Raw genomic sequence first — 57671 nt, 5'->3', positions numbered from 1 at the left:
CGATACCACGCAGTTTGCCGATATCCTCTTGCCGGCTGCCGGCTGGGGCGAGAAAGATGGAACGGTGACTAATTCGGAGCGTCGCATTTCGCGCCAACGGCGGTTTCTATCCCTGCCGGAGAAGGTCCGGCCGGATTGGCAGATTATGCGGGATGTTGCCTGGGCCCTTGGCCATGCCCAAGCCTTCGACTACCGTTCCCCGGCCGATATTTTTCGTGAACATGCTGCGTTGTCCGGTTATGGAAACGGGGGCGAGCGTGTGTTCAATATTTCGGCGTTGTCTCAGCTCAGTGACAAGGAGTACGACGAACTGGCGCCGGTGCAGTGGCCGGTTACGGATGGTAATCCAGGAGCCTGGATGCAAACCCGCCGGCTGTTTTCGCACGGCAGGTTCCCTACGCCGGATGGCCGGGCCCGGTTGGTGCCTGTGTCCAGTTTGCCGCCCGGGCAGCAACCGAGCCCCCGGTATCCACTGGTGGTGAATACCGGGCGAATCCGGGACCAATGGCACACCATGACCCGAACGGCCGTGGCCCCCAGACTGCTTGCCCATCGCAGCGAGCCCTTTATTGAGCTGCACCCGGCGGATCTTGCCAACTTTGGCCTGACGGAAGGCGCGCTGGCGTTGCTGTGTGGGCAGGGCGGTGCCGGTTACGTTGGTCGGGTGCGGGCCAGCACCGGGCAGCGTACCGGTGAAGTGTTTGTGCCCATTCACTGGAATGGCCGGTTTGCCTCTGCTGCCCTGGCCTCCAGCCTGATCCGGCCGGTTGTGGACCCCATCTCCGGCCAGCCAGAAGGCAAGCACGGGGTGGCGACAATCCGGCCCCTGGTGACTTGCTGGCAGGCGAGGCTGATGTTGAATGACGCCAGCGATGTTTCATTGGACACCACTGCCCTTGTCTACTGGAGCCGCCAGCGCTTGCCCCACAGTCACAGCTGGTGGTTCGCCGGTGGCCATGACATGAACTGGGATGACTGGGGGCAAGGGTGTTTTTCCCGGGAACCGGAAATGGTGATGGAGGACCGCGCCAGGCAGCGTTACCGAGCCGCCTGGCTCAGCGGCGATCGACTGGATGCCGTGTTACTGGTTGAACCCTGTGCTCAGACCATGCCGGATCTGGACTGGCTGGACAGTTGCTTCGGCAGCGGTGAGCTGGGGCCGGAACAACGCCGGTCGTTACTGGCAGCAGGGACGGTGGAAGGCGAGGCGGCGGGGCCGATTATCTGCAGCTGTTTTGGCGTGGGTGAGCACCAGATTGCCCAAGCCATTGAGCAGGGCATGGCCAGCCCGGAGGCACTGGGCGAGCACCTGAAGTGTGGTACCAACTGTGGCTCCTGCCTTCCGGAGATACAGGACCTGCTTGCTCGCACTGGGGCCCGGGAACCCGCCTGAGTCAGGCCGCAGCAGCCCGCCGAAGCAGCGACAGCGGCACCCGGTAACGAAGGATCCGGGCATGCTGGCTGACAGTCACGGTGCAAGTCTTGCGGTTAACGCGCACCACCTGGCCTTGAATTTCGCGTCTGCCGTCGCCGAATACCACTGAATCCCCCACCTGCCAGTGCCGATGCTCCGCAGTGGGACTCGGAAATTCAAAGGGCGCGGTGGATAGCTCGATCCCGCAGCCGCTGGCCTGTTCCGCAAGGTATAGCCGGGTGGCGTTTGCGGCACCGCTGTGGTGCAACTCATTCAGCGCTTCATAGAAATGCCGGTTATGCACCGAGCCGTAATGCCGCTGCCCGGCGCTGTGCTGCAACAAATGGGCAAACTCATGGCAGCAGGTGTGCGCCAGCAGGTTCAGCACACTCACTTCCCCCTCAAAATAGCCGCGGCTCCGGATTTCCCGGGTGGATAACCAGCCCTGGGCGGTTTCCGGTTGATGCTTGGCGGCAATCATCCGGGCCCCGTAGGTGATCAGATGTTGCTTCTTGCGGGGATCATAACGGTGGTAAGTGGCTTGCCCGGAGCCTACGCGCAGCACCAGTCCTGCACACTGGTTCTGTTTTCGAACCCAGCTTGCAGCCGGCGCCCATAGAATGTCCCGGGTGGCCTGGCACATGAGAGTGCCGAGTGTCTTTGTAAATTCGGGGAGTGAAGATGTCACGAGTTAACGGGCTTCCAGTTCTTTGCGAGCCGTCATTGCCAAAAAGGCTGACCGGCTCATATGTCTGCTCCGGGCCTCCTCGTCAATGCGACGCAACAGGCCTTCCGGAAGGCTGACGTTAAGGCGGACAGATCGGGTTTTCAAGCGGTTAACGTCTATATCCACCATCATCCAGAGACCACCCTGATAGTCACGGTTATTCATCAGGTCGTCCAGGGAGGACGGCGAGGGAAGCTCCATGTCTTCGTCTTCGCAGTAAAGCTCAATGGCCTCCTGGATTTTTCCCGGCAACTCCTGCCATTGGTCGGCAGCGGAAAAACAGCCGGGGAAGTCCGGAATTTCTGCGCCGTGGGCGTGCTCGTCGTCGCCCTTGTGTACGTATACGGGATAAAGCACGTTTACCTCCAGTCCCAGCCGGCCTGACGATAAATGCTTCTCAGGGTGCCGATGGGAATATCTTTTCGGGGGTGCGGAACCACAACATGACCCGGTTTGTCCGGATGTTTGTACTTTTCGTGATCTCCCTTGCCACCGACTTTGACCCAGCCTTCGGCTTTGAGTCGTTTAATCAGGTCAGCACTTTTCACAAGATAAGATCCTTGTTGTGTATGTTTACACAATGGTTTGTTCCTGACAATGAAGCCCGGAAACAAAAACGGCCGGCCCGAAGGCCAGCCGTTTTCCGAGGATCGAACCTGAAAAATCAGGCTTCGATTGGCGAGCGCCAGTCGTCTGCACCGGAAGTACCGGCAACGGCATGCTCCCAGGTTACCTTGCGGTAGGACAGGGAAACGGTTACCAGCTGGGTGAAGTCCGCGTTGGCGGCGTCCTGGCAGTGGGGCATGTTGCAGTTGATGTCGATGATGGTGGCATCTTCCAGGATGGTGGAGAAGAAGTGCTCCTGCTTGCCTTCTACGGAAGTGCGGTACCACTTGAGCTCTACTTTCGGCAGCATTTCGCCGGAAGCCAGGGCGTTGTACATCAGCGGGGTGGATTTGTTCAGGGCGGAAGTGAACTTGAACGGCTTGTGAACGCGCTGGCCGGAAGGCTGGCCGGACTGGGGATCAGTCGGAACGGTGACAACGTGGCTGAATTCCTGAACCAGCACTTCGTCTTCGTGGCCTTCAACGTAGATGTTGCCTACGGAATCGGAAGTGAATGCGCCGGCGGTGATGTTGCCCTGAGTTTTACCTTCGATGCTGATATAACAAGGAGTTGGCATAGTCTGCTCCATGACAATGTGTGAGTGAGTGTCCCAAGGTTGTTCCCTGGACGGCGTAACTGATAACAATCCCCGTGCCAGTTTTTTAATTCTTATATAAAACATACAGTTATGTGTTTTTATGGCGTTTCCTGAGTGCCTTCGGGCAACGCGTTGCCTGGCGTACGGGCGAGCTTTTGCTGGCCGGGCAAGAAATGGCCCGGAGCTCAGATCCAGGAGCCTCCGGCCAGGGAAGTTAATAGCGCCAGCAGAAGCAGGGCTGAGACGCCTTGCCAGAAACGTACCGGGTGCCGTTCCATGAGAGGAGGATGGTGTCGGGCGCGCCAGTCCTGCCCGGGGTGTCGGAGTTCATAGAGCAGTTCCGATAACGCCGGGTAGCGACGATGGGGTTCCGGGTGGGTGGCCCGGGCCAGGGTGGCGTCCAGCCACGGTGGCAGGTCTTCGCGCCAGGCCCTGGCTGGCCGGTATGTCAGGGCCCGCAGTTGTTTGCGAGTGCGGATTCGGGGCACATCGGTGTGGTAGGGCAGGTGCCCGGTCAACAGCTGATAGACAATCACGCCAAGGGCGTACTGGTCCGACTGCCAGGTGCCCGGCTCGCCGAGAAACAGTTCCGGGGCCGAGTAGAGGGCTGCGCCAACCGGATAGTCGGTGGCAGGTTTGCCGGCTTCTTCAAGACCGGCGACCCGGGTAGCTCCGAAATCGACCAGCATGGCCTGGCCATCGGGTGTGATCAGGACATTTTCCGGTTTCAGGTCCTGATGCACCATTTCCAGCCGGTGAAAGGCCCTGAGTCCCCGGATAATCTGCTCGGCCAGTTGTCGCACGGTTTCCAGGTCTGGCTGAGGGTGGTCAAGCATCCATTGCCGCAAGGTACAGCCTTCCACATAGTCAGTGGCCAGGTACAGGCAACTTTGCGGGCGCTCCGGGGCAAAGATGGCGACCACATGGGGGCTCTGCACGCGCTGGGCAATCCAGCGTTCGGTGGCAAATCGCTCCAGTTCGTCCGGGTACTGTCGTAACTCCATGGCGGGAAACTTGATTGCGACTTGCTTCCCGGAACTTTCATCCACGGCCAGGTAAACGTGGCTTCGGCTACTGATGTGCAGGGCCCGGATGATCCGGTACCCGTCCAGCACCTGTCCGGGTGCGGGCTCGGGCGCGAAGGGCAGTTCGCGATAGGCCTCCTGGGCGCTGACGTCCTGTGTCCGAGAGGGTAACTGGAGTACGCGCAGTACCTGAACGGTCAGGTTATCCTCACTTCCCCGCTCCAGTGCCAGGTTGGCCAATGCCCGGGCAGCGTGATACAGATTGTCCCCGCAGTCTGCAAGGCATCTGGTGATATCCCCTGCAGACAGTTGTTCGTATACACCATCGGTCATCATCACAAATACGTCGTTCCGGTGCAGGGCGACACTGCGATATTCGATGTCCAGTTGCGGGCTCAGCCCCAGAGCCCGGTTCAGGCAGCTTTCGTCGGCCGAAAGCCAGACCCGGTGGTCGGTCGTGAATTGTTCCAGGGTGTTGCCCTGAAGCCGGTAAATCCGGGCGTCTCCTACATGAAACAGGTGCGCCGTTGCGGATTTCAGCACCAGGGCACTGAAGGTGCAGACGTAGCCCCGGTCCTGGTCGTAGCGATAACGGCTTTGCCGGGTCTGGGCGTGCAGCCAGGCATTGGTGGCCCGAACTACCCGTTCGGCCGACTGTTTCACCGACCAGCTCTCGGGGGTCGAGTAGTAGTCGCTCAGGAAGCCTGCCACCGCCGCTTCACTGGCCTCCTGGCTGACATTGCTGGAGCTGATGCCGTCGGCGATCACCGCCGCAATGCCTTTGCTGTGGCGCTGATGATTGTCTGGTATCAACAGGCCGTGGAAATCCTGGTTGACCGGTTTCCGGCCGGCGCTGCTGAACTGTCCGGCTTCTATCGTGAGCTGTTGGGTGCTGGACATGGATATGAACCAGTGAAGCCCCCGGTGTGTGCGGCACCGGGGGCTTCAGCCGTGATCAGGCGCTGCGGGTGCTGGCTGGTGCGCGGTAGTCCGCTGCCAGCGTGCGCTTGGGCGCAGTGCGTATATGGGTGGCATAGAGGGTCAGGCCGGTGAAGGACAAGCCGCCCACCAGGTTGCCCAGCACGGTGGGAATTTCATTCCAGATGAAGTAGTCCATGATGCCGAACTCGCCGCCCATCAGCAGGGCAAACGGGAACAGGAACATGTTCACAATGGAATGCTCGAAGCCCATGTAGAAGAACAGCATGATCGGCATCCACATGGCCAGTACCTTGCCCTGCACCGTGGTGGAGATCATCGCACCGACCACGCCCATCGACACCATCCAGTTACACAGCACGCCCCGCAGAAAGATGGTAAACCAGCCCGCAACGCCGTGTTCGGCGTAACCCAGGGTGCGGGCTTTGCCAATGGAGGCGATTTTTTCGCCTACCACACCGGGCTCGGTGTTGAAGCCGTAGGTGAAGACGAAGGCCATGATGGCGGCCACGGTGAGGGCGCCGCCGAAGTTACCCAGGAACACCCAGCCCCAGTTGCGCAGAATGCCCCGGGTATCCACGCCCGGGCGCCGGTCCAGAAGCGCCAGCGGCGTGAGCATGAACACGCCGGTGAGCAGGTCGAAGCCCATCAGGTAGAGCATGCAGAAGCCGACCGGGAACAGCATGGCTCCGGCCAGGGGGCTGCCGGTCTGGACGGTGACGGTGATGGCAAAGACGGCGGCCAGGGCCAGGATGGCACCGGCCATGAAGGCCCGGATCAGGACATCCCGGGTGGCCATATAGATTTTCGATTCTCCGGCGTCGACCATCTTGGTGACGAACTCGGAAGGCAGAATGTAGGACATAACGGATTCCTCCTGGTTTTCTGACGCGGTTGCCGGCGCCAAAAAAAAGGCGCCGCTCACTATTCGCGCTGAGAGCGAAGGTGAGCAGACGCCGTCGTCTGAAGTCGTTCATTTTCGGTGTGGCAGAGTGCTGGTCTGCTGAAGGGTTCTCAGCAGGGTTCGTGCCAGCTCTGGCAGTTTTAAGAAAAGGTAGTGATTTCAATAATAAAGCGGACGTGACCGAGGTTGGCCGGTTATTTCTGGCGCGGCCGGCAGCACCGATGCAGTGCAGCCTGCGAGGCGCTGGTGCATTTTCAGCGCAAACTGAACCGAACCGGCAGAGCGTAGGCAAAGGTTTGCCCCTGCATTTCCGGCGGCACGGCAGGCAGTGGTGCGGCTTGTTCCAGCATTTGCAGGGCGGCATCGTCCAGCAGGCGGTGGCCTGAGCTGTCCCGAAGTGAGTGCTCGAGAAGCTTGCCGTCGCGGGTGAACTCGAACACGATCACCGGTGTGCCCTGTTGGCCCAGCCGGCGCGCCCGGCGCGGGTAGTCGTAGTAGCGGGCCAGGTGGCGGCTGAGTTTGCTCAGATAGCTGTTCACGTCGGCGGAGTTGCCGGCAGTCTGCAGGGGTACCGCATCCTGGCTTTCCGAGGCATCGCCCTCTTCCCCGGATGTCTCAGTCGCTTCTGAAACATCCGCCGCAGGGGCAGGCTCTGCCGGCGTGGGTGCCGGTTCCGAAGCAGGCTCCGGTGTTGGCTCGGGTTCAGGTTCTGGCCGAGGTTCGGGTTTCGGAGCCGGTTCGGGCTTGGGCTCGGGTTTCGGTTTCGGCGCGGGCTCTGGCTTGGCAGGGGGAGCCGCGGGTGTTTCCACCGGCGCAGGTGTTTTCCGGCCAGCCAGGCTGATCTTGATAGCCGGTGCGGTGTTCACAGCGCTGTCGCCCAGGGTAGCCAGGGGTATGGGTTTGTTCGGTGCCGCCAGCGTCAGCCCGAAGCCGGCAGCGGCTATGGCCAGCACCAGAAACAACAACTTGGAGCCCTTGTGTTCCGGCATCATTGCCCGGGCTCCGTCAGCAGCAGAACCTCGGTGTAGCCGCCCTGCTCCAGGACGGACAGCAGCGCTTCCAGGTCGGACATGGTAAGCGACTGGTCTGCGGCAATTCTCAGGGGATTGTTGTCATCGGGTTGCGGCAGGGCGGCCAGCAGCTGTTCTTCGCCCAGCACCTTGCCCTGTACTTTCCACTGGCCATCGGCCGCGACCATCAGGTCGGCTTCGGGGGCACGTTCCTGTTGCTGTCGGGCTGCACCGGGCAGCTCGGGCAGGGGCTCGTTGGTCAGCTGGCCGGCCACGATAAAGAAGATCAGCAGCAGGAACACCAGGTTGATCAGCGGCAGCAGGGCGTCTTCAACCCGGTCCAGCAGGCCTTTGCCGGAGGTTGATGGAGGAGGAACCAGTTCTGTCATAGGTCGTTGGTGCTTTGGCGATTCCAGTGCGCTTCCACGCCGGCGTTGTCCAGGGCGCTCAGGGTGCGGGTGAAATCTGCCAGGCGGGCATCGGCGCTGGTGCCCAGGTTGGCTTCCCGGATGCCGGCTGCCTTCAGTGCTTCCAGTAATTCCCCGAGGCTGTAGCGGTTGTCCTGCCACACTACCTGACCGTTGGCGGTTACCTGCAGCTCAGGCAGGGGCTCGCCGGTTACGCTGCTGCGGCTTTCAGTGTTATTGCCCAGCTCCAGGTAGTCCACGGGCAGCAAGCGGGTGGTCAGCATGAAAAACACCAGCAAAATAAACACCACATCAATCAGCGGTGTAATCCGGATCGGTAGTGGCCGGTTGGGCCGGGGTTCAACCAGCTGCATGGGCGAAGCGCGGGCTGTCGTTGCCGGAATAATTACGGGTGTCAGCGGCTTTTGAGGGTTCATCCGCTGGGACAGCCTGCGGCGCGCCGGCGGCCTCACCCGACGGCACCACATTGAACACGCTGACCAGTGCGCTGTTGATGGTCTTGTGAATCCGGCGCAGGCGGAATTCGATCCAGGCGGCCAGGGCGGCAAAGGGAATGGCGACTATCAGGCCTGCAGCGGTGGTCATCAGGGCTTCGTAGATACCGCCACTGAGCTGGCTGGCGTTGGCCCGGCCTTCGGTGGCGGCCATGGCGCTGAAGGCTTCCATCATGCCCATGACGGTGCCCAGCAGGCCCAGCAGCGGAGCCAGGGCGGCAATCACTTCGATGATTTTCAGCGGTGCTTCAAAGGGTTCCAGTGCACCCTGGGCATCCCGCACGGCGGTCTCGCGCACGGCCGGGGTGTTGGGGTTGGTCTGGCAGGCGCTCATGGTATTCACCAGCAGGTGCATCAGCGGGTTGCCGCGACCGAAAAAGCCGGCTTGCTGGCGCACCTGTTCCGGGCGGGTGTCCGACGGCGCAGATTGCCACTGGTCTACCAGGGTGCGCAGCTTGCGGGTGTATCGTGGGGCGTAGAAGCTGCCGTACAGCATCAGGTAAACAAAGGTAACGGTACCGATCACCGCCAGGGCAATCAGCACAACCATGATCGGGCCGCCCATGTCGACCAGCTGGTTTAACGGACTGAGTTCGGTAAGGGGCTCGGCTACGGCGCTGAAGGGTTCCATGAAGCAACACTCGGAAAAATGAAAACAGAACTAAATAATAACTATTATCACTAGAATTACAAGTGGGAATGCGAATGTGTTGCAACGGGCTGGCTGCTTTTCGAAACAGTGCGGAGGTGTGTCAGCCGAACCAGCCGGCTGACTGCGCCGCCTGCCATAACAGCCGCAGTGCCAACAGGGTCAGCACCACGTTGAACGCCAGGCTGAACCAGCGGTTGGTCATGGTGTTCAGCAGGCGCAGCCCCAGCCAGGTGCCGGCAAAGCCGCAGGCAATCATGGCGACAATGAACAGCAGCCATTCCGAGAACACAAAGCCGGCAAAGCCGAACACCAGGGCTTTGGGCGCATGCTGCAGGGTCATGGCGGCGGCAAAGGTGGATACGGTTTTGAAACGGTCGGTGTGAATCTGCTTGATGAATGCGGCTACCAAAGGACCGGTGGCACCGACAAACAGGCTGATAAAACTGGTGATGGCCGAGGCCAGGAAAATACCGGCAGGCCCGAATGAGGCCTTGGGCAGTTTCGGGCCCCAGCACAGATACAGCACGAAGCCGGCAATGGTCAGCTGCCAGAGGTGAGCGGGAAGGTTGACCAGTAACCAGGCACCCAGGGCCGCCCCCGCCACAACACCCGGCGCAAAGGCGAGAATCACCCGCCAGTCTATATGGCGAAAGGTCAGTACAGCCCTGCCGGTGTTAGAGCCCAGCTGGATCATGCCGTGGACAGGAATAATCGCCGCTGGCGGAATCCAGGTGGCCATCAGCACCAGCAGCAATACACCACCACCGGCGCCCAGCACGGCAGTCAGCATGGAGGTAACGGCGGAGGCCGCCAGCAGGAATAATCCCACGCCCGTGCTCAGGGCTTCCGGGAACAGCAGATCCATGGCACTCACCTAACGATTGTCGTAAGCTCCGGAGTTTCCGGATTACACCCGAAATGTCCAGCCGGATTGCACCACAAAACAACAAGCAGGGTTGCCGATGAAACAGTCTGAATATCTGAGCTTTGATGCCACCGCACTGGCTGACCTGATTCGCCGGGGCGACGTCAGCGCCCGGGAAGTGGCCGAAGCGGCCATCGACCGGGCCAACCGGGTGAATGGCAAACTCAACGCGATATGTCATCCGCAGTTCACCGAAGCCCTGGAACAGGGTTTCCCTGAGGACGGGCCCTTTGCCGGCGTGCCGATACTGTTGAAAGACCTGGCCCAGGAGCAGGCCGGCCATCCCTGCAGCTATGGCAGCCGGGCCCTGAGCACCAATGTACCGACCCGGGATTCGGAATTCGTGCGCCGTGCCCGCAACGCCGGGCTGGTGTTTCTGGGGCGCACGGCTACGCCGGAATTCGGCCTGAAGGCGGTGACGGAATCCGAGCTTTGGGGCCCCAGCCGCAATCCCTGGAACACCGACCTTACCCCCGGCGGTTCCAGCGGTGGTTCCGGTGCCGCAGTGGCAGCCGGTATTGTGCCCATGGCCGGAGCTAATGATGGCGGGGGTTCCATCCGTATTCCGGCGGCCTACAACGGCCTGTTCGGCCTGAAACCATCCCGGGGCCGCATCTCAGTGGGCCCGCACATGGGTGAGGCCTGGACCGGCGCCTCCACCGATCACGTGGTGTGCCGCACCGTGCGAGACAGCGCGGCCATGCTGGATGTGCTGGCCGGCCCCGCCAGCGGTGACCCGTTCCGCATTCCTGCGCCCGAATCGTCGTTTCTCGAACAGATGCAGCAATCCCCCGGCAAGCTGAAAATCGGTGTGTTCACCTCCTCACCCTACGACACCGACGTGGCCCCGGAATGCGTGGCGGCGGTGGAAGAAACCGCGAGAATGCTGGAGGGGCTCGGGCATGAGGTGGAATACGCCCGTCCGGACTTTGACGGCATGGCCCTGGCCCGGTGCTACCTGTCCCTGTATTTCGGGGAAGTCTCGGCCCTGATGGACAGCGCCCGGGAACGCTTCGGTGCCACGGATAAAGACTTTGAACTGGAAACCCGCCTGCTGGGAATGCTCGGCCGCACCATGCCGCTGCCGGACTACGTTCGGCGGCGCCAGCAGTGGAATGACTTTGCCCGGGCCCTGGGGGCGTTCTTCGACCGCTTTGACCTGTACCTGAGCCCTACGACTGGTCAGTTGCCGGCACAGATTGGCCAGATGGATACCCCGGCGCACCTGAAGCTGGTCGCCCGGCTGATGCTGGGCCTGAAAGCCGGCAAACTGGTACACCGTTCAGGACAGGTAGACCAGATGGCCCTGGAAAGCCTCGCCCGAACCCCCTTCACCCAGCTGGCCAACCTGACCGGAACCCCGGCAATGTCGGTGCCCATGCACTGGACCCGCGACGGGCTGCCGGTGGGCGTTCAATTCGGTGCGGCCCACGGCGGCGAAGGCGGCTTGCTGCAACTGGCCGCCCAGCTGGAGGAAGCCAACCCCTGGTTTGCCAACTACGAGCGTCTGGAATCGGCATTCTGAAGAAACTGTGCGGATTTGTTGGTCAGGGGTTGTGATCCGGGCCAACAAACTCCACGTTTATCTTTCCATGTGGAACAGGCTATGCTGTAGGGCAGGGACTCCGCTCCCTGACCACCCTGATGGCATCGAGGAGGCGAGCATCTTATGAACCAATCGATGGCAATCGACGATCTGGTATCCGTAGCACAGGCCGAAGCCATGGGGGAGCTGGATGCCCCGATGATGGCAATTGTTCTCTCCAGCGATGAGAGCTACGACCTGCCCATCAACTCCCTGGAAACCGATGCCGACAAGGCCCGCTGGGGCCTGATTCTGCGTGCCGCCCGTGAGCATGTAGAAGCCGACGCGGTGGCTGTGCTTTACCCGGCCTGGACCACCATCCGCCGCAAGCCGGCTGAAAGCGAAGAACCCGAAGAGTCTGAAAAATCCGACGTGCAGGCCTCAGAGGCCGATGACGGCAATGCAGACGACGACAAGGGCCCCATCGACACCCTGTTTGTGCAGCTGCACACCCGCGACAGGATTTACTGGCGCGGCTTCGAACAAATCCGGGACCCGCGGCACCAGCGCATCATCGGCTTCCGCCGGATCAAGGCGCTGTCCACCGACTACGAACGGGATAACGCGCCCTCTGTGGCGGCCTGGCTCAGTACCCTGTTCGAGCCGCTGCCGGACGAAGGCGAGCAAACCGATATCGACCAGGAGCTGGCAAACCTGCTGGAAGAGCCGGAAGTGAGTGCCGCGCTCTACCCCCGGCAGATGCGCGCCCTGCATTGACGGATAAGGGCAAGTACACACGGCAGTGATTCGGGTTTGATCAGCGAATAGGCTATAATCGTCGGTTTTATCCTGCACCCTCAAGGCACTGAACCAGGGCACTGACCGTGATTGTATTTGACCAGGTACAGAAGTCGTATCAGGTGGCCGGCCGGGCGATCCCCGCGTTGCATGCCACCAGTATGACCATAGAAACCGGCGAAGTATTCGGCATCGTCGGCCATTCCGGTGCGGGCAAGTCGACCCTTGTCCGCCTGATCAACATGCTCGAGCCAGCGACCGGTGGCCGCATCCTGATCGATAACGAAGACATCACCCGCTACAGCGCCGCCGAGCTCAGGGCGTTCCGCCGCAAAGTGGGCATGATCTTCCAGCACTTCAACCTGTTGTCGTCCAAAACCGTGGCTGACAACATCGCCTTCCCCATGAAACTGGCGGGTATCTACTCGAAAACCGAGATCCGGGAACGGGTGGACGAACTGCTGGCCCGGGTCAGCCTGAGCGACCATGCCAACAAATACCCGTCCCAGTTGTCCGGCGGCCAGAAACAGCGCGTGGGCATCGCCCGGGCCCTGGCCTGCCGCCCGACCATCCTGCTGTGTGACGAAGCCACCAGCGCCCTGGACCCGCAAACCACCCAGTCGGTACTGAAACTGCTCGGCGACATCAACAAGGAACTGGGCCTGACCATCGTACTCATCACCCACGAAATGGACGTGGTGCGCCGGGTGTGCGACCGGGTAGCCGTGATGGACGCTGGCCGTGTTGTGGAAATGGGCCCGGTGAGCGATGTGTTCCTGCACCCGCAGCACCCCACCACCCGGGATTTCGTGTTCGAAAGCGAGAACGTAGACCGCGACGAACTGCAGGAAGACCTGCAAAAAGCCAACGGCCGCATCCTGCGACTGACCTTCAAAGGCGAATCCACCTACAAGCCGCTGCTGGGCAGCGTGGCCCGGGAATCCGGTGTGGATTTCAGCATCCTGTCCGGCCGGATCGACCACATTAAAGACACCCCATACGGCCAGCTGACCCTGTCACTGGTGGGCGGTGATCTCGACATTGCCATGCAGGCGCTGGAAGCCGCCGACGTTCACGTGGAGGTGGTGCGCTGATGGAAGCTTTAATGGAAACCCTGATGGGCAACGTAGACTGGGCCGAAATCGGCTGGGCCAGCTGGGACACCCTGGTGATGGTAGGCATGTCGCTGCTGTTCAGCGTCCTCATCGGCCTGCCCGTCGGCGTACTGCTGTTCCTGTTCGGCAAACGCCAGCTGCTGGAACAACCGGTGGCCTACGCGGTGCTGTCGTTTGTAGTCAACGTACTGCGCTCGGTACCCTTTATCATCCTGCTGATCGTGATGATCCCGTTCACCGTCATGCTGATCGGCACCTCCCTGGGCGTAGCCGGGGCCATCCCGCCGCTGGTGGCCGGTGGCGCACCCTTCTTCGCCCGTTTGGTGGAAACTTCCCTGCGGGAAGTCGACCGCGGCATCATCGAAGCCACCCAGGCCATGGGTGCAAACGTAAGACAGATCATCTTCGGCGCCTTGCTGCCGGAAGCGCTTCCGGGCATCATCGCGGGTATTACGGTTACTGCCATCACGCTGGTGTCCTACGCGGCTATGTCTGGCGTTATCGGTGGCGGTGGCCTGGGCGACCTGGCTATCCGCTTCGGTTACCAGCGTTTCCAGACCGACGTGATGGTGATTACCGTGGCCTTGCTGGTAATCTTCGTACAGCTGTTGCAGATGGCGGGTGATCGCCTGGTGTTATATTTCAGCAGAAAGTAAGACTGTGATTGAGCTGGGAAAGCCATGCCAAGCCCGGTATAGGCAGGCTGCTGGGAGGCTCCCAGCAGTGTGCCGTAAACCAAAGTTAAACACGATGCTCCACAGGAGAACGCAAAAATGAACTTCAAGAAAACCCTGGTAGCCATCGCTGCCGTAGCAACCTTCTCCTCAGCCGCCTTCGCTGAAAAGCTGTCGGTAGCTGCTACCCCCGTTCCCCATGCGGAACTGCTGGAATTTGTGAAGCCGGCACTGGCTGAACAAGGCGTTGAGCTCGACGTGAAAGTCTTCACCGACTACGTACAGCCGAACATCCAGGTCGACCAGAAGCGTATGGACGCCAACTTCTTCCAGCACCAGCCGTATCTGGACGAGTTCAACAGCGGCCGTGGCACAGACCTGGTGACTGTCACCGGTGTCCACGTTGAGCCGTTTGGCGCCTACTCCAGCAAGATCAAGTCCCTGGACGAGCTGAAAGACGGCGCGGTTGTGGCTATCCCCAACGATCCCACCAACGGCGGCCGTGCCCTGCTGCTGCTGCAGAAAGCCGGTCTGATCACCCTGGAAGACGAGAGCAAGATCACCGCCACCCCGCGTGACATTGCCGACAACCCCAAAGACCTGGACTTCAAGGAACTGGAAGCCGCCACGCTGCCGCGCATCCTGAACCAGGTCGACGTTGCCCTGATCAACACCAACTACGCGCTGGAAGCGGGCCTGAACCCGTCTGAAGATGCCCTGGTGATTGAAGGTGCCGAGTCTCCTTATGTGAATATCCTGGTTGCCCGTCCGGACAACAAGGACAGCGAAGCCATGCAGAAGCTGGCCAACGCCCTGAAGTCCGATGCGGTAAAAGACTTCATCATGGAGAAGTATGAAGGTGCGGTAGTCCCGGCGTTCTGATACCAACCGGGTAACCGACTGAAATCAAAAGGACAGGCTGAGACCTGTCCTTTTTTTATACCTGCAGTTGGCCGAAATGACGGGCCGGGTGTCAGTTGCGTCATGTGTCTGATTGCCTAAAAAAGGTACAAGTGTTCGCCGAAATAAGTAGTAACAACAATAAAACCCGGAGAACTCACGATGGAACGAATGAAACCCCTTCGCCAGCGCGGAGGAGCGGCAGCGTTGTTGCTGTCCTGCGTGCTGGCCGTCACCGCGACGACCGCCCAGGCCAAAGACACCCGCGATGTGATCTTTGTTGGTAACAACTGGGAAGGCATGATCGATGTGATCGACGCCGACACCTACCAGAATATCGGGCGTATCAACGGTATTCCCGACAAGCGCCGGCGCATGACCGAAATCCTGTTCAACCCGGTGCGGCTGGTATTTTTCAAGGCGGTTCGCTACCTGATCGGTGAAGGCCACGACCAGTACGTGGACGACATGTACAGCACCCAGGACGGCCGGCTGCTGATTGTCTCCCGCCCCAGCTTTGCCGATGTGGTGGCCATTGAAACGGCTACCGGCAAGATTGCCTGGCGCTTCCAGGTGGAAGGCTACCGCTCTGACCACATGGCCATTTCACCGGACGGCACCCGGGTGGCGGTGTCGGCCTCAACGGGTAACGTGGTGCATGTGCTGGATGTGAATACCGGCAAGGAAATCGGCCAGTTCCCGACCGGCAATTCACCCCACGAAAACGTCTATTCCAGGGATGGCAGCAAGATTTACCACGCCAGCATCGGCCATGTTTTCACCCCGCTGGACAAGAACCTGATGGACTTCACCAAGGGCGAACGACGGTTCCAGGTGGTGGATGCAGAATCCCTGGAAATCATCGAGCAGTTCGACTTTGCCGAAAAACTCGACGCGGCCGGCTACAGTGACCTGAGCCCCGCCATCCGGCCCATGGCCCATACGCCGGATGAACGCTTCTTCTACTTCCAGCTGTCGTTCCTGCACGGCTTTGTGGAGTACGACATGGAGCAGGGCGTGGTCACCCGCCGGGCGGCGCTGCCAAACCTGGTACCGGATATGCCACGGGAGCTCTACATCAACGATTCCGCCCACCACGGCATTGCCATGAACGGCGAAGGCGACACCCTGTGTGTCGCCGGCACCATGAGCGATTACGTGGCGATTGTGGACCGGGAAACCTTCGACTACACGGTGCTGACCGGGCTGGGTGAGAAGCCCTATTGGGTAACCACCAATGCCAAGGGCGACCGTTGCTATATTTCCTGGAGCGGTACCGACCAGATGTCGGTGATTGATATCGACAGTGCCAGCGAGATTGCCCGGGTGGATGTGGGGGATCATCCCCAGCGTATCCGCGAAGGCCGGGTGCCGGCCAGCTGGTAAGCCGGAAACAGAAAAGGGCAGGTTCAACCTGCCCTTTTCGTGACTGCTTTACAGAGCCGGAGGCTCAGTCGCCGCTCCAGTTGGAGGACGGGTCTGGTGTCATCCGCAGGTAGGACTTAACGGCCTTGTAGCCTTTCGGGAATCGTTTCTTGATTTCCTCTTCGTCCTGCAGGGACGGCACAATCACCACATCGCCACCTTTTTCCCAGTTGCCCGGGGTGGCCACCTTGTGTTCGTCGGTCAGCTGCAGCGAGTCGATCACCCGCAGCACTTCGTTGAAGTTACGACCGGTAGAGGCCGGATAGGTGATGATCAGGCGCACCTTCTTGTTCGGGTCTATCACGAACAGCGAGCGAACGGTCAGGGTGCTGTCAGCGTTGGGGTGGATCATGTCGTACAGCTTGGCCACTTTGCTGTCGTGGTCAGCAATGATCGGGAAGTTAACGCTGCAACCCTGGGTTTCGTTGATGTCCTTGATCCACTCCTTGTGGGAGTCCACCGGGTCGACACTCAGGGCGATTGCCTTGACGTTACGCTTGCCGAACTCGTCCTTCAGCTTGGCGGTCAGGCCAAGTTCGGTGGTGCAAACCGGTGTGAAGTCCGCCGGGTGAGAGAACAGCACGCCCCAGCTGTCGCCGAGCCAGTCGTAGAACCGGATGGTGCCTTCGCTGGATTCCTGTTCGAAATCCGGTGCGGTATCTCCAAGACGCAAGGTCATAGTCAGTCTCCTTTCCTTTGCACGGTTTTTGTACGGCCACTTTGCCAGTGTCTACCAGTAACTCTGGTACCGGATGATCCGGATAACAAGGGGTAGTTGACCCGGATCATCCAACACTTTGGTCACATCCTTATGACAATCCCTGGCGGTTAACGGTAACCGGCAGCCTTTTGCTTCTCGAAATATTCCCTTGTCAGCTTGAACACCACCGGGCTGAGCAGCAACAGTGCGATCAGGTTAGGCAGCGCCATCATGGCGTTCAGGGTATCTGCTACCAGCCAGATAAAGCCCAGGTTCACCGTGGCGCCCACCGGAATCGCAATAATCCACAGCACCCGGTACGGCACAATGGCTTTCACCCCGAACAGGAACTCGATGCTGCGCTCGCCGTAGAACGACCAGCCGATGATGGTGGTGAAGGCGAAGATGGCCAGTGCGATGGCGACCACATAGTTACCGAAGCCCGGCAGGCCGATTTCAAAGGCCAGTGAGGTAAGCGCTGCACCGGTTTCACCGGAGGTCCAGGCGCCGGAGGTGATAATCACCAGGCCGGTGATGCTGCACACGATGATGGTATCGATGAAGGTGCCGAGCATGGCCACCATGCCCTGCTTGACCGGATTCTTGGTCTGGGCCGCAGCATGGGCAATGGGTGCGGAACCCAGGCCGGCTTCGTTGGAGAAAATGCCCCGGGCCACACCGAAGCGGATGGCTGCCCACACCGCGGCACCGGCAAAGCCACCCTCGGCTGCGGCAGGGCTGAAGGCATAGCTGAAGACCATGCTGATGGCGTCCGGAATCGCGTTGGCGTTGATGGCCAGGACAATCAGGCCGATCAGCACGTAGGACACCGCCATGAACGGCACCAGCGCACTGGCGACCTGGCCGATGCGCTTGATACCACCAATCAGCACCATGCCCACCAGTACCATCAGGATAACGCCGGTTACCCAGTGCGGCAGGTTGAAGTTGGTTGCCAGCACATCAGCCACCGAGTTGGCCTGTACAGTGTTGCCGATGCCGAAGGCTGCGATCGAGGCAAAGACGGCAAACAAGACACCCAGCCAGGCCCACTTGCTGCCCAGGCCGTTACGGATGTAGTACATGGGGCCACCCACGTGATTGCCGCGCTCGTCGACCTCCCGGAAGCGAACGGCCAGTACGGCTTCGGAATACTTGGTGGCCATACCCACCAGGGCGGTCAGCCACATCCAGAACAGCGCACCCGGGCCGCCGAGGAAGACCGCCGTGGCCACGCCGGCAATGTTGCCGGTGCCCACGGTGGCAGACAGCGCCGTCATCAGGGCCTGGAACGGCGGAATGTCACCGTCGTCGTCATCGCCCCGGGCCCGGCCGCTCCACATCAGCCGGAAGCCGGCGCCGAGTTTCATGATCGGCATCAGTTTCAGGCCGATACTCAGGAACAGGCCGACGCCCAGTATCATGACCAGCATGGGCGGGCCCCAAACCAGCCCGTTGATATCATTAACAAAATTTGAAATGGCTTCCATGGAGACTCCCGGTTTTTGCCACGGATCTATTATGTTTTTTGGCCTTGTTCAGGCATAACTCATTGAGTTTAGTCGACTATTTTTTCATGTAAACCGTTTTTACCGCCGTGGTTTCCTATTTGCGGGCGAATTGCCTATGTTTAGGGTAACCGGAATCGCTTTCCGGCCAGTTGAATCTGACACCGAGGGGAGCAGTTGATGCGCTCACTGAAGATTTCCGAAGTGATGTGGAACCATATTGAACCCATCCGCTGTGGCACACCGCTGCCACGGGTGGTGAAGGCGCTGCTTGAGAACCACGTTTCCGGGCTACCGGTAGTGGACGACCAGCGCCATGTGCTGGGCTTTGTCTCGGAGCAGGACTGCATTCATGCACTGCTGGTGAGTAACTACCATGGCGAAGGCGAGCCCATGGTGGACGACGTGATGTTCCATAACCCGCTGACGGTATCCCCGGATATGTCGGTGGTAGACCTGGCCCAGAACCTGGGTGCCGGTAAACCGAAAGTGTATCCGGTGGTTGATCATGGGAAACTGGTGGGTATTGTTACCCGTACAGCCATCCTGTCCCAGCTGGCAAAGGCAGGCTATACGATGGAGAAATCCCGCTTTGCCAGTGCCGAGGACTGAGGCACCCATTCAACAGAATCAGGACTGCTATGGAACTGTTATCGACCAACGTCTGTTTTGACGGCGAACACCGGCGCTATCGCCATACCTCGGCCACGCTGCAGTGCGCAATGGAATTTGCGGTTTTCCTGCCCCCGGCGGCACTGGGCACCAATGGCAAGCCGGTACCGGTGCTGTACTGGCTCTCGGGGCTGACCTGCACAGACCAGAACTTCATGCAGAAAGCCGGCGCCCAGAAGCTGGCGGCGAAGCTGGGCCTGGCGATTGTCTGCCCGGACACCAGCCCCCGGGGCCTGAACCTGCCGGGTGAAGACGACAGCTACGATTTCGGCTCCGGTGCCGGCTTCTATGTGAACGCGACCGAGCAGCCCTGGGCTCCCCATTACCGCATGTACGATTACGTGGTGAAGGAATTGCCGCAGCTGGTGGAAAGCGAACTGCCGTTGAGTGGTGAGCGGGCTGTCAGCGGGCACTCCATGGGCGGCCACGGTGCGCTGATTTGCGCCCTGAAGAATCCGGGTTTCTACAAATCCGTGTCGGCGTTCGCGCCCATCGCCAATCCGATGGCCTGCCCCTGGGGTCAGAAAGCCTTTACCGGTTACCTGGGGTCAGACCAGGGACGCTGGGAAGAGTGGGATGCCACCCGGTTGATTCCGGGGGCCGAGGAGCGCTTGCCCCTGTTGATTGACCAGGGCACCGCCGATGAATTCCTGGAGCAGCAGCTGAACCCGGAAGCGCTGGCGGATGCCTGCGAGAAGCACCATCACCACATCAATCTGCGCATGCACCGGGGCTACGACCACAGCTACTTCTTCATTGCCTCGTTCATTGATGACCACCTGAACCACCACGCCCGGGCATTGGGCCTGGTGGCCTGACGCATCAGGCCTGCGGTTGCATATTGGCGTGGTATTTGAACGCCTGCCGGATATGCTCCCGCAGCTGTTTTTCGTCCCAGGGCTTGGTCAGGAACTTGTAGATTGCGCCCTGGTTGATGGCCTCGGTCACGGATTTCAGGTCGGTGTAGCCGGACAGCACAATGCGCACGGTGTGCGGATGAATGGCTTTCACCTGGCTGAGAAACTCGGTGCCGGACATTTCCGGCATGCGCTGGTCTGAAATGATCACCTGTACTTCGTTTTCCGCCAGCAGGGTGAAGGCTTCGCTGATGTTGGTGGATGACAGAATCCGGTAGCCATCCCGGCGCAGGGTCCGGGTCAGGGCCTTGATGATGTTCACCTCATCGTCCAGCAGCAGGACGGTTTTCTGCTCTTCCTCTGCATTATCACTGCCGCCGGCCCCGCGATGTCCGTGCAGGTTCATATATTCGGTCAGCTGCTCGAACGGCATGGGCCGCGAGAAGGCATAGCCCTGCAGCAGGTCACACTGGTTGCGGCGCAGGAAGTTGGCCTGGGCCTCGGTTTCCACCCCTTCAGCCACCACTTCCAGCGACAGGTGGTGGGCCATGGAAATGACGCCCCGGGTGATGGCGGCATCACTCCGGTTCTTGATGACTTCCTTGATGAACGAGTTGTCGATCTTGATCCGGTTGGCCGGCATCTGCTTGATGTAGGTCAGGCTCGAGAAACCGGTGCCGAAATCATCAATCGAGATCTGTACACCCAGCTCCCGGAGCTTGTGGAGTGTGTCGACCACCTGGCTGGTGTCATTGATGACCGCAGACTCCACCATCTCCAGGTCCAGCGCCTGGGCTGGCAGGCCGGATTCGCCCAGAGCCCGTTTGACCGTCGCCAGAAAGTCGGTTTTCCGGATCTGTACCGGCGAGATGTTCACACCCACCGAACAGTCCCGGAAGCCGGCGGCATGGAGTTTGACCATATCCCGGCAAGCCTGGTCCAGCACCCACTCACCCAGGGCAATAATCTGCCCGGTTTCCTCCGCCAGCGGTACGAAGTCTGCCGGCGATACCAGGCCAAGCTCCGGGTGTTCCCAGCGCACCAGAGCTTCCACCGAGCGGGCCTGGCCGGTGCGGGAGTCGATCATCGGTTGGTAGTAGAGGGTCAGGGCCTGGTTGTCGATGGCGTCCTGCAGCTGGTTGCGCAGCTTGACCCGGTAGCTGGCCTGGGAGTTCATGGCTTCTTCAAACCACTGCCAGGTGTTCCGACCCAGTTGCTTGGCCTGGTACATGGCCAGGTCCGCCTGCTGGATCAGTTCCGCTGAACTGCTGATGTTGCCGTCGGTTTCGGTCATGCCGATGCTGGCGGTCAGGTGCAGGGTAACGTCGCCAATCCGGTAAGGGTTGGCCAGGGTGCTCATTACCTGTTCCACCACCAGCTGGGCATCGCTGCCGTGGGTCAGCCCCGACAGCGCCACCACAAATTCGTCGCCACTGACCCGCGCCACGGTGTCGCCGGAGCGCACCAGTTCTTTCAGGCGGCGGGCCACTTCGATCAGGATCTGGTCGCCGGTGCGGTGGCCGAGGGAATCATTGATCAGCTTGAAGCCGTCCAGGTCAATGAACAGTACACCCACATGGCGGTTGTAGCGCCGGGCAAACTGGCAGGCCTGGGTCAGCCGGTCTTCCAGCAGGGTGCGGTTGGGCAGCTGGGTGAGCACATCGTGGCTGGAGTTGTAGGCCAGCTGGTGTTCGATGGATTTGCGCTCGGAAATGTCGTTCTGTACGCCCACGTAATGGGTGATTTCATTGCGCTCATTGCGGATCGGCGACAGGTACAGGTCGTTCCAGAACGGAGTGCCGTCTTTGCGGTAGTTGCGCAGCATAACCGACACTTCTTCGCCATCGGCCAGGCCTCGGTGGATGGTCTCCAGCGCCTGCATGTTGCTGTCATCGGGTGGATCCCCCTGCAGGAACCGGCAGTTGCGGCCCAGTACTTCGGCGGCGGTGTAGCCGGTGATGCGCTCGAAAGTGGGGTTTACGTAAACCAGTGGCATGTCGTCGGCACGGGCATCGGCCACCACCATGCCGTTGGAGCTGGTTTCGATACAGCGTTGCAGCAGTTTCAGCTGCCGGGTGTTTTCGATCTGGGCGGTTTTGTCGGTCAGGGTGAACAGGGCCAGTTCGTGGTGGCCAATGGTGATGTTCTGGCTGGCTACTTCCACAATCAGCTTCCGGCCATCCCTGGTGCGGTGGCATTCCAGCCCAGCCCCCGCTTGCAGCACTGTGCCGTCGCCATCCGGCTCGCCGGTGAGGGATTTATCGGCCAGGTCGGCAATGTTCAGGCCTGCAACTTCCTCCGGCACCACGCCATAGAGCGTGCGTCCAGCTTCGTTCATGGCATTCATGCGGCCGCTGCCCGGCGCTGCCAGGCACATGGGCGTGGGGTTATTCTCGAACAGCAGCCGGTACTGGGCTTCGCTGCTGGCCAGGTCTTCGGTGGCGACAGCACGGTCGATGGCATAGCGAATGCTGCGCAACAGGGCGTGGCCATCGATACGGCCCTTGACCAGGTAATCGGCGGCCCCCAGTTCCACGGCCCGGGCATCCAGCTCTTCATCGCCCTGGCCGGTCAGCAGGATAAACGGGGTGGTGATGCCTTCGTTCTTCGCCTGCTGGATCAGGTCAAGGCCGGAATCCGGCCCCAGGCGCAGGTCAACCAGCGCCACATCAAAGCTTTCCCGGTGCAGGGCGGCCAGGCCATCGTCCAGGCAGTTGTGCCAGGTCAGCCGGGTTTTGCCCGGGCTGGCTTCAGCCAGCAGGTCCTCGGTGATCAGGTAGTCGTCTTCGTCGTCCTCGATCAGCAATACGCGCAACATCGGGTCGGTCATGGCGATTCCCACCAGGTTTCCAGGGCTTTTACGATTTCGATCAGTTCGGTGTAACTGGACGGCTTCACCAGGTAGTCGTTGGCCCCCTGGGCCAGGCAAAAGGCCCGGTCTTCATCATTTCTGGAGGTGGTCAGGACGACCGTTGGCAGCTGTTGCAGGCTGGGTTCCGAGCGGATTTCCACCAGCGATTGCCGGCCGTCTTTCAGGGGCATGTTCAGGTCGAGCAGCAGCAGATCCGGCAGCGGCCCGGGGCTTTCTTCACCAAGCAACAGCGCCATCAGCTCCACGCCGTCGGAGACAAACCGCAACTGGCAGTGCTCGCAGGTTTCCTCGAAGGCATCCTGCAGCATCAGCTGGTCGTCCGGATCGTCTTCGGCGATCAGGATCACCGGGGGGCGGCTGTCGCTGGTCATATCAGGCCGCTCCCTGACCGCTGCGCAAGCGGATACGGAAGGTGGTGCCGGTGCCGGGCTGGCTGTTCAGGCTGACCGATGCTCCGTGGCGATCCAGGATTTTCTTCACAATCGCCATGCCGATTCCGGTGCCCGGGTAGCCTTCTTTCTGGTGCAGCCGCTGGAACGGGTGGAACAGTTTTTCCGCATAGCGTTCGTCGAAGCCGATGCCGTTGTCGCTGACCACCAGGGTCCAGGCATCGTTCGTGATGTCCTCGGCCCGCACCTGAACCACCGGTGGCCGGTCCGGGGCGTGGAACTTGATGGCGTTACTGAGCAGGTTTTGCAACACCTGCCGCAACTGCATGGCATCGCCCCAGGTTTCCGGCAGTGTTTCGGCGTCTACCTTGCCCTGGGCCCGGCCGATGCTGGTTTCCATATCCACCAGCACTTCGCTGAGGATTTCGTTGGTGTTGCAGGCCACCATGGGCTTGGCCCGGGTGGTTACCCGCGAATAGGACAGCAGGTCTTCAATCAGTGCCTGCATGCGCCCGGCAGCAGACTGCATGCGTCGCAGATAGTCTTTTTCCCGCTCGCCCAGGTCTTCGGAACGGGCAATCAGGCGGTCCGAGAATGCTTGTATCTTGCGCAGGGGTTCCTGCAGGTCGTGGGAGGCTACGAAGGCGAAGTCCTGCAGCTCCCGGTTGCTGCGCTCCAGTTCCTTCATGGTTTCTTCCAGCTGTTCCATGGCCTGCCGCAGGGCGGTGGTGTCACGGGCCACCACGTAGATCAGGTCGTCGGCACTGAGAATGGCGTTGATGTCGACCCAGTGGATACCGCCCTGTCGGTTGAGGATACGAACTTCCAGGTCTTTGATTTCCGCGCCTTCGCCCAGGGCCCACATGGCTTCCTGAACCGCTTCCCGGTCATCTTCGTGGATCAGGTCAAGGTAGGAGGTACCCAGCAGTTCATCCCGGGTGTAACCCAGGGTGTCGACAAAGTGGGCGTTCAGTTCGAAGAAATAGCTGTTCAGGTCGACGATGCAGAACATGTCGGGAGACAGTGAGAAGAACTGTTCCCGTTCCTGGGTGAGGATTTCTGCCACCAGTTCGTTGCTGATGTCCCGGCCTACGCAGAACAGGATCTGGTCTTCCGGAGACCACTCGGCAATCCAGGCAATCGTGATGACCTGGCCGTTGCGGTGGTTCAGCCGGGCCCGGAACTCGATGGCTTTGTCGTGTTCGCCGGAGATCAGCCTGGCCATTTCATCTTCGGTACTGGCCCGGTCTTCCGGCACCAGTAGCTGGCGGTAGGGCTGGCCCTGAAGCTCTTCGGGGCTGTAGCCGAGAATGGTGAGACAGGCCGGGCTGATCTGCAAAAAGGTGCCATCGGCACTGATGGAGCAGAGAATATCCCGGGAGAACTCCAGGAAGCGCTCGTTGATGTAGCGCAGCGCCCGTTCCTGCTCCAGGTGGTAGTTGAGGGTGTTATTGAGCTCTTCCAGCGACGCCGAACGCTGCCGGGCCTGGTTCCAGAACCGGTAGCTGGCAATGGCCAGGGCCACCACCAGTATCGACGCGCTGACAATGAGCAGAATCAGCCAGGGGCTGAAGCCGGATGAAACCGCCATTCAGTCGGAAGACCCCGCATCGTCGTCCAGCAGTACCGAACCATCGGCATCCCGGCGCACCCGGGTAATGCCCGGGTTGTCGGCCTCCAGGCGCAGCAGCTCTTCTTCCCGGGCCTTGATCATGGCCCGCTGGGCGTCGTTTTCCTTACGCAGGCGCTGGTTTTCTTTTTGCAGACGATAGAGTTCTACCGCGGAACTGATCGCAGCGACCACTTCATGGTCGTCCCAGGGCTTGGTCAGGTAGCGGAAGACTTCCGCCTGGTTGATGGCCTTGACCATGGATTCGCTGTCGCCATGGCCACTGAGTACCAGGCGGATGGCGCCCGGTTGCTTCTGCTTGGCAAATTTCAGGTAGGTGACACCATCGGCCATGGGCATCTTGTAGTCTGACAGGATGACCGCGTACTCGTGTTGCAGAAGGGCTTCGAGGGCTTCTTCAACATCGCTGAAGGCGTCGACCTGCCAGTCCTGCCGGCGCAACAAGCGGCGCAAGCTGTTGAGGACGTTCGGCTCGTCGTCGACCAGCTGGATTCTGATCATGCAGGGTTCTCCGTATCCTGGTTCTGCTGTGTGTGCCGGAGCGGTTCCGGTTGTGTTACCGGTAGTGTAATCCGGAATCGGGTGCCCTGCCCGGGCTCGCTGTGTACCTCGATCTCGCCATTGTGCTTCTTGATGATGTTGAAGGACAGCGACAGCCCCAGCCCGGTGCCCTTGCCGATGCCCTTGGTGGTGAAGAACGGCTCGAAAATGCGGTTCAGGTGCTCGCTGGCAATACCCTTTCCGGTGTCTTCCACTTCCAGGGTAATGCTATCACCCTGGTGCCGGGTACGAATGGTGATCTTGCCGAAATCCTCGATGGCGTGGGCCGCGTTCACCAGCAGGTTCATGATCACCTGGTTGATCTGGGAGGCAATGCACTCCACGTGCGGCAGCTCTCCGAAATCCCGGACAACCTCGGCTTTGTATTTGAGCTCGTTGTTCACCACGTTCAGGGTGGTTTCAATACCCCGGTGCAGGTCGGCCTGCTTGAACTCTTCTTCCTCGATGTGGGAGAAGTCCTTCATCGCCGAGATGATGGTTTTTACCCGTTCGATACCCTCGCGGGATTCGCTCAGCAGGTCTTTCAGGTCTTCCCGCAGGTAGTTGTAATCGATGTTGTGGCGGATCTGGCGCAGATCCTCCAGCGATGCCGCGGTGTCTATGGCATCGGTCAGCCGGAACAGGTCGTTCAGGTAGTTTTCCAGGGTTTGCAGGTTGGAATAGACGTAGCCCACCGGGTTGTTGATCTCGTGGGCAACCCCCGCGGCCAGCTGGCCGATGGCCGCCAGCTTTTCCGATTGCAGCAGTTGTTTGTTGGCCTGCTCCAGTCGGGCATTGAGTGCGTCCTGGCCGGTGTCGGTGGGTTCCTTGTCGGTCATTTGGGTGCCTGCCTGCGGGTTGGTTGGATAAACAATATCTGGATTGCATCCAGTATAGATTCACTGCCCGGTTTTTGCGTAACGTTTGGTTTCTGGAGTTCACGCCAAGTTATTAATTCTTCGTGAGATACGTGGTTGTTCAGGTAGAAATTTGTTAAGAATCGTTGTCGCGCGGCGACCGCTCAATTAGCTTGCGCTATTCTTGACTCCCAAATAAGACTTTTGTCGGATCCGGTTCCGCATGCTGCATCGTTTGAAGAACGATTTTCGCCTGTCCATCATTACCCTGCTCGGCGCCAGTGCCGTGCTGGGGATTACGCCGTTTGCCGTGCTTCGATTCCTGCAGGGCAACACCATGGCCGGCCTGCTCGATACGGTGATCCTTGCGGGTATTTCCTTCGGAGTGATTTACAGCTGGCTGACCGGCAACACCCGGGTGGGCGGCATGGTGCTGGCCCTGGTGGCCTGCAGCGGTGCGGTATCGGTTGGCTATGTGGTGGGCGAGCCGGGCCTGTTCTGGTTGTATCCCTGCCTGGTGACCACCTTCTTCCTGGTGGCACCGAAGATTGCCATTGTGCTGAACATTGCCTCGGTGCTGGTGCTGATGTCGTTCGGAGAGGCCTTCAGCTCCCAGGTGCAGATGTGGTCCTTTGCCTCCACGGCAGTTGTCGTCAGTGCCTGTGCCTATGTGTTCGCTTACCGGAACAAGAACCAGCGGGTGCGCCTGGAACACCTGGCCACCATTGATCCCCTCACTGGGGTGAAGAACCGGCGTTCGATGGACGAAGCGCTGGACCTGACGGCCGCCAACGCCGAGCAGACCGGGCAGTCCTATGCGCTGGTGCTGCTGGACCTGGATCATTTCAAAACCATCAATGACGATTATGGCCACGGTGTCGGTGACAGTGTGCTGACCGAGCTGGTAGCGCTGATCGAACACAATACCCGCAAGTCAGACCAGTTGTTCCGCTATGGCGGCGAGGAGTTCGTCCTGCTGCTGCCGGGTGTGGATGGCGTGGGGCTGCAGTCGGTAATGACCAACCTGCAGCAATTGTTGCGCCGGCGGCTGAAGCACCCGGGCGGGGCGGTTACGGCTTCCTTCGGTGTGGCATTGCTGGGCCATGGCGAAAGTGTGGCCAGCTGGCTGCGGCGTGCCGACAACGCCTTGTATGAAGCCAAGGAATCCGGCCGTGACCGGATTGTCTATGCAGACGCCCTGGCTCAGGCCGGTTCCGGTGCCGGCCGGTACCGGAACAGCCGCCAGCCCAGCAGCAAGCTGGCGGAGGTCAGCCCCGCGGTTAGTCCCACCCAGAATCCGGCCGCGCCCAGCGCCGGCAGCAGTGCGTCTGTAAAGGTCAGAAAGTAACCCAGCGGCAAGCCGATTCCCCAGAACGAGAACAGCATGATAAACATGGGGATGCGGGTGTCCTTGTAACCCCGGAGTGCGCTGATGCAGGTGACCTGGATGACGTCCGCAATCTGGAACATGGCGGCAAAGGTCAGCAACCGGACAGTGACCGCCTGTACCTCGGCATCACTGGAATACAGCGCCGCAATTGGCCCGGAAAACACATACAGGGCGCTGGCGAAGATCAGGGCGATGGCCGAGGCCAGGATCAGCGAGCTTCGGGAAATCAGCCGGGCAGTGTCCGGGGCCCGGGCGCCGATCAGAAAACTGACTCGCAGGGTCAGCGCCATTCCGATACTCAGCGGCAGCATGAACAACAGCGACACCACGTTCAGGGCAATCTGGTGCCCTGCCACCACCACCGGCCCCAGCGGAGCCAGGAACAGCGCAATAACCGAAAACATGCTGGCTTCTACGAAAATGGTAAAGCCGATTGGCACGCCAATGCGCAGAATGTAACGGATGCCCTGCCAGTTCGGTTTCACCCAGTCTGCCAGTATATGGAAGGCCCGGAAGGTCTTGCTGTAATTCAGGTACACCAGCAGGGCGATGGCCGCCGTTCCGTTCGACAAGGAGGTGGCCCAGCCGCAACCCACGCCCCCCATGGCCGGCAGGCCGAGCTTTCCGTAGATGAAAATGTAGTTCAGGGGCAGGTTGATCAGGGTGCTGAGCACCGAAAATGCCATGACCACCCGGGTGTGCCCGAGCCCATCTGTAAGGCCTCGCAGGGCGTTCATCAGCAGCATGGCAGGAATGCCCCAGGCGAAGGCATCCAGGTAGCCCTGGGTTATGCCGGCGGTGGTGGGCTCCATCTTCAGCATCGACAGCACCGGCTGTACGTTGGTCAGCAACAGCACCATCACTACGGTGCCGGCCAGGGCGATGTACAGCCCCTGCCAGGTAGCCGGCATGATCTTGCCGGTGGTGCGGGCACCGTTGTAGCCGGAGATGATCGGTTGCAGCGCGCCGAGCAGGCCCATGAAAAACAGGAACAGCGGCATCCACAGGCTGCTGCCGATGCCGACACCGGCCAGGTCTTCGGCACTGGCGTGGCCGGCCATCACGGTATCGATGACACCATTGGCCATCTGGGCCAGCTGGGCAATCAGGATGGGGCCGCCCAGAATAGCCAGGGTTTTCCATTCAGTAAGGGTGCGGCTGACCAGCGGTTGCCGGGTTTCTGGTAACGGTTGGTGGTTTTCGTCCATGGTGTTCCGGGTTTCTGTGCAGGGCGTATAGGGGGCCTTGGGCCGGCTGAAGATCATACCCTATCGCCGGTGTTGGTTCTTATAGGGACAAGCACGCCTTCAGAAACTGCAATTGCCGGAAGAAATCAGTAAAGTAGCAGCCCGGATTTTTGCAGGTGGCGCGCGATGAAACTGTTGGTTCTGGTTACGATTCTCTGGGCGTTCTCGTTCAGCCTGATTGGCGAATTCCTGGCTGGCCGGGTAGACAGCGACTTTGCGGTGCTCAGCCGGGTGTTGCTGGCCGCCCTGGTGTTCCTGCCCCTGACCCGCTGGCGCGGTGTTCCCGGAGGCATGAAGCTGGGCATCATGGCCACCGGTATGCTGCAGTTCGGTATCACCTACCTGTGCCTGTACCGTTCGTTCAGTTACCTGACGGTGCCGGAAGTGCTGTTGTTCACCATCTTCACTCCGCTGTATGTCACCCTGCTGGACGATGCCATGTACCGCCGGTTTTCCCCGGTGGCCCTGCTGGCTGCGGCCATCGCCACCCTGGGCGCCGGCATTATCCGCTACGACGGCCTGAGCGAAGACTACATCACTGGTTTCCTGTTGTTGCAGGTGGCCAATTTCACCTTTGCCGCCGGCCAGGTGGGCTACAAGCATGTAATGCAGCGTTACCCGCTGGAGCTGCCGGGCTACCGCACTTTCGGTTATTTCTTCTTTGGCGCGCTGGTCATCGCCCTGCCGTCGTTCCTGGTTTTCGGCAATCCGGACAAGCTGCCGGCTACCGGCTTGCAGTGGGGCATTCTGGCCTGGCTTGGCCTGGCGGCTTCTGGTTTGGGCCTGTATCTGTGGAACCGCGGCGGCTGCCAGGTGGATGCTGGTACCCTGGCGATCATGAATAATGCCCTGGTGCCGGCCGGCTTGCTGGTTAACCTGTTGATCTGGAACCGGGATGCGGATCTCGGGCGGCTGGCGCTCGGCGGCCTGGTGATTGCGTTCTCGCTGTGGGTGAATAACCGGTTTCGGCGGCAGGCCCTGGCCTGATCTCCTGGCCGGGGGCCGGCCGTAAACAACTGAACAACATTTCAACACTGGCACCATTTGGCCAGTGCTGGCAGAATCCGGCCCCAACTGCCCCAGCACTCAGGCTCGGCGCACTCACAATCCGTAATTTCCTAAAGCCAAAAGCACAGGAATAAAACTCATGACTCAGTCCAACTCCGCAGCTGACAGCGGTACCGGGGCTCGCGGACTCTGGTCTTCCAGACTCGCGTTTATTCTGGCAGCAACCGGTTCTGCTGTCGGCCTTGGTAACGTGTGGAAGTTTCCCTACGTAACCGGTGAAAACGGCGGCGGCGCGTTCGTTCTCGTTTACCTGCTCTGTATCTTCATCATCGGTATTCCCATCATGATGGCCGAGGTGTTTATCGGCCGGAATGGTCGCCACAACCCGATCACCAGTTTCCGGCTGGTGGCAGAGCGCAACCTGGCGTCTCCGGGTTGGCGTATTTCTGCCATCATCGGTATGTTCGCGGCCTTTATCATTCTGTCGTTCTACTCCGTCATCGGCGGCTGGGCGGCTTCCTACATCGGCCACGCGGCCATGGGTGACTTTACCGGCGGCACGGCTGACTCGGTAGGCGCCTTGTTCGGTGATTTGCTGAGTAACCCCGGCCTGTTGCTGTTCTGGCACACCGTCTTTATGGCGCTGGTTATCCTGGTGGTAGCCCGTGGCCTGAAGGGTGGCCTTGAGCGTGCTGCGACCATCCTGATGCCGGCACTGTTGGTGTTGTTGCTGGTGGTGGTGGGCTATGCCACCACTACCGGTCATTTCGGCGAAGCGGTCAGCTTCCTGTTTACCCCGGATTTCAGCGCCCTGACCATTGACGGCGTCCTGGTTGCCCTGGGCCATGCGTTCTTCACCCTGAGCCTGGGTATGGCCATCATGATGGCCTACGGCTCCTATCTGGGTAACGATGTGAAGATTGGCCGCACGGCTGTCAGTGTTGCCATCCTGGACACCGTGGTTGCCTTGCTGGCGGGCCTGGCCATTTTCCCGGTGGTGTTCGCCAACGGCCTTGAAGCCGGTGCCGGCCCTGGCCTGATCTTCCAGACCCTGCCGCTGGCGTTCGGTAACATGCCCATGGGCAGCCTGTTTGGTGCGCTGTTCTTTATCCTGCTGCTGTTTGCTGCCTGGACCTCCGGTATTTCCCTGCTGGAGCCGGTGGTTGAGTGGGTTGAAGAGAAAACCAGCCTGGGTCGTACCGGCAGTGCCATTGTCGCCGGCGGTGCCTGCTGGGCGCTGGGTATTGCCTCGATCCTGTCACTGAACGTGTGGTCCGGCGTGACTCCGCTGGGCATGTTCGCAGCCTTTGAAGGCAAGACCATCTTCGACCTGCTGGACTACTTTACTGCCAATATCATGCTGCCGCTGTCCGGTATGCTGACGGCCGTGTTTGTGGGCTGGTTCGTGGCGAAGGAGTCTCTGAAAAGCGACCTGGCCATGGACGGTGGTGCCTTTGCCCTGTGGCACAACCTGCTGCGCTACGTGACTCCGGTAGCCGTGGCAATCGTGTTTGTCTACAACCTGATTGGTTGATCCGGCGCGGCCGTTCTGGCCGCTGCCACACCATAAAAAAAACCGGCGCTGGAAACAGTGCCGGTTTTTTTGTGACTGGGATTTATTGGGCCCTACACCTTGCCGCCCAACAGGATACGTACGGCTGTGCAGGCATCTTCGAGTTCTTCGTCCCGGGGTTCCCGGCCACCGATGATGTCGCTGTACAGGCAGGATTCGGCGATGCGCACCATGAAGTAGGATAGGCTCTGTATGTTCATGGGCGGGCTCAGGTGCCCGGCGCGTACTTCATCCTTGAGTAAGCGGGTATTCACTTCCACCGTGCGGGCGTGCAGGGTGGAATGGGATGACGTGAGCATCTTGAGCGCGTATTCCGGATCCTGGTGCAGGAATTTCCGCAGTGGCGAAAAGTGCAGGATGGTCATGTTGATGTGACGGAAAACGCCAACGACATAGTCGACGCCATGGCCGGGGGTAATGGCACGGGCTTCTTTGTAGAGAGGTTCGTACAGGGACCAGAGAATCTCACCAATCAGCAGGTCCCGGTTGCCCACCCAGCGGAACAGGGTGGCGCGGCCTATGTGCAGGTCATCGGCCAGGGCCGCCAGGCTGATCTTTTCCCCTTTCAGCCACATTCTTCGGGCGCGTTTGAAGGCGTCCAGAGGCGTAGGTTTGGTGATGGTGTCGGTCACTGTGGTCTCTTTGGCTGATTTGCCCTTTATTCTAGCGATTGGCGCCTGTAGGGGCTATGGGTCCTTATACCCACAGGTCGCCAATGGGCGTATCCGGGCCGAAGTGATGAAGGACCTGGGCCTGGAACAGTTCGGCGGTGGCGATGGCGTCGATCAGCGCATTGTGGCCGGCGTAGTGGGGCAGACCGTAGCGGATCCGGCTGTCGGGCAGGCGGATAGAGATGGGCTTTTTCCCCATCAGTTGCTGCCACCGGCCGGGGTTTCGTTTGGGGTGCAGGTAGGCTTCGATGGCCATGGTGTCAATGACCGGGAAGAGCAGCTGTTCTTTCAGGCGCCATTGCAGGGCCATGTTCAGGAACGGCCGCTCTATGTTGCGGTAGTGCACCACGGGTATGCGGCCCTTGAGGTGCTGGAACAGGGTGTCGAGCACCTCGGCAAGGTCCGGGGCGTGTTCGATTTCGCTGTGGGTGATGCCGTGAATGGTAACGGTGTCCTGCTCCAGCGGCAGCTGCGGGCGGACAATCTGATGCCAGGCCTCGCCGAGCTGTATGCCGCCCAGGGTAAAAGGCACCAGGCCGATGCTGACAATGGAGTGCTTGTTGACGTCCAGGCCAGTGGTTTCGAAGTCCAGGGCGACCAGCGGAACGTCGCGCACGGGGGTGGTGGCATCCGGGCAGCCGGCATCGTAAAAGTCGCGAATCCGCGTGTCCTTTGCCTGTTCAGCCCCCTGGCGGTAGGTGTCTGGCCAGTTCCGGTTACTGTTGCTGCTTTCGATGGCGTTAGACATTCCGCGTGGCTCCGGCGTTGTAGCGGAAGCGCAGGAATTTCTGGGCATTGCTGACCACCTGGAAGGCGTCTTTCAGGTGGCTGCGTTCGAACGGCGACAGGTCTTCGGGGCGCACGTTGTTGTCCGGTTCCCGGCCCTCTTCAATGGCCAGCGCCTGGTGGCGGATGCGGACAATCGAGATGAATTCCAGGGCATCGCGCAGGTTGCCGGCGTCGTCGTCCATCAGCAGCTTGGTGTTGGCTACGTCCTTCAGGCGCTCGAAGGAGTTCTGGGAGCGGCTGCCACTGGCCAGCGCGTGTACCCGGATAAGGTCAGACAGCGGCGCGGTGCCCCGGCGTTTCAGGTTGAAGGTTTTCTGGTGCTTGCCGTCTTCTTCCAGCACAAAGGTGCGGAAGAAACCCAGGGGCGGCGTGCGGTTCAGGGCATTCCTGGCCAGGAACGTGAGGAAGCGCTGACTTCCTCCGGCTTTTTCCACAATCAGGGTTTTCAGCTGCTCGGCAAAGTCGGTTTCGCCGTAGATGCCGTCCAGGTCGAAGAAGATGTTGCTGTTGAGCAGGGCTTCGGCCTTGGGGTTATCTATCCAGTCAGTGAAATAGTCTTTCCAGACCCTCAGCGGTTGCCGCCATTTCGGGTTGGTGGCCATGATGTCGCCGGTGCAGTAGGTGTAGCCGCACTCGGCCAGGCCGTCGGAGACGAACTTGGCCAGGGCCAGGAAGTAGTCGTCGTGTTCTTCCGGAATGAAACTGTCGTCCAGGATCATGGCGTTGTCCTGGTCTGTGACCACCAGCTGCTCGTCCCTGGCCATGGAGCCCAGCGCCATGAAGCAGTAGGGCACCGGTGGCGGGCCGAGCTTTTCTTCGCCCAGTTCGAGTAACCGCTGGCTGAAACTGCGGCCGATTCCGGCCATGGCACTGCCGATCATGTGGGAGTTGGCGTCTTCGTTGACCATGCGCACGAAGCTGTCGCGCACTTCACGGCTGATTTTCTTCAGGCCTTTGACGTCGTTCTGGTGGTAGATGTTGCTCACCAGGTACAGGCTGCTCTGGCTTTCGTATTTGACGATGTCTGACAGCGCAATCACGCCGCGCACTTCGTCGCCTTCCATCACCGGCAGGTGGTGCACGTTGTTGTGGAGCATGGTGAGCATGGCTTCGAAGATGAAGGAGCGGGCGCTGATGGTGATCAGCCCTTCCGACATGATGTCGCTGATCGGGGTTTCCGAGGCCAGGGCATGGGTAACCGCACGGGTACGTAGATCCCGGTCGGTGATGATGCCCTGCAATTTCGGGCGTTCGCCGCTTTCATCCATCAACAGCAGCGCCGATACGCCATTGTCTGTCATGATTCTGGCGGCTTCCTGCAGGCGAACGGTGGTCGGAGCGGAAACCGGTTCCCGGGATATCAGGCGGGTAACCTTGGCGGTCATCAGTTCGTTGGATTTCTCTCTACGCGAAACCGCCGAACGCAGTCGGCTGCGGTCTTCAATCTCAACAAAGTCTGCAAAGTTTTCGTCGGTTTCCCACAGATGCTGAAAGGTGGTATCCGGAATCTTGTAGATCAGGCAATCTTCGATGGCTTTGGCGGGGAACCGGACTTTCTTGTTCATCATCAATCCGAACTGGCCAAAGATTTCGCCCTCGCCCACGCGGTTGTACAGCTCACCGGAGCGGCGGAAAATCTCCACGGCGCCGCTGCGGATATAGTGGAGCCAATGATTGGTCTGGCCGAGTTCAAGTATCTGGGTGCCGGCGCGGTAGTAGACCACCTCAATACCGCTGACAACTCGTTCAAGAAGTTCTTCAGGCATGTCATTGAACGGGGGGTATTGGGCAATGTGGTTGCGGATGTCCAACAGTTCGGCCTGCATGGGCTCTCCAGAGTGACTGAGTCTTGATTAAATGTTTGCGGTTGGCTGACCGGTTATTCCAGAGTCTGGCCAAACTATAGCAGTTGTCTGTCCGGTTGGTGTACCTTGGCGACGGAATGTGGCGGGCTGGAGAAAGGTTTATGGTCAACAAGTTACTGGTAACCGGCGGGATTCGCTCCGGTAAGACCGGGCTGGCTGAGCAGAGGGCCAAAGCGGCCGGTAACGACGTGGTTTATGTGGCGACCGCCACTGCAGGCGATGATGAAATGGCACTGCGTATCCAGCGTCACCAGCAGCTGCGTCCCGATCACTGGCAGCTGGTTGAGGAGCCGCTGCGCCTGGGCCGGGTATTGTCAGTGTATGCCAGCGGTCTGGGAGAGCCACCGTTGCTGTTGGTGGACTGTATGAGCCTGTGGCTGAGCAATCTGTTGTTTGCCGACGGCTCCTTGTTCCAGCCCGAGCGGGCGGCCTTTCTGGAGGCGGTTGAGGCCTATCCCGGCCCTCTGGTGATTGTGACCAACGAAGTGGGGCTCGGAACCATCGGCATGGACCCGCTTACCCGCCGTTTTGCCGACGAGCTGGGCTGGCTCAATCAGGCCCTGGCCCAGCGTTGTGATGAGGTGGTGATGGCCGTGGCGGGTTTGCCAATTACCCTCAAGGCTGGTGGCTGATCAGGCTGCGGAACACACCGAATTCGGACTGGTCCACCTGTATCCGGCTGCGGCAGGCGTAAGGGACGGCGAAGCCGGTGAATGATTTCTCCAGCGGAATGCCCAACACATTGGCCAGCACCATGCGAATCACGCCTCCGTGGCAGACCACCAAGACCCGTTTGCCGGCTAGGGTTTGCTGCCACCGATCAAAACCATCGATGGTGCGCTGGTAGAAATCCGTCACAGCTTCACCGCCGGGGGGGAGGAAGTTGATGGGGTCCTGCCAGAAGTGGTTGAGGTGATCCCCATAACGCTCCTGGATCTGCTCTGCGGTCAACCCTTCCCACTCACCGAAGCCGATCTCCCGAAGATCTTCTTCGATGTGCAGTGGAATCCTGTGTTCCTCGGCTAGTTGCTGGGCGAAGCGTCGGCACCGTTGCATGGGTGAACTGACGATGGCGTCCCACCGATCACCCTCGGCGATGGCATCTATCATCTGTTGCCACCCGGTGTCGCTCAAAGGGTCGTCTTTACTGCCCCGGAACATCTGGCCACCTTCCGGTTCGCCGTGGCGTATCAGGTCGATTACTGTGGTGGTCATGGGGTTAGTCTCCCGCTTTGCCGCTGACACCGGCGTCGGTAAAGCTGGCCATCCGGTTATGCAGGGCGCAGGCGGCGCGCAGCAGGGGGACGGCAACGGCCGCGCCACTGCCTTCGCCCAGGCGCATACCAAGATCCAGCAGGGGCGAGGCATCGAGTGACTCCAGCACGGAATTGTGGCCGGGTTCGGCCGAGCGGTGTGCAAACAGAAGCCACTCGCGCACCCCTGGCTGTTGATGCACAGCCACCAGCGCGGCGACAGAGACGATAAAACCATCCACCAGCACCGGGATCCGGCGTGCGGCGCAGCCCATTATGGCGCCCGTCAGTGCGGCTATTTCAAAGCCTCCCAAAGAGACCAGTACCGTCAGCGGGTTCCGGTCGGGACCATGTCGGTGCAAGGCCTTCTCAACAACGCGGGCCTTGCGGGCAATGCCTTCGGAGTTCAGCCCCGTACCCGGGCCAACCAGAGCAGCGGGCTGCTGGCCCAGCAGGACGCAGGCCAGTGCTGCAGCACTGGTGGTGTTGCCAATGCCCATATCGCCGCCAATAAACAGGCGGCAGCCAGCGTTTGCAGCGCGCCTGGCGGCTTCGTCGCCACTGTATAACGCGGCGGAAACCTGGTGCGAGGACATGGCCGGTGATTCTGCCATGTTGGCCGTAGAGGGGGCGATAATCTGGTGTATGACGCCGGGCAATGCCGGTACCTCGCCAACCGTACCCAGGTTAACCACTTCCAGGCTGGCGCCAAGTTCTTCAGCCATCACGCTGATGGCAGCGCCGCCGCTGGCAAAGTTGGCGATCATCTGGGCGGTGACTGCCTGTGGAAATGCGGATACGCCTTCGGCGCACACGCCGTGATCTCCAGCGAAAATCACCATGCGGACCGGATCAACAGACGGCGTTTCACTGCCCGACAGGCTTGCGAGTGTAATGGCAACCTGTTCCAGCTTTCCCAGAGATCCGGGCGGTTTAGTAAGTACTTGCTGACGAGCCGAGGCAAGTTCTAAATGTGCACGGGATGGTGCGGGTGGTTGCTGAAGCCAGCTTTCGGGCAGAGGCATGGATTGTTCCTTGTGAACAGAAAGTGAGGATGGTCTATCTGTGGCTCCATGGTGTCAAGGTAAGGCTCGGGTCGGGTAGACTTGCCGGCATTCTTCGTGAGGGTATGGTCTTGGATGCGTTTTCGATGTCGGTAGCCGCATGCTGTATCGCGGTTTTGGTGGATATTTTGATTGGCGAGCCGCGCCGCTGGCACCCCTTGGTGGGCTTTGGCCGCGTGGTTGCCTGGGTTGAGCGGTGCTTTAATCGTCGACCGCAACAACCGGGCCGCAGTGGGATGATCGGTGGCATTGCCGCCGTGTTGTTGATGATGCCAGTGGTCGCTGTGGCAATGGCTTTACAGGAATTGTTGAGTGGCTGGGCGGCGTTGCTGGTGCAGGCGGTTGTGCTGTGGCTGGCCATTGCGCTGCGGGGTTTGGCTGAGCATGGCAGAGCGGTATCGGACGCCTTGCTGCAAGGGCATGGCGAGCAAGCCCGTGCCGCGGTGGGACGCATCGTGAGCCGTGATGCCGAGTCGCTTTCTGACAGTGGTGTGGCCGCGGCGGCCGCCGAATCTATGTTGGAGAACGGTGCGGATGCTGTTTTTGCCAGCTTGTTCTGGTTTTTGGTAGCGGGCTTGCCCGGTGTGGTTTTACACCGGCTGGTGAACACGCTGGATGCCATGTGGGGCTATCGTAACCAACGCTATCTTTATTTCGGGCGCTTTGCCGCTCGGCTGGATGACCTTATGAACTGGCTGCCGGCACGGCTGACCGCCCTGACCTACGCGTTGATGGGCAACACGCGGCTGGCGATGACGTGCTGGTTTCGTCAGGCCAAAACATGGGACAGCCCCAATGCCGGCCCGGTGATGGCGGCCGGGGCTGGCGCGCTGGGCGTTTCGCTGGGCGGCCCGGCTCCTTATGCCAGCGGCGTTAAACAGCGCCCTCGCTTGGGCAGCGGCCCAGAGGCAACCGCCCGGACAGTTGAAGGGGCTATCGGGCTGGTCCAACGGGGTGTGGGGCTGTGGTTGATTGTCCTGGCACTGTTTGCCTTTGGATTTTGGGCCGGAGGTGCCGCGTGATTCCGTTTCATTCACCGGAGCGCCCGGAGCACGGCGGCAGGCTGGAAGCCGCAGCCCGCAAATGGGGCATACCCCGAAGCCAGTGGCTGGACCTTTCTACCGGTTTAAACCCCGTTCCTTATCCGATTCCTGAAATTCCCATGGAGGTTTGGCAACGCTTGCCCGAGCCGGATGACGGTTTGGAAGAGATCATTCGGCGCTGGGCTGGTGCACCGGCCGATGCGGCTTGTCTGCCTGTGGCGGGTAGCCAGCAAGCCATCATGGCATTACCGGCCGTTCGCAAGCGCTTGCACGGGCTTGGCCGGGTGGCGGTGCCCATGCCGGGTTACCGGGAGCATGGCCATGCCTGGCAGCGGGCGGGTTTTGATGTGGTGGGTATTTCAGCGCAACAAGCGCTGGCGGATGATCTGAGCTGGCTGGATTCGGTGGATGTGGTGGTTTGGATCAATCCGAACAATCCGACCGGGCAGGTGTTATTGCCCGAGCGATTGTTGGCCTGGCGGGAACGGCTGCAGCGGCACGGTGGCTGGTTGGTTGTGGATGAGGCGTTTGTTGAGGGGCTTCCCGATCATAGGCTCGACCCATGGGCGGGCGCAGCCAATCTCGTCATCCTGAGGTCGTTAGGTAAGTTTTTCGGGTTGGCCGGAATTCGGGCCGGCGCTGTGCTGTTGGAAAGTGGGCTGGCAAAACAGTTTAACCACGAACTGGGGCCTTGGCCTGTAAGTGGCCCGACGCGATATCTAATGAAATGGGTGCTGGTAGATGAGGCATGGCAAGCAAACGCATTGATCAAGCAGAAAGAAGCCTCGAACAGATTGTCCGCTCTGCTTGAACAACACGGTCTGGGTGTCCCTAGTGGCACGTTGCTGTTTCAAACGGTACGACATCCTCGGGCAGCGGAAATCGCAGACCGACTCGCTCGGTGCGGAGTTCTGGTGCGGTGCTTCGATTCTCCCGAGGCTTTGCGTTTTGGTTTACCGGCCGAAGAGGCCAGTTGGCGGCGCTTGGCTGACGCTCTGTCGGGAATTTATATATGTCATTGACCACCCCCATCCCGGTTGGTAGTCTTGCCCGCGATTTCAGGTGCTCTGCATGTTCATTTCAGACTGGAGAAAGTCGGGTGAATACATAGAGTGAAACGGGAAACTGGTGAGAGGCCAGTACTGCCCCCGCAACGGTAATCAGGTTAATAGCAATCCGTTACGCCACTGTGTCCTAGGCATGGGAAGGTGATTGCTTCGGAGCACGGCCTCCACCTGAAAGTCCGGAGACCGGCCTGAAAGACGGAGTTTCTCAACTCCGTACACCAGACGTTGCGGAGGGCGACGGCGGTGGGTGATCCTGGCTCATCAGCACTACATGCCCTCCACCCCCGTCTGAACACCTTAATTGTCCTTCGCAGTAACCAAGACCGACCGCGCGGGTGCGTGCGGTGCACTGTGAGTGATGATATGAACCCTTCGAAGGCCATTCCGGCGTTAATTTTGTTGCCACTGGCGTTTCCTGTCACTGCGACTGACGGACAGACTGAAAACGCAACTCTTGAACCGATCGTTGTAACAGCGACCCTAGGTCCGCTGACCGCGGGCGAAAGTTTGTCCTCAGTAACCGTCATCGATGAAGAAGCTATCAGACAGCAAAATCCGTCTGACTTTTCTGAACTTCTGCGTGGTCAGCCGGGCATTAACGTGACGGGAAATGGATCGTTCGGGAAAACGACGAGTGTTTACACCCGTGGCACGGCAAATGATTCAACGTTGTTTTTAGTGGATGGCGTACGTTTACGTTCAGCGACCTCTGGTGGTCCATCTTGGCAGTACTTTCCTGCGGAACTCGTAGAGCGTGTCGAAATTGTTCGCGGTGCAAAGAGCTCGCTTTACGGCTCAGACGCGGTCGGTGGCGTGATACAGGCTTTTACGCTTGATCCGGAAGAGACACCTGCAGGTTGGGTAGAGCTTGGCGCGGGCAACTTCGACACCCAAAAAGGCAGTGCCGGTGTCGCCGCTAGCGCAGGCAACACACGCTTTAGTTTAAGTGGCCTGCATAAGGAAACGGATGGTACGGCGGTGATCACTGATGGTGAAGACCGAGGTTTCCGAAACACTGCAGGAGTCGGGCGGATTGTCCATGAGCTGGACTCTGGTGGCGAAGCCAGTCTGGTTGTGGTTCAGAGCGAAGGTAATACTGAGTACGAAGGCGGCAACATCGATTATATGCTCCGAACTATTGGATTTGGGCTAGAAACTCCGGTGAGTGACCACTGGCGTCAGTCGTTGCAGTTTTCTGAGTCTCGTGACGAAACCGATAATGTCACGCCTACCTTTAGCAGCACTTTTGACACACGATCGCGTGCAGCTCGCTGGGACAACACATTTACTTGGAATGTTCACGAGTTGGTTGTTGGCACTGAATTGATGAATGATGAAGTGGGCGGCACGACTGATTATGCCGAGACCAGCCGTTCTAATTTTGCACTTTATACACAGCTGCGCTTGAATTTCGGGCCGACAGATTTGATGTTGAGCTTGCGAGGGGATGATAACGAAGCATACGGGAAGAACGAAACCGGTAGTATTGCATTGGGGCATGCATTCGATCGTTCCCATCGTGTGCGGTTGAGCTACGGTACCGCATTCCGTGCCCCGACATTTAATGATTTGTACTTTCCAGGTGCTAACCCGGATCTTGAAGCTGAAGAGTCGGCGACGGTAGAAGTCGGTTTCAGTGGCCATTATCAGTATTGGTTCTGGGATACCGCAGTGTTCCAGCTCGATGTCGATAACTTGATTGCATGGCAACCCGCCCCAACACCGAGTGACCCGTTTAATTGGTCGCCAATGAACGTTAACGAAGCTCGGATTCGGGGGCTGGAGCTCAGCGCTGGCTTCGAGCGCGACGGATGGCGCGGTGATGCAGCCTTGACCTTGCTTGACCCTGAAAATCGTGAAACTGGCAATCGCCTTCAGCGCCGCAGTGACAAAACCTTACGACTCGACTTGAGCAAACAAGTGGGCAACTGGGACTTTGGCGGAACGGTGGTTGCGGAAGGTTATCGGTACGACGATGCCAGTAACGATGATCGGTTGTCCGGTTTTGCTACGCTGGACCTGCGGGCTGGCTGGCGCTTTGCAAAGGACTGGTCAACGCGTCTAACAGTGGCCAATGTTCTGGATAAAGAATACAGCACGGCTCGATACTCCAGCTCACAAGATCTGGATTATATCGCGGCAGGCCGCACAGCTATGCTGACTGTCCGCTATGACATTCGATAAATGATCTGACAAAGCCGGGGAGGCGCCAGTGATAAAGCTGAAAGGTTTGGCCGTGATGTTGGGCTGGATGCTGCTGGCACCTCCGGGGCTGGCCGCCCCTATTTGTGTAGTAGATGATCTAGAGGTTGAGGTTTGCCTGGATCAACCGGCCAAGCGCATTGCCACCTTGTCCCCGGGCGCCACGGAACTGGCGTTTGCCGCAGGAGCGGGCGACAAGGTGGTCGCTGTGGTGAATTACAGCGATTACCCTGAAGCCGCCCTCAAATTACCTTTGGTGGGTAATCACACCCGGATAGATCTGGAAGCGTTATTGGCGCTGAAGCCCGATTTGGTGATCACCTGGCGAACCGGTAATCCCCCGGCGCAAATGGAGATGCTGAGAGCACTCGGCTTGCCCATGTTTGCCATTGAACCACGTACCTTCGAGGGCGTTTCCAAAGTCATTGAACAGCTTTCGACACTGGCAGGCACGGAACAGGAAGGTTTCGCGGAAGCAGAACGTTTCCGAAAAGGGATCGCCGAGATTGCAGAGCAGTATCGGGACGCCGAGCCCGTGCCGGTTTTCTATCAAGTTTGGCAAACTCCGCTGATGACGATCAACGATGATCATCTGATCGGTAAAGTGGTTCAGCTTTGCGGTGGGGTGAATGTCTTTGGTGACATGCCGCGATTGGTGCCAAGAATCAGTGCCGAAGTGGTGCTGGAGGCCGATCCTCATGCAATTATTACAGGCAGTGTTGAGGGTATCGAAGATAACCAACTTGATCGCTGGAAGAGTTACACCGGAATGACTGCTGTGGCAAAAAATAACTTGTTCTTTGTCCCGGCATCACCCATCTCAAGGCCGACGCCCAGGCTTCTTGAGGCGAGTCGAGATATTTGCGAAAGACTGGATGTTGCCCGTGAACGCGAGTAAGACCTGCAAACACCCGTGTAAACAGGTGACAGTAAGATGACTCGCTCTTTGCTGGTACTCGGTGCGATTTCTCTGGCCGCGCTGATATTGGCCTTGGCTATCGGCAGTGTGAACATTGCGCCCTCAGAACTCTGGAAAGTCATCCAGGGTGAAGGCAGCGCATTGCATCGTACCTTGCTGCTGGACCTGCGTCTGCCGCGCACCCTTGCGGCTTTCGCGACCGGTGGCCTGTTAGCGGTGGCGGGTGCCTTGATGCAGGTGCTGCTACGCAACCCGCTGGCGGACCCGTACGTGCTGGGGTTGTCCGGTGGCGCCGCTGTGGGCGCGCTTTTGGCGATGCTGGCCGGAATGGGGACGTTGCTGATCTCGGGCTCTGCCTTTGCCGGCGCCATGCTGGCAATGGTGTTGGTGTTCGGTCTTGCCCACGGCACCGGCAGTTGGACCGCCTCGCGCCTGCTGCTGACCGGCGTTGTAGTGGCCGCTGGTTGGGGAGCTGTGATCACCCTCATGCTGGCGATCACGCCCTCTTATAAACTGCCAGGCATGCTGTACTGGCTAATGGGCGATGTTTCCTACGCGCGCACGCCTTGGCCCGCATTGGTGGTTCTGATATTCGCGATCGCGGTGATTTTACCGCTTGCTCGTAATCTGAACGTGCTGGCGCGTGGCCCGATGCAGGCCGCGGCACTCGGGGTGTCGGTACGGCCGCTGGAGTGGACCATTTACGTGCTCGCCAGCCTACTGACGGCAACGGCCGTGACCACGGCTGGAAGTATCGGGTTTGTAGGCCTGATTGTGCCGCATATGCTTCGCCTGGTATTAGGCAACGATCAGCGCATTATTTTGCCTGCCAGCGCCTTGGCTGGCGGTACTCTGCTTGTGCTTGCAGATACCCTCGCTCGCACGGTGATCGCGCCTGAGCAGCTTCCGGTGGGCGTTATTACTGCTTTACTGGGGGTGCCAACCTTCCTGTATCTACTGCACCGGAGCCGTTAATGAGCACGCTGCATACTCGCGATTTGATCATAAACGTGCCCGGCAGAGCAGACGGTTTTCCTCTTAATTTGAGTGTCGAGCCCGGTCAGACGTGGGGCGTGTTGGGCCCTAACGGGGCCGGCAAAACCACTCTGCTGCATACCCTCGCAGGCTTGTTACCTGCACGCAGTGGCCGAGTTGTATTGAACGACGCCCCGCTGATTGAGCTAAAGCGCCGCGATATCGCCCGGAAGCTGGGGTTAGTGTTTCAGGAGCGGCAAGACAGTTTTCCCGCAACGGTCATGGAAACCGCACTGATTGGGCGTCACCCGTGGTTGTCGCCTTGGGAAAGTGAACAAGCTGATGACCAGATCCGTGCGCAAAAGGCGTTGGCGGCGATGGATGTGGATTATTTGTCTGGGCGCTTGCTGAGCACCTTGTCGGGCGGTGAGCGTCAGCGGGTTGCGATAGCAACACTGATGACTCAGAACCCGGATATCTGGCTGCTTGACGAGCCCACCAACCACCTCGACCTACACCATCAGGTCAAAGTAATGAGCCTGCTGAGAGACCAGTCGGTTGCAGGAAAAGCAGTGTTCATGTGCTTGCATGATCTGAATCTGGCCGCACGGTGGTGTAGCCACGTGTTGCTGCTTTATCCCAATGGCGATGCCTGCTGGGGCCCCGCCGACAGTATGTTGAAACCATCCGCACTTGAGCAGTTGTATAACCAAAAGCTGGTGACGGTAGAGGCCGATGGCGCCCCGGTGTTTGTCCCCGTGAGCCCCAGTTAATAACGATGAAAGTGGTGAACTTATGAGCAAATCCGTACCGGCAGTCATGATTACTGGCCCCGCCTCTGGGCAGGGGAAATCCATGGTGACAGCGGCATTGGCCCGTCTGCACCGGAATGCCGGGCGTAAGGTGCGAGTGTTCAAGCACGGGCCGGATTATCTCGACCCAATGGTGCTGGAGGTCGCATCCGGCCACCCTGTCTATCAATTACACCCTTGGATGACCGGAGAAGATGAGTGCCGCTGGCGGCTGTTTGAGGCAGCACAAGATGCCGACCTTATTCTGATCGAAGGTGCGATGGGGTTGTTCGACGGCGATCCATCCAGTGCTGATCTGGCAAAGCTTATGGGTATTCCTGCATTGCCCGTGATCGACGCCGGTGGCATGGCCCAGACCTTTGGCGCTCTTGTGTTGGGGCTTGCTCGCTTTGACCCGGAGTTATCTGTTTATGATGTGATTGCGAACAAAATTGGTGGCCCACGCCATGGTGAAATGCTGAAAGAGCGACTGCCAGAAGGGATTCGCCTGTTGGGGGCTATCCCCAGAAACGATGCCATGAGCATACCCGAGCGACATTTGGGATTGATGCAGCCGGAAGAGCTGGCCAACCTCGACCAGAAGCTGGATGGCGCTGCCCAAGTGCTGAAAGAGGCGGGGCTCGATGCATTGCCGAAAACGGTTGAGATTCCCGCCGTTGAAAGGGCAACTAAACCGAAAATGCTACTGGCCGGTGTTCGTATCGGGATCGCTCGTGATGCCGCCTTCAGTTTTATCTATCGGGCCAACACCGAGCTGTTGCTCGCCATGGGTGCTGAACTGCACTATTTCTCGCCGCTGGAAGATTCGGAGCTGCCGCCCGCGGATGCGCTTTGGCTTCCAGGAGGTTACCCGGAGCTGCATGGGAATACGTTGGCAGAGAATACCGCGATGGCGAATGCCATTCGTGCTTTTCATAACGCGGGTAAGCCGATATTGGCGGAGTGTGGCGGCCTGATGGCCTGCGCGGAAGAATTGTCGGATAAAGAAGGCCGTGTGCATTCCCTGTACGGGTTAATCCCGGGGCGGGCGGCTATGGCGAAGCGTTTACAGGGTATAGGTATGCACAGCCTGAAGGCGGAACAAGGCGAGTTGCGGGGCCACACTTTTCACCGATCCACGCTGAACACCACTTGGCAACCTGCGGCCCACACTCAAAAACAGGCGGGCACGGGCAGTGAAGCCGTTTTTTCTAAGAACGCTCTCGTGGCCAGTTATTTCCACGGCTATTTCCCCTCAGCCCCCGAACTTGTGGCGGCGATTTTCCGCGGTGAGACGCTGACTTTCCCCGGCTACTCCGAGAACGATCATTCGTAATCGACATAACTCGTGAAAGGGCTTCTACGAATGCGATATCTGAAGGTATTTCTGGCGGCCATGACGGTCATGTTTTGGGCGCCTTCAGTGATGGCTGCTACCGTCGTGGGCATTATTTCCGAGCGTTCAGCCGCAGAAATGGCGGCGGGCGCTCATCGGTTTTTAGACCACAACCCAGACCACCGCGTGTTGCTGCGAACTCCCGATCAACTGGCCACCCAGAGCGACCAACAAGTGCTCGAGTTGCTCAAGAACGCTGATGCCATCGTGTTGGCGGCGGTGTTTGGTGACCAGGTGGAGCGCCTTGCCGGGTTGGTGAAAGTCGTCGTAGCGGGTGACGCTGCCGGGCAGATGCCAGTGCTAGGTATCAACAGTGATTGGCGTATTTCACGGCTGTCTCAGCTCAATGGACAAAAGCCATTGGCGGAGCTGAATGCCGCTGGACTCAAGGCCTTGGTCGCCGCGCCGGCAGCCGGAGTTGATGCTGCTGAGGATTTGGTAAACCGGCAGGCCCGGTTTCCCGGCCAGGCTGACTGGTTGGAAGGCCGTGCTTTCTATCAGGGCCGGACGCCGAACCATCTGGATGGCCTGATACGGTGGCTGTTGGCCAAAGCGGGACACGGCATGGATTACGAAAAGCCCAAGCCCCGCGCCAGTATCCGTTATTACCAGAATGGTGAAGCGAGCGTTGAGGCTTCAGCACTGACGCTGACCGACGCCCCCGTAGTCGTGGTTCTTGATCTGGACAGTGGAGACCGGCCGGGAGATCGGGCTTTACTGAACGATACCTGTGCGGCTTTGGAAGCTCGGGAGCTTCAGTGTTTTGCAATCCTATCCCGATGGGGTGGTGCCAGCCTTGATGCCTTGCGCACGCTCGAAGAAGCGATTCAACCCGCAACATTGGCGGGCATTGTCAGCCTGCAGGACTTCACCATTGGCGGAGGTGAGGGCCGCCGGGAGGTTACGGAAGAGTTGATCCGGCTCAACGTGCCTGTCATCAAAGGCCTTAGGCTGGCTTCCCGGACTCGGAATCAATGGCAGCTTTCCGTTGATGGTATCCCCACCGATCAGGTGCATTACAACCTGGCCATGCCGGAACTTCAGGGTGTAAGCCAGCCCATGGTATTGGCAACGGCGGAGCCTGAAGAGATCGATCCCCAAACTGGCGTTGCGTTGACGCTGACACAACCGGTTCCAAACCGTGTTGCTGCATTGGCTGAACGCCTTCAGCGTTGGCAGGTGCTGCAAACCAAAGATAATGCCGACAAACGGGTGGCTATTGTTTATTACAACCATCCCCCCGGGCGCCAGAACATAGGTGCGGACAATCTGGATGTACCAGCTTCACTGTTCCAAATGCTGAGCGGGCTAAAAGCCGAGGGGTACAGCACCGGTCCCCTACCTGACAGCCCGGAAGCCTTGCTCGACCTGGTTCAACAGCGCGGGGTTAGTCTGCCAGATGACCCGCGCTCGATGAAGGAAATGGCGACTGGGGTCCCTTCGATGAGCGCGCAAACCTACCAGGGTTATCTGCAATCTCTACCAAACGTTGTGCAGCAAGAAATAACGCACGGTCCGCTGGGGTATTTGCATGAACGCTTGGAACAAGCCCATGAATTGGGGGAGCAGGACTTGGCTCTGGGCCTTCTGGATCGCGGCGTTAAGGATCTGCGCAATTTAATCGAGCATGTACAGCACCCGAACCGGCCTACCGCCCTCGCCCAGCTTGATCAATACGAAGCGCTGTGGAGCCAGCGACTAAAAGAAGGTGGGCACAAAAGCGAATTGAACGAACAGCGAGCTTTATTGGCCGATACGGGCATACCGGGGCTGAAAGGCTGGGGTGAAGCGCCAGGGCTGTCGATGGTGGTGGACGACCGCTTGATCTTCCCCGGCCTGCGATTCGGGAATATTTTCATTGGGCCCCAGCCACCAAGAGGCTGGGAGGTGGATGAAGAGCTGCTGCACGCGAATACCACTTTCCCACCAACGCACCAATATGTGGGCTTCTACCATTGGTTGAGAGACCACTATAAGGCCGATGCGCTGGTATACGTGGGGCGGCATTCCACCCGTGAATTCCTGCCACGGCGTCGCGCTGGCCTGACTGAGGATGATTACCCTGATTTGCTGGGGGGTAACCTGCCATTGATCTACCCCTACATCGTCGACGGAGTTGGTGAAGGCATTCAGGCCAAGCGGCGTGCGCTGGGCGTGATGATCAGTCATCTGACACCGCCCCTAGCGGTTACTGAGCTGTACGATGACCTGCTTGAAATAAGGCAGTTGGTGGAAACCTGGGAGTCGGCGACCGATCCTGATAGCCCAACCCGTGAGCGGGCGCTGCAAATGCTGCGAGAAAAAATCTTGCTGCTGGACATCGACGACGATATCGAGCAGGAAATTGCCAATGAAATGGGGCTTTCCGCCGATGAAGTTTCGATAGAAGAGCTGTCGCCCGAGATACTGGTTCACGAAGCCGGGCACTATGTAACGGACATTCAGGAGCATTTCATGCCTCTGGGGTTGCATGTGTTTGGGAAGGACTGGACCGACGAGATGCTGGACACGATGCTGACCTCAATGGCGAGCAAGTCGGGTAAGCCAGAACCGAGCTGGCGACAGAGGTTGGCGATGTCACCTGTGGCTGAGCGGAAGAGCTGGCTGAACGCGCTTAATGGTCGTTTTGTAGCGCCCGGGCATGGCAACGACCCGCTGCGAACTCCGGAAGTCTTGCCAACGGGGAGAAATTTTCATGCGTTGTTTGACGACCTGATTCCGACGCGAGTGGCCTGGTCACTGGCCGAGGATTTAGCCGCAAAAGCAGAAAAAACGGGCACCCGACAAAGTAACGAAAGTGATGCATTGGTTCTCTGGGCGTCGGACACGGTGCGTGATGAAGGCGTGATGATTGCCTTCGGCCTGAAACTTATGGGTATCCGCCCGGTGTGGAATAGCCGAGGCATTGTTAATGGTCTGGAGCGACTGCCCGCAGGACCGGGCACAGATAACCCGGTTCGGCGTAATGTGCTCTTTACCACATCGGGGCTCTTCCGGGATCTATACGGAAGCAAGCTGGAGTGGTTGGATCTGGCTTCTCGGTACGCGCTGGCGGGCGCTGCAAAAACCATAGCAACTGAGCACCCGGATTTGGTGCCCGCACTCGATCAGGCTTTGTCGGTTTTACCGGTAGCCCTGCGAGAACGCGGTAGCGAATCGCTGGAAATCAATGGTGTGGCCGCACGCTGGGTGGCTGATACTCGGATTCTCTTAACTGCCGGACAGTCGGCACAGGATGCAGGTAATCAGGCGGCCTACCGGGTGTTTGGCACAGCGCCGGGAGCGTACGGAGCTGGGGTGAACCGGCTGGCTACCCGCACTGGCGCATGGCAGGGGCGGCAGCAGCTGGGCGATGCCTATCGTCGTCGAATGGGGCATGTTTACGGTAAAGAAAGCCCAGGTGAACCGGCGCACGAAGCCTTTGATCGCCAGCTGCTTTCTGTCGACAAAACCTATCTGGGACGATCCAGCCATTTGTATGGTCTGCTTGATAATGATGACGGCTTTGACTTCCAGGGCGGGTTGTCCAATGCGGTTGAGCATTTGCGGGGTGAGCCGCCGGAGAATATGGTTTTACAGTACAAGGATCCGAAGAACCCGACAGTGGACTCGCTTCAGCGGGCACTGCAGGTTGAGCTTCGTGCCCGAAATTTGAATCCCCAATGGCTCGCACCGTTGATGGAGCATGGTTATGCCGGTGCGCGCACCATGGGCAGTGATTTTCTGGATAACCTCTGGGGCTGGCAGATTACCAGTCCACAGGTGCTTCGCTCGAGTGTCTGGGATGAAATTAATGAGGTGTATTTTCAGGATCGCCATGGGCTGGGCCTGAGTGACTTCTTGGCAGAGGGGCACAATGTTCACGTAAAGACCCATATGCAGGCCATTGCCCTACTGGCAGCCAAGCGTGGTTTCTGGGAAGTGAATGTGTTCACCCTGAAGTCCCTCGTGCGTGATTTCGCCGGCAATATCATTGACCATGGCTTGCCCGGAAGCGGCCACACTCGCCCGGATCATCCCTTGATGGACTGGGTTGCGGGCCAGTTAGACCCGCAACAGCGGGAGGCTTTTGATTCCGCCCGCAAGGGTGGATCTTCGACTTATCAGCTCGCACCCCAGGGCTGACATTCCAAAATGACCAGGAGAATACCCATGCGTGAACGCGCCAAAGACCCCGAACGCCATGCCAAGCGCATGGCCGCCAAACAGAAAATCATGCAGGAGCGCATCGCCCGAGCCCAGAAAGAACAGGGCGTGTTGCTGGTGCTCACCGGCCCTGGCAAAGGCAAGAGCAGTTCCGGCTTCGGCATGGTGGCCCGGGCTCTGGGCCATGGAATGAAAGTGGGCATCGTCCAGTTTATCAAGGGCGCTTTCAGCACCGGCGAGGAAGCGTTCTTCCGGAGCCTGCCGAACGTGACCTACCACGTGATGGGCCAGGGCTATACCTGGGACACCCAGAACCGGGAACAGGATGTGAAGAGCGCAACCGATGCCTGGGAAGTCGCAGCTGACATGCTCAAAGACGACAGCTATGACCTGATTCTGCTGGACGAACTGAATATCGCGCTGAAGTACGACTACATCGATCTGGACCGGGTGCTGGACGACCTGCAGGCCCGTCCCGAAATGCAGCATGTGGTGGTCACCGGGCGCGGGGCTCCGCAGGAACTGATTGATCTGGCTGATACGGTCACCGAGATGGGTGTGGTCAAACACGCCTTCAAGGATCAGGGCATCAAGGCCCAGAAGGGTGTGGAACTGTAGATGCCGACCCTGATGGTACAGGGCACCACCTCGGATGCTGGCAAGACCACGGTGGTGGCGGCCCTGTGCTGCTGGCTGGCGCGTCAGGGGGTGTCGGTGGCACCGTTCAAACCCCAGAACATGGCCCTGAACAGTGCGGTCACCGTGGATGGTGGCGAAATTGGCCGCTCCACGGCGTTGCAGGCACTGGCCTGTGGTCTGGAGCCCCACAGTGACATGAACCCGGTGTTGCTGAAGCCCCAGAGCGATTGCGGGGCCCAGGTGATCTTGCGGGGCAAGGTCCATGGCAATATGGATGCCCTGGATTACCACGCCTACAAAGCTGAGGCGATGAATTCGGTGATGGCGAGCTGGCAGGCACTGAGTGCACGCTACGATGTGGTCATCGCCGAAGGCGCCGGCAGCCCCGCGGAAATCAATCTGCGGGCCAACGACATTGCCAACATGGGTTTTGCCGAAGCTGCTGATTGTCCGGTGTTGCTGGTAGGGGATATCGACAAGGGCGGGGTTTTCGCCCAGCTGGTGGGTACGCTGGCGTTGATTTCCGACAGTGAGCGGGACAGGACGGCGGGTTTTATCATCAACCGGTTCCGGGGCGATATTGCGCTGTTGGAGCCCGGGCTGGACTGGCTGACGGAACACACGGGCAAGCCGGTGTTCGGGGTTTTGCCATACCTGCATGGGTTGGTGATCGACTCCGAAGACAGCGTCAGTGCCGCCGGCATCAGTGAGGCCGGAGCCCTGAAAGTGGTGGTGCCGATATTGCCTCGGATCAGCAACCACAACGATTTTGATCCGTTGCGACTCCACCCGGGCGTTGACCTTGTTTTCGTAGGCCCGGATGAACCCATTCCGCCAGCGGATCTGATTATTTTGCCCGGCAGCAAAAGCACCCGGCACGATCTGCAGTGGCTGAAACAGCAGGGCTGGCCGGAGGTCATCCAGAAACACCTGCGCTATGGCGGCAAACTGCTGGGTATTTGTGGCGGTTTTCAGATGCTGGGACAGCGAGTTGAAGACCCGGAAGGCCTGGAGGGTGAAGCCGGCACTACCGAGGGCCTGGCCCTGTTCGAAATGGTTACCCGTATGGTGCCGGGCAAGCAGCTCCGAATGGTAAATGGCGGGCTGACCTCCCATGTTGCCAGCACGGCGGTGACAGGCGCCCTGAAAGGCTATGAAATGCACAACGGTGTAACCGAAGGCGCCGCGCTGGTGCGCCCATTTGCAGAGCTGGAAGGCCGGCCGGATGGCGCCATCAGTGTGGATGGCCAGGTGGCGGGTACCTACATCCACGGCGTCTTCGACGAGCCAGCCGCCTGCCATGCCATTCTGGCCTGGGCAGGCCTTAAAGCACAGGGCGAGCAGTCGGTGGACTACCAGCGTCACCGTCTGCAGCAACTTGATCGCCTGGCCGATCAGGTGGAGCAGTGCCTGGACACAGACCGGTTAAGGAGGCTGTTGCAGTTGTGAGTAACCCGAATGATCCCTTCACCGAGGCCCAGCGCGAAGGCCTGTACCGGGCCATCTTCGAGCGCCGGGATGTGCGCTCCCAGTTCCTGCCAGATGCCATTCCGGAGGAGGTTCTGGCGCGCATCCTGAGAGCTGCCCACCATGCCCCGTCGGTCGGCTTCATGCAGCCCTGGGATTTCATCGTGATCGACAGCCTGGCGGTGCGCGAGCAGGTGCTGGACAGTTTTAACGAGGAAAACGCAAAGGCCTCGGAAAACTACACCGGCGAGCGCCAGCAAACCTATCAGAGCCTGAAACTGCAGGGCATTCTGGAAAGCCCCATCAACCTCTGCATCACCTGTGATCGATCCCGCGGCGGCCCCAATGTCCTGGGGCGTAATTCCATTATGGAAATGGATCTGTTCAGCACCTGCCTGGCGGTGCAGAATCTCTGGCTGGCGGCACGGGCCGAGGGCATTGGCGTGGGCTGGGTGAGCATCCTGGATCAGGATGTACTGTCGAATATCCTGCAGTTACCGGATCATGTATACCCACTGGCCTATCTCTGCCTGGGCTATGTCAGTGAATTCCTGGAGCAACCGGAATTACAGTCCAAAGGCTGGCGTTCCCGGCTGCCGCTGGAAGATCTGGTACATGGTAATACCTGGGGTGGCGCCCTTGATCAGGAGTCCCTGCTGGCCCGGTTAAAGCAGGTCTGACATCGCGGTAGACGTCAGTTTCCTATTGGCGGCAGATCCCTCACCAGTGATTGCAGCTCGCGAGTGATCGCAATCAGCTCCTTCAGCAATTGGGGGTTCACGTCCATGTGGCCCTCGTATTCGGCCAGATTGCGGGCCGAATGACACTTGTCCAACACGCGCCATTTGGCATTGGGTAAGCCAATGGTGTGTTGCAGGCACTGGAAGACAATATAACGGCTTTCGGAACGATACCCGTGCCATCTCAGGGCGGCGAGCGATAATGCGTGGGCGGCGCCATAAGCCAGAGAGAACTGGCTGTCCTCAGACAATCCCTCAATGCAGGCGTCCCGGAGCTTGGTGTCGGCAGCCTTGAGCATGCCTTCGAACTCCCGGGCATTAGGTGGTTCTGCCTTGAGTCGTCGGATCCTGACCAGATTATCGAGTGCTTCCATGCAATGTGTCCTGTCTCAGTGGCTGAAGCGGAGGTCGAGGCGGGGTTGGTCCAGCACCCGGGTGACAAAACTCTGATTGTCTTTGATACGCTGCTCGAACTCGGCGGGAGAGTATAACGTGGGATTGATGGTTCGTTGTAATTGTTGTTCGGCGGGGGCCAGCAGTTCCATAACCTCGCTGTAACTGAGATCGTGGCCGATCAGCATGACATCGACATCGCTGCCCGCATGGGCATCCCCTTTTGCCACGGAACCGTAGATAAACGCTTGTTCGAGAGTATCCGCCAGTGGCGCCAGGGCATTCCGGAGCACATCGGAAATACCAAAGGTTTTCTGGACGATGTGTTTCAGCTCATCGAAGATCGGGTTGTCCGGGTTCGCCTGATAGTGGTTCTGGTTGCCTTGGCGGGTCATGACGACCAGACCGGAATCGGTCAGTTTGGCCAGCTCCCGGACAACGGTGCCGCGCCCTATATTTGCTAGCCGTACCAGTTCATTCAGGTACAGGCTCTGGTCTGGATGGCCGTAGATAAGCGATAGCAGGCGCTGTTGGGTTTTGGTAAACAGTGCGTCACCGATACTGGTTCCGGGCATGGTCAGGTCGCATCTCATGAGTCTCAATATGGGTACTTTAGTACCTGATTTGGGTATTTTCAATCCCATATTGGGCTCTTTAAGTCCCAATTTGGGGATCTCTGTGGAGGGTCTATGAAGTTTTCTGTGTTTTACCAGCAGGCCTTGGCCCGGAAGGGTGGCGAGCAGGCCCTGAAATCCCTGTTGCCTCCGGTCACCGAAAAGCATCGTCTGGCGGAGATCGGCGACGACCGTTACCTGTCCGAGATCACCCGATGCATTTTCAAGGCTGGTTTTGTCTGGCGGGTAATCGAGAACAAGTGGCCGGATTTTGAGGCGGCATTCGAAGGGTTTGTGCCCGCCTACTGGCAGCAGGTGCCGCCGGAAGTGCTGGAGCAGCTGGCCACAGACGAGCGTATTGTTCGCAACATGCAGAAGATCCGAACCGTGCCGGAAAATGCCCGGATGATCATGGATGTGGCGAAAGACCATGGCAGCTTTGGTCAGTTTCTGGCCCAGTGGCCGTCGACCGATCAGGTGGGGCTGCTGCTCTACCTGAAGCGTAACGGTGAGCGTCTGGGGGGGAACTCAGCCCAGTACTTCCTGCGCCGGGTGGGTTGGGATGGTTTTATCCTGTCCCACGATGTGGTTACCGCCCTGACCCGGGCCGGAATACTGGATGCCTCACCGGCCAGCAAGAAAGGCATGAGCCAGGCCCAGGAGGCGTTCAACCGTTGGCACGAAGAGACGGAAATGCCCATCAGCCACCTGTCCCGGATAGTGTCCTTCACGGTGGATAACTGACGATGCCCCCACGTTAGAGAAACAGCAACAGCGCCAGTTCACTGAACACGACAGCTGCGCCCAAGGTGTCGCCGGTGTAGCCGCCAAGCTGGCTACGAAGATAGCTGCCCCAGAACACAGCAACCAGCAGGACGGCCGTTATGGCTGCGGGAATCAGTAACGGCTGCCAGAGTGATAATCCGGCTGCCAGCAACAACACAAACCCCGCGGCCGCCAGCAAACGGCTGCGGGAGAAACCGTCTGCCACCGGCTTGGATTTACTCTTGTCGGGGTCAGTGACGTACGGCAGGCAGGCCATCAATATCAGTGGTGTCAGCCGGGAAACCGCAGGTGCCACCAGCAACGCAAGCCAGATCAATTCAGCCTCAGCCAGCAGAGCTACTTTCAGCAGCAAGGCCATCACCAGTGCCACCGTGCCATAGGTTCCGATCCGGCTGTCTTTCATGATCTCCAGCCGTTTTTCCACGGTATAGCCGCCGCCGAGAGCATCAACACTGTCGGCCAGGCCATCTTCGTGGAAGGCCCCGGTGATAAACAGGTGCAGAATAACCACCAGGATAATGGCCGCCAGCGGGCTGGCCACCAGTGAGAACAGAAAATAGGCGGCGCAATAGCCAAGGCCGAGCAGAAGGCCCACCAGGGGAAAATAGACGCTGCTCTGGTTCATCAGGCGCTGGGAGTAATCAATCCGGACGAGCATGGGGATACGAGTCAGGAATCCCAGTGCCAGCCAGAAAGCCTGCCATTCTTGTGCAATCCGCGAGCGAGGGAGCAAGGGCGCCTCCTTGAGAATTCAAAAGCGCCCATTGTACGTGAGACCAGCAAAGTTTGCGGCGTTCTCAGAGTAGCATCAGTCCAGCCACTCCCCGGGGTTGTCGGTGGTAAAGCGTGTCACCTTGTCCGGGGGTTCACAGCTGTCCGTCATGTCCTGGTCGCTCAGCAGCACGTAGGTATCCCTGTGAGCGGTGCCAATTGATTTTGCGCCGTCAGTGGTGAAGCACGACAGAGCATGCCGATCGGCCACAATGAGGTAACTGTCTGGCGTCTTCTTCATCCAGACCCATGCATTACGATCTTCCTGTTCCAGTGAACTGAAGAAGCTGAAATGAGTGAAATCCCGCTTCGAGAAAAGAATAAACTGTTCACGGAAATCAATCATGCCAATTTGCCCGCCGACAGGCACGAACTGCTCGGCTGCGGCGAGCACATTTCTGGGTGTGCGCAGTGGCTCGAGAATCCGATAACCCCAGGTTGTGAAAACCAGCCAACTCACCATCAGGGCAATGAACCAGCGCCCGAGTGCCCGGGAGCGCCAGAGCGCCATGAGACTTACGACCCAGATAACCCCAAGGGTGAACAACAGGGTGCCGGCTTCGTGCAGTCGAGCCGGATCCTGGGTGTAGTCAGCGACCTTTTCCACCAGACGAGGGTGGTCATTCCAGGCTAGCACGCCCAGGGTGATCAAGACTGCACCAAGCAGCAGATGCAGAGCACTGATGACTGCCCCGAACCAGCGTGCCGGGTTTTGTCCACTCAATGCTGGGGCCAGGCTCAGGGCCAGTGCAGGTAAAACCGGCAGCACATAGACCCCGCGCTTACCAGGGCTAAGGCTGAAAAACGCCACCACCAACACAACCCACGCCAGCAATACCAAAACTTCCGGCCTGTATTTGAGAACTTCACGAACCGGCCGCAGCAGTGCCAGGAATAGCAGCGGCAGCGGAAACCACAGCGAGGGAATCACGCTGGCGAGGTAGTAATACCAGGGCTGAATGTGCCCCCAGGAATCGGCATAGCGCTCGCCGGTCTGTTTGAACAGAATGTTGTCGCGATAGGCCAGGGCCTCGTCGGTGCCCAGGTGACTGACGGCCAGCACCATCGGCACCAGCCAGGCTGCCACAACGGCCAGCATGACCAGGGGGCCGAGGGCGCAGCGCCAGCGGAGTGTGCCCTGAAACCGAGAAGTGTCCTGCAGTTTCAGGGCCAGTATCGGAATGAACAGCAAGGCGGGCAGAAAGCCAACCCCTTTGGTAATAATGCCAAGCCCCATAAAGGCCCAGGCCACGAAATACCAACGCCAGGACGGCTGCACGAAAAAATGCCGGATCAGACCGTAACAGGCCACCATGATCCAGCAGGCCACCATGGCATCAATCTGGGCTCGCTGGGCCTGAATCAGGAACTGGGGTGCCACCATCAGCAGCAGTGCGGCAATGGCGCCGGTGCGTTGGTTCCACAAGCGTGTGCCCAGATCGAACACCAGGCCCAGGGTTAGCAGGCTGCACAGGGCGTTCGGTAGCAGAAACGCGATTTTCAGGTTGCCGGTCAGCCAGTAGAAAAAGGCGATGGCCCACATGAACACCGGTGGTTTGTCCGGGTAGAGTTCGCCGCCCCGCATCGGCAGCAGCCATTGCCCGGAGGTCACCATTTCCCGGGCCACTTCGGCGAATCGCGGTTCGTCGGCGGGCCACGGAGAGCGTAACCCGATGCCGGTCAGAATCATGAGTGCCGCGAAGGCCAGTACCACCAGTAACAATCGGTTGTACGGCAGATTGAATAAGGTGTCGGGTAAACGCCGAAGACGGAAGTCGAGTGTCATAATCGCAACTCAGGAGGGGTCAGATACGGAATCAGCAAGGGTCTGATTGCGCTGGTTGTGATACAGGTAAGCGCCAATGGCACTTGCCAGCGCGAACAGAACCGCGCTTACCACAAGCTGATCGAGACGGGCCTGGCCAATCCCTGCGCCGGCCATTGCAAAGATCACCATCTGGGGCAGGTAGCCAAGAACGCTGCCCAACAAAAATGGGACGAATCGTATCCCGGAACACCCGGCGAGGAGATTGGTGACAAGATTGCTGCCTACCGGCAACAGCCTGATCATGAGTATTTTGAGCAGAGTGCCTTCCGTGAACAGCAGGTCAAAACGTTGCATGCGATCTGAAAAACGGTTCAGGAGTGATGTTCGCAAAAGCCAGCGTGCGACAAAAAAGCAGCCTGTCGCGCCAATGGCTGTAGCGATAGTCGATAGGATCGCACCCTGAATGCTGCCTGCGGCAAATCCCAGAACGAAAGCGAGGACCTGTCTGGGGGCTCCGAATCCAGTGAAAAGTGCACCGAGCAGCGTAATGGCTGAAAGTCCCGCCAGCCCATTACTGTTCAGGAAATCTGCCACGCGATCCTGATCGGTCAGAAAACCGAACCAGTCTCCGCTCATGGTCAGATAGCCTGTTAATACCAGGATGGCGAAAGATAGCCAGCGCAGTCCCGAAGCCATATCAAGCCCGTTCCGTTGCCGGTCGACTGTTGTTCGGATCCTCTAGGTTTGCAATTTGAGGAACTCGTGTGCGGTGAAGTAACCACATACTAAGGAGTTCAAAAGTAAGCGAACATGATGTATAATAAAAACATTGCTCGCGGACTATATCGGATATCAGCTCTTATGCGCCATGACGACGGTCGTAAACTGGACCATAAAACTCTGGAAGCAC

The 57671-nt window shown here is 59.3% G+C and carries 53 protein-coding genes, 1 pseudogene and 1 riboswitch (1 of these 55 running past the window's edge); of the genes and pseudogenes, 25 read left to right on the top strand and 29 right to left on the bottom strand.

Annotated elements, in window-relative coordinates; genetic code table 11:
* A protein-coding gene (locus LWH94_RS12410) for a nitrate reductase (RefSeq protein ID WP_232902409.1) crosses the window boundary here: on the top strand, positions 1-1393 show its 3' portion. It extends 1283 nt beyond the left edge of the window; 1393 of the gene's 2676 nt are visible here — the last part of the coding sequence; its start codon lies beyond the left edge, outside the window; the stop codon is at positions 1391-1393.
* A gap of 1 nt (position 1394) precedes the next feature.
* Here LWH94_RS12410 and LWH94_RS12405 read toward each other — a convergent pair whose 3' ends face one another.
* From LWH94_RS12405 to LWH94_RS12355, 11 genes are all read right to left on the bottom strand, one after another.
* On the bottom strand, positions 1395-2057 hold the full coding sequence (locus LWH94_RS12405) for a hypothetical protein (RefSeq protein ID WP_232902408.1): 663 nt from the start codon (positions 2055-2057) through the stop codon (positions 1395-1397).
* Positions 2058-2105: 48 nt separating this feature from the next.
* On the bottom strand, positions 2106-2498 hold the full coding sequence (locus LWH94_RS12400) for a type II toxin-antitoxin system HicB family antitoxin (protein WP_094624551.1): 393 nt from the start codon (positions 2496-2498) through the stop codon (positions 2106-2108).
* Between the two features lie 2 nt (positions 2499-2500).
* Positions 2501-2689 (bottom strand): type II toxin-antitoxin system HicA family toxin, encoded by a 189-nt coding sequence (locus LWH94_RS12395; protein WP_058342274.1) that lies wholly within the window; start codon positions 2687-2689, stop codon positions 2501-2503.
* A 116-nt stretch (positions 2690-2805) separates the two neighbouring features.
* Positions 2806-3324 (bottom strand): Hcp family type VI secretion system effector, encoded by a 519-nt coding sequence (locus LWH94_RS12390; protein WP_100687468.1) that lies wholly within the window; start codon positions 3322-3324, stop codon positions 2806-2808.
* A gap of 206 nt (positions 3325-3530) precedes the next feature.
* Complete coding sequence (locus LWH94_RS12385; protein ID WP_232902407.1) at positions 3531-5270, bottom strand: bifunctional protein-serine/threonine kinase/phosphatase; 1740 nt, start codon at positions 5268-5270, stop codon at positions 3531-3533.
* Positions 5271-5325: 55 nt separating this feature from the next.
* The gene (locus tag LWH94_RS12380; protein ID WP_199457754.1) at positions 5326-6174 is read right to left on the bottom strand and encodes a formate/nitrite transporter family protein; all 849 of its coding nucleotides are present in this window, start codon (positions 6172-6174) and stop codon (positions 5326-5328) included.
* 293 nt (positions 6175-6467) lie between these two features.
* Entirely contained in the window at positions 6468-7205 is a 738-nt protein-coding gene (locus LWH94_RS12375; RefSeq protein WP_232902406.1) for an energy transducer TonB, read from the bottom strand.
* Entirely contained in the window at positions 7202-7612 is a 411-nt protein-coding gene (locus LWH94_RS12370; RefSeq protein WP_094624400.1) for an ExbD/TolR family protein, read from the bottom strand. The genes LWH94_RS12375 and LWH94_RS12370 overlap by 4 nt, the downstream gene beginning before the upstream one ends.
* On the bottom strand, positions 7609-8004 hold the full coding sequence (locus LWH94_RS12365; protein WP_232902405.1) for an ExbD/TolR family protein: 396 nt from the start codon (positions 8002-8004) through the stop codon (positions 7609-7611). Before LWH94_RS12365 ends, LWH94_RS12370 begins: the two co-directional genes overlap by 4 nt.
* Positions 7991-8776 carry a MotA/TolQ/ExbB proton channel family protein gene (locus tag LWH94_RS12360; protein ID WP_022990535.1) on the bottom strand — a complete coding sequence of 262 codons (786 nt, stop codon included), beginning with the start codon at positions 8774-8776 and terminating at the stop codon, positions 7991-7993. Before LWH94_RS12360 ends, LWH94_RS12365 begins: the two co-directional genes overlap by 14 nt.
* 121 nt (positions 8777-8897) lie before the next feature.
* Entirely contained in the window at positions 8898-9662 is a 765-nt protein-coding gene (locus LWH94_RS12355; protein WP_022990536.1) for a sulfite exporter TauE/SafE family protein, read from the bottom strand.
* Between the two features lie 97 nt (positions 9663-9759).
* On the opposite strand from LWH94_RS12355, the gene LWH94_RS12350 reads away from it, so the two are divergent.
* The 6 genes from LWH94_RS12350 (at position 9760) to LWH94_RS12325 (ending at position 16120) form a co-directional block, all read left to right on the top strand.
* Positions 9760-11247, top strand: coding sequence for an amidase (locus LWH94_RS12350; RefSeq protein ID WP_232902404.1), 1488 nt, complete (start codon positions 9760-9762; stop codon positions 11245-11247).
* Positions 11248-11391: 144 nt separating this feature from the next.
* Positions 11392-12024, top strand: a complete 633-nt coding sequence (locus LWH94_RS12345) for a hypothetical protein (protein ID WP_232902403.1) — start codon at positions 11392-11394, stop codon at positions 12022-12024.
* Positions 12025-12131: 107 nt separating this feature from the next.
* Entirely contained in the window at positions 12132-13139 is a 1008-nt protein-coding gene (locus LWH94_RS12340) for a methionine ABC transporter ATP-binding protein (RefSeq protein ID WP_232902402.1), read from the top strand.
* Positions 13139-13816 carry a methionine ABC transporter permease gene (locus tag LWH94_RS12335; protein ID WP_036220240.1) on the top strand — a complete coding sequence of 226 codons (678 nt, stop codon included), beginning with the start codon at positions 13139-13141 and terminating at the stop codon, positions 13814-13816. Before LWH94_RS12340 ends, LWH94_RS12335 begins: the two co-directional genes overlap by 1 nt.
* A 117-nt stretch (positions 13817-13933) precedes the next feature.
* Positions 13934-14716: a MetQ/NlpA family ABC transporter substrate-binding protein gene (locus tag LWH94_RS12330; protein ID WP_199457759.1), complete on the top strand. Its 783-nt coding sequence runs from the start codon at positions 13934-13936 to the stop codon at positions 14714-14716.
* A gap of 180 nt (positions 14717-14896) precedes the next feature.
* Entirely contained in the window at positions 14897-16120 is a 1224-nt protein-coding gene (locus tag LWH94_RS12325; RefSeq protein WP_232902401.1) for a YncE family protein, read from the top strand.
* Between the two features lie 64 nt (positions 16121-16184).
* Here the strand turns inward: LWH94_RS12325 and LWH94_RS12320 are convergent, their stop codons facing one another.
* Positions 16185-16838, bottom strand: coding sequence for a peroxiredoxin (locus LWH94_RS12320; RefSeq protein ID WP_058342284.1), 654 nt, complete (start codon positions 16836-16838; stop codon positions 16185-16187).
* 149 nt (positions 16839-16987) lie between these two features.
* A complete protein-coding gene (locus tag LWH94_RS12315; protein ID WP_232902400.1) occupies positions 16988-18349 on the bottom strand; it encodes an alanine/glycine:cation symporter family protein in 1362 nt (453 codons plus the stop codon).
* 198 nt (positions 18350-18547) lie between these two features.
* Between LWH94_RS12315 and LWH94_RS12310 the strand changes: the two genes are divergently transcribed.
* Together LWH94_RS12310 and fghA are read left to right on the top strand one after the other, a co-directional pair.
* Positions 18548-18979, top strand: coding sequence for a CBS domain-containing protein (locus LWH94_RS12310; protein ID WP_022990545.1), 432 nt, complete (start codon positions 18548-18550; stop codon positions 18977-18979).
* A gap of 29 nt (positions 18980-19008) precedes the next feature.
* Positions 19009-19857 (top strand): S-formylglutathione hydrolase, encoded by an 849-nt coding sequence (gene fghA, locus LWH94_RS12305; RefSeq protein ID WP_199457761.1) that lies wholly within the window; start codon positions 19009-19011, stop codon positions 19855-19857.
* A 4-nt stretch (positions 19858-19861) separates the two neighbouring features.
* On the opposite strand, the gene LWH94_RS12300 is transcribed toward fghA, so the two are convergent.
* From LWH94_RS12300 to LWH94_RS12280, 5 genes are read right to left on the bottom strand one after another with little or no spacing between them, the layout of a single operon-like run.
* Positions 19862-22726 carry an EAL domain-containing protein gene (locus LWH94_RS12300; protein WP_232902399.1) on the bottom strand — a complete coding sequence of 955 codons (2865 nt, stop codon included), beginning with the start codon at positions 22724-22726 and terminating at the stop codon, positions 19862-19864.
* Positions 22723-23139 (bottom strand): response regulator, encoded by a 417-nt coding sequence (locus tag LWH94_RS12295; RefSeq protein WP_232902398.1) that lies wholly within the window; start codon positions 23137-23139, stop codon positions 22723-22725. Before LWH94_RS12295 ends, LWH94_RS12300 begins: the two co-directional genes overlap by 4 nt.
* A gap of 1 nt (position 23140) precedes the next feature.
* The gene (locus LWH94_RS12290; RefSeq protein WP_232902397.1) at positions 23141-24748 is read right to left on the bottom strand and encodes a sensor histidine kinase; all 1608 of its coding nucleotides are present in this window, start codon (positions 24746-24748) and stop codon (positions 23141-23143) included.
* Complete coding sequence (locus LWH94_RS12285) at positions 24749-25288, bottom strand: response regulator (RefSeq protein ID WP_199457765.1); 540 nt, start codon at positions 25286-25288, stop codon at positions 24749-24751. It lies immediately after the preceding gene.
* Entirely contained in the window at positions 25285-26166 is an 882-nt protein-coding gene (locus tag LWH94_RS12280; protein ID WP_232902396.1) for an ATP-binding protein, read from the bottom strand. The genes LWH94_RS12285 and LWH94_RS12280 overlap by 4 nt, the downstream gene beginning before the upstream one ends.
* Positions 26167-26407: 241 nt before the next feature.
* On the opposite strand from LWH94_RS12280, the pseudogene LWH94_RS19535 reads away from it, so the two are divergent.
* Positions 26408-27316, top strand: a pseudogene (locus LWH94_RS19535) (GGDEF domain-containing protein); the annotation flags it as partial.
* A 71-nt stretch (positions 27317-27387) separates the two neighbouring features.
* On the opposite strand, the gene LWH94_RS12270 reads toward LWH94_RS19535, so the two are convergent.
* Positions 27388-28782: an MATE family efflux transporter gene (locus tag LWH94_RS12270; RefSeq protein ID WP_232902427.1), complete on the bottom strand. Its 1395-nt coding sequence runs from the start codon at positions 28780-28782 to the stop codon at positions 27388-27390.
* Positions 28783-28947: 165 nt separating this feature from the next.
* On the opposite strand from LWH94_RS12270, the gene LWH94_RS12265 reads away from it, so the two are divergent.
* On the top strand, positions 28948-29808 hold the full coding sequence (locus LWH94_RS12265; protein ID WP_094624411.1) for a carboxylate/amino acid/amine transporter: 861 nt from the start codon (positions 28948-28950) through the stop codon (positions 29806-29808).
* A gap of 160 nt (positions 29809-29968) precedes the next feature.
* On the top strand, positions 29969-31363 hold the full coding sequence (locus LWH94_RS12260) for a sodium-dependent transporter (protein WP_058342293.1): 1395 nt from the start codon (positions 29969-29971) through the stop codon (positions 31361-31363).
* Positions 31364-31455: 92 nt separating this feature from the next.
* Here the strand turns inward: LWH94_RS12260 and LWH94_RS12255 are convergent, their stop codons facing one another.
* The 3 genes from LWH94_RS12255 to LWH94_RS12245 all read right to left on the bottom strand — a co-directional run bounded on the left by LWH94_RS12255 (position 31456) and on the right by LWH94_RS12245 (position 34688).
* The gene (locus LWH94_RS12255) at positions 31456-32034 is read right to left on the bottom strand and encodes a QsdR family transcriptional regulator (protein WP_227508376.1); all 579 of its coding nucleotides are present in this window, start codon (positions 32032-32034) and stop codon (positions 31456-31458) included.
* Between the two features lie 64 nt (positions 32035-32098).
* Entirely contained in the window at positions 32099-32821 is a 723-nt protein-coding gene (locus LWH94_RS12250; protein ID WP_232902395.1) for a 3'-5' exonuclease, read from the bottom strand.
* Positions 32814-34688: a putative nucleotidyltransferase substrate binding domain-containing protein gene (locus tag LWH94_RS12245; protein WP_094624413.1), complete on the bottom strand. Its 1875-nt coding sequence runs from the start codon at positions 34686-34688 to the stop codon at positions 32814-32816. Before LWH94_RS12245 ends, LWH94_RS12250 begins: the two co-directional genes overlap by 8 nt.
* 140 nt (positions 34689-34828) lie before the next feature.
* On the opposite strand from LWH94_RS12245, the gene cobU reads away from it, so the two are divergent.
* A complete protein-coding gene (cobU, locus tag LWH94_RS12240) occupies positions 34829-35359 on the top strand; it encodes a bifunctional adenosylcobinamide kinase/adenosylcobinamide-phosphate guanylyltransferase (RefSeq protein WP_094624414.1) in 531 nt (176 codons plus the stop codon).
* Here cobU and LWH94_RS12235 read toward each other — a convergent pair.
* Positions 35343-35942, bottom strand: coding sequence for a histidine phosphatase family protein (locus LWH94_RS12235; RefSeq protein ID WP_232902394.1), 600 nt, complete (start codon positions 35940-35942; stop codon positions 35343-35345). The two genes, cobU and LWH94_RS12235, sit on opposite strands and share 17 nt — an antisense overlap.
* A 4-nt stretch (positions 35943-35946) precedes the next feature.
* Positions 35947-36999, bottom strand: a complete 1053-nt coding sequence (gene cobT, locus LWH94_RS12230) for a nicotinate-nucleotide--dimethylbenzimidazole phosphoribosyltransferase (protein ID WP_442914990.1) — start codon at positions 36997-36999, stop codon at positions 35947-35949.
* A 131-nt stretch (positions 37000-37130) separates the two neighbouring features.
* Here cobT and cbiB point away from each other — a divergent pair, with 131 nt between their 5' ends.
* The 11 genes from cbiB (at position 37131) to bluB (ending at position 52369) form a co-directional block, all read left to right on the top strand.
* Entirely contained in the window at positions 37131-38066 is a 936-nt protein-coding gene (gene cbiB / locus LWH94_RS12225; RefSeq protein ID WP_232902426.1) for an adenosylcobinamide-phosphate synthase CbiB, read from the top strand.
* Complete coding sequence (gene cobD / locus LWH94_RS12220) at positions 38063-39109, top strand: threonine-phosphate decarboxylase CobD (RefSeq protein ID WP_286817008.1); 1047 nt, start codon at positions 38063-38065, stop codon at positions 39107-39109. Before cbiB ends, cobD begins: the two co-directional genes overlap by 4 nt.
* A 58-nt stretch (positions 39110-39167) precedes the next feature.
* Positions 39168-39360, top strand: a riboswitch (cobalamin riboswitch).
* Between the two features lie 157 nt (positions 39361-39517).
* Complete coding sequence (locus LWH94_RS12215; protein ID WP_232902424.1) at positions 39518-41338, top strand: TonB-dependent receptor domain-containing protein; 1821 nt, start codon at positions 39518-39520, stop codon at positions 41336-41338.
* Between the two features lie 28 nt (positions 41339-41366).
* Entirely contained in the window at positions 41367-42254 is an 888-nt protein-coding gene (locus tag LWH94_RS12210; protein WP_232902392.1) for a cobalamin-binding protein, read from the top strand.
* Positions 42255-42290: 36 nt separating this feature from the next.
* Complete coding sequence (locus LWH94_RS12205) at positions 42291-43250, top strand: FecCD family ABC transporter permease (protein ID WP_232902391.1); 960 nt, start codon at positions 42291-42293, stop codon at positions 43248-43250.
* Entirely contained in the window at positions 43250-44023 is a 774-nt protein-coding gene (locus LWH94_RS12200) for an ABC transporter ATP-binding protein (protein ID WP_232902390.1), read from the top strand. Before LWH94_RS12205 ends, LWH94_RS12200 begins: the two co-directional genes overlap by 1 nt.
* Before the next feature lie 22 nt (positions 44024-44045).
* Positions 44046-45377, top strand: a complete 1332-nt coding sequence (locus LWH94_RS12195; RefSeq protein WP_232902389.1) for a cobyrinate a,c-diamide synthase — start codon at positions 44046-44048, stop codon at positions 45375-45377.
* A 30-nt stretch (positions 45378-45407) separates the two neighbouring features.
* Positions 45408-49562, top strand: coding sequence for a cobaltochelatase subunit CobN (locus tag LWH94_RS12190; RefSeq protein WP_232902388.1), 4155 nt, complete (start codon positions 45408-45410; stop codon positions 49560-49562).
* A 27-nt stretch (positions 49563-49589) separates the two neighbouring features.
* Complete coding sequence (cobO, locus tag LWH94_RS12185) at positions 49590-50201, top strand: cob(I)yrinic acid a,c-diamide adenosyltransferase (protein WP_230714104.1); 612 nt, start codon at positions 49590-49592, stop codon at positions 50199-50201.
* Complete coding sequence (locus tag LWH94_RS12180) at positions 50202-51671, top strand: cobyric acid synthase (RefSeq protein WP_232902387.1); 1470 nt, start codon at positions 50202-50204, stop codon at positions 51669-51671.
* On the top strand, positions 51668-52369 hold the full coding sequence (bluB, locus tag LWH94_RS12175; RefSeq protein WP_232902386.1) for a 5,6-dimethylbenzimidazole synthase: 702 nt from the start codon (positions 51668-51670) through the stop codon (positions 52367-52369). The genes LWH94_RS12180 and bluB overlap by 4 nt, the downstream gene beginning before the upstream one ends.
* A 14-nt stretch (positions 52370-52383) precedes the next feature.
* On the opposite strand, the gene LWH94_RS12170 is transcribed toward bluB, so the two are convergent.
* Positions 52384-52803, bottom strand: coding sequence for a hypothetical protein (locus LWH94_RS12170; RefSeq protein ID WP_232902385.1), 420 nt, complete (start codon positions 52801-52803; stop codon positions 52384-52386).
* Between the two features lie 15 nt (positions 52804-52818).
* Positions 52819-53415: a nucleotidyltransferase domain-containing protein gene (locus LWH94_RS12165; protein WP_227508395.1), complete on the bottom strand. Its 597-nt coding sequence runs from the start codon at positions 53413-53415 to the stop codon at positions 52819-52821.
* Between the two features lie 96 nt (positions 53416-53511).
* Between LWH94_RS12165 and LWH94_RS12160 the strand changes: the two genes are divergently transcribed.
* On the top strand, positions 53512-54180 hold the full coding sequence (locus LWH94_RS12160) for a DNA-3-methyladenine glycosylase I (RefSeq protein ID WP_041654455.1): 669 nt from the start codon (positions 53512-53514) through the stop codon (positions 54178-54180).
* 13 nt (positions 54181-54193) lie between these two features.
* On the opposite strand, the gene cobS is transcribed toward LWH94_RS12160, so the two are convergent.
* The 3 genes from cobS to LWH94_RS12145 all read right to left on the bottom strand — a co-directional run bounded on the left by cobS (position 54194) and on the right by LWH94_RS12145 (position 57457).
* Entirely contained in the window at positions 54194-54955 is a 762-nt protein-coding gene (gene cobS, locus LWH94_RS12155) for an adenosylcobinamide-GDP ribazoletransferase (protein WP_014420199.1), read from the bottom strand.
* A 75-nt stretch (positions 54956-55030) separates the two neighbouring features.
* Positions 55031-56779, bottom strand: a complete 1749-nt coding sequence (locus LWH94_RS12150; RefSeq protein WP_232902384.1) for an ArnT family glycosyltransferase — start codon at positions 56777-56779, stop codon at positions 55031-55033.
* A gap of 9 nt (positions 56780-56788) precedes the next feature.
* Positions 56789-57457 carry a TVP38/TMEM64 family protein gene (locus LWH94_RS12145; RefSeq protein WP_058342309.1) on the bottom strand — a complete coding sequence of 223 codons (669 nt, stop codon included), beginning with the start codon at positions 57455-57457 and terminating at the stop codon, positions 56789-56791.
* Between the last annotated feature and the right edge of the window lie 214 nt (positions 57458-57671).

This window comes from Marinobacter sp. G11 (genome assembly GCF_021282325.1).
In the GTDB taxonomy this organism is placed as follows: Bacteria; Pseudomonadota; Gammaproteobacteria; order Pseudomonadales; family Oleiphilaceae; genus Marinobacter; species Marinobacter vinifirmus.
This window is presented reverse-complemented; position numbering and strand designations above follow the sequence as displayed.

Bases quoted from the DNA above. Each gene is read 5' to 3' on its own strand.
- LWH94_RS12405 (WP_232902408.1), bottom strand. From the start codon at position 2,057: ATGTGCCAGGCCACCCGGGACATTCTATGGGCGCCGGCTGCAAGCTGG.
- LWH94_RS12390 (WP_100687468.1), bottom strand. From the start codon at position 3,324: ATGCCAACTCCTTGTTATATCAGCATCGAAGGTAAAACTCAGGGCAAC.
- LWH94_RS12385 (WP_232902407.1), bottom strand. From the start codon at position 5,270: ATGTCCAGCACCCAACAGCTCACGATAGAAGCCGGACAGTTCAGCAGC.
- LWH94_RS12380 (WP_199457754.1), bottom strand. From the start codon at position 6,174: ATGTCCTACATTCTGCCTTCCGAGTTCGTCACCAAGATGGTCGACGCC.
- LWH94_RS12375 (WP_232902406.1), bottom strand. From the start codon at position 7,205: ATGATGCCGGAACACAAGGGCTCCAAGTTGTTGTTTCTGGTGCTGGCC.
- LWH94_RS12370 (WP_094624400.1), bottom strand. From the start codon at position 7,612: ATGACAGAACTGGTTCCTCCTCCATCAACCTCCGGCAAAGGCCTGCTG.
- LWH94_RS12365 (WP_232902405.1), bottom strand. From the start codon at position 8,004: ATGCAGCTGGTTGAACCCCGGCCCAACCGGCCACTACCGATCCGGATT.
- LWH94_RS12360 (WP_022990535.1), bottom strand. From the start codon at position 8,776: ATGGAACCCTTCAGCGCCGTAGCCGAGCCCCTTACCGAACTCAGTCCG.
- LWH94_RS12355 (WP_022990536.1), bottom strand. From the start codon at position 9,662: ATGGATCTGCTGTTCCCGGAAGCCCTGAGCACGGGCGTGGGATTATTC.
- LWH94_RS12350 (WP_232902404.1), top strand. From the start codon at position 9,760: ATGAAACAGTCTGAATATCTGAGCTTTGATGCCACCGCACTGGCTGAC.
- LWH94_RS12345 (WP_232902403.1), top strand. From the start codon at position 11,392: ATGAACCAATCGATGGCAATCGACGATCTGGTATCCGTAGCACAGGCC.
- LWH94_RS12335 (WP_036220240.1), top strand. From the start codon at position 13,139: ATGGAAGCTTTAATGGAAACCCTGATGGGCAACGTAGACTGGGCCGAA.
- LWH94_RS12330 (WP_199457759.1), top strand. From the start codon at position 13,934: ATGAACTTCAAGAAAACCCTGGTAGCCATCGCTGCCGTAGCAACCTTC.
- LWH94_RS12325 (WP_232902401.1), top strand. From the start codon at position 14,897: ATGGAACGAATGAAACCCCTTCGCCAGCGCGGAGGAGCGGCAGCGTTG.
- LWH94_RS12320 (WP_058342284.1), bottom strand. From the start codon at position 16,838: ATGACCTTGCGTCTTGGAGATACCGCACCGGATTTCGAACAGGAATCC.
- LWH94_RS12315 (WP_232902400.1), bottom strand. From the start codon at position 18,349: ATGGAAGCCATTTCAAATTTTGTTAATGATATCAACGGGCTGGTTTGG.
- LWH94_RS12310 (WP_022990545.1), top strand. From the start codon at position 18,548: ATGCGCTCACTGAAGATTTCCGAAGTGATGTGGAACCATATTGAACCC.
- fghA (WP_199457761.1), top strand. From the start codon at position 19,009: ATGGAACTGTTATCGACCAACGTCTGTTTTGACGGCGAACACCGGCGC.
- LWH94_RS12300 (WP_232902399.1), bottom strand. From the start codon at position 22,726: ATGACCGACCCGATGTTGCGCGTATTGCTGATCGAGGACGACGAAGAC.
- LWH94_RS12295 (WP_232902398.1), bottom strand. From the start codon at position 23,139: ATGACCAGCGACAGCCGCCCCCCGGTGATCCTGATCGCCGAAGACGAT.
- LWH94_RS12290 (WP_232902397.1), bottom strand. From the start codon at position 24,748: ATGGCGGTTTCATCCGGCTTCAGCCCCTGGCTGATTCTGCTCATTGTC.
- LWH94_RS12285 (WP_199457765.1), bottom strand. From the start codon at position 25,288: ATGATCAGAATCCAGCTGGTCGACGACGAGCCGAACGTCCTCAACAGC.
- LWH94_RS12280 (WP_232902396.1), bottom strand. From the start codon at position 26,166: ATGACCGACAAGGAACCCACCGACACCGGCCAGGACGCACTCAATGCC.
- LWH94_RS12270 (WP_232902427.1), bottom strand. From the start codon at position 28,782: ATGGACGAAAACCACCAACCGTTACCAGAAACCCGGCAACCGCTGGTC.
- LWH94_RS12265 (WP_094624411.1), top strand. From the start codon at position 28,948: ATGAAACTGTTGGTTCTGGTTACGATTCTCTGGGCGTTCTCGTTCAGC.
- LWH94_RS12260 (WP_058342293.1), top strand. From the start codon at position 29,969: ATGACTCAGTCCAACTCCGCAGCTGACAGCGGTACCGGGGCTCGCGGA.
- LWH94_RS12250 (WP_232902395.1), bottom strand. From the start codon at position 32,821: ATGTCTAACGCCATCGAAAGCAGCAACAGTAACCGGAACTGGCCAGAC.
- LWH94_RS12245 (WP_094624413.1), bottom strand. From the start codon at position 34,688: ATGCAGGCCGAACTGTTGGACATCCGCAACCACATTGCCCAATACCCC.
- cobU (WP_094624414.1), top strand. From the start codon at position 34,829: ATGGTCAACAAGTTACTGGTAACCGGCGGGATTCGCTCCGGTAAGACC.
- LWH94_RS12235 (WP_232902394.1), bottom strand. From the start codon at position 35,942: ATGACCACCACAGTAATCGACCTGATACGCCACGGCGAACCGGAAGGT.
- cbiB (WP_232902426.1), top strand. From the start codon at position 37,131: ATGTCGGTAGCCGCATGCTGTATCGCGGTTTTGGTGGATATTTTGATT.
- LWH94_RS12215 (WP_232902424.1), top strand. From the start codon at position 39,518: ATGAACCCTTCGAAGGCCATTCCGGCGTTAATTTTGTTGCCACTGGCG.
- LWH94_RS12205 (WP_232902391.1), top strand. From the start codon at position 42,291: ATGACTCGCTCTTTGCTGGTACTCGGTGCGATTTCTCTGGCCGCGCTG.
- LWH94_RS12200 (WP_232902390.1), top strand. From the start codon at position 43,250: ATGAGCACGCTGCATACTCGCGATTTGATCATAAACGTGCCCGGCAGA.
- LWH94_RS12195 (WP_232902389.1), top strand. From the start codon at position 44,046: ATGAGCAAATCCGTACCGGCAGTCATGATTACTGGCCCCGCCTCTGGG.
- LWH94_RS12190 (WP_232902388.1), top strand. From the start codon at position 45,408: ATGCGATATCTGAAGGTATTTCTGGCGGCCATGACGGTCATGTTTTGG.
- cobO (WP_230714104.1), top strand. From the start codon at position 49,590: ATGCGTGAACGCGCCAAAGACCCCGAACGCCATGCCAAGCGCATGGCC.
- LWH94_RS12180 (WP_232902387.1), top strand. From the start codon at position 50,202: ATGCCGACCCTGATGGTACAGGGCACCACCTCGGATGCTGGCAAGACC.
- LWH94_RS12170 (WP_232902385.1), bottom strand. From the start codon at position 52,803: ATGGAAGCACTCGATAATCTGGTCAGGATCCGACGACTCAAGGCAGAA.
- LWH94_RS12165 (WP_227508395.1), bottom strand. From the start codon at position 53,415: ATGAGATGCGACCTGACCATGCCCGGAACCAGTATCGGTGACGCACTG.
- LWH94_RS12160 (WP_041654455.1), top strand. From the start codon at position 53,512: ATGAAGTTTTCTGTGTTTTACCAGCAGGCCTTGGCCCGGAAGGGTGGC.
- LWH94_RS12150 (WP_232902384.1), bottom strand. From the start codon at position 56,779: ATGACACTCGACTTCCGTCTTCGGCGTTTACCCGACACCTTATTCAAT.
- LWH94_RS12145 (WP_058342309.1), bottom strand. From the start codon at position 57,457: ATGGCTTCGGGACTGCGCTGGCTATCTTTCGCCATCCTGGTATTAACA.